Here is a 56,504-nt window from a genome sequence, read left to right on the forward strand (position 1 = left end):
ATTGGTGTTCGGTCCCGGTTATCGCCTATGCCGGGCGAAGATGGTTGCATTGCGGCATAGAGCAAAGTGCGGGGATTGAACAGGCGGCAGCGGGATCACGATTGCCGTCAAGATTCTATCGGGCTCGGCAGCATGGCTGCCGTTGGCCGAAATTCTCCTCGCCTGGTCGCTTGCGGCCCTACGCAGGCACCTTCGATTTCCACAGCGACCAGCCGAGGTTCATGCCGGCGGCGGCGACCAGGATGGCGGCGGCGCCGGCGATCTGCGCCGGATGCAGCCGGTGGCCGAAGGCGACGACGTCGACGAGGATGGCGACGACTGGATAGATGAAGGAGAGCGATCCCTGCAGATGCGTCGGCAGCTTCTGGATGGCGCCGTACATGAGGATGTACATCAGGCCGGTGTGGACGATGCCGAGCGTCGCCAGCATGACCCAGCTCCGCGCATCGACGGGAAGGTGCGTGAGATTGGCGAAGGGTGCCAGCATGAGAACGCCGACGCAGACCTGGATCAGGGCGATCAGGTGTGGTGGCGTGCCTTTGAGCTTCTTGGTGACGATAGCCGCAACGGCCCAGAAGAAAGCCGCGGCCAGCGCCATCGCAATGCCGGTAAAGTAATCCGTACCATGATCGCCTGCATCGGGCGCGGCCTGCACGATCAGCAGCATGCCGGCGAAGGCGATGCCGAGCCAGGTCAGCTTGGTCACCGTCAGCCGTTCGGAGAAGAAGAGCGCGCCAAAACCGACCAGCATGAAGGGCTGCGTATTGTAGACAGCCGTGGCGATCGAGATCGACGCGCGGGAAAACGCGCTGAACAGCAGCAGCCAGTTGATAACGATGGCAGCACCGCCGAGAGCCGCGATCGCGACAATGCGAAGCGACAGCCTGCCGCGCAGCAGTCCCAGCGCCGTGCAGATAACCAGCAGCGTTACCGCACCGAAGGCGCAGCGCCAGAACACCACGTCCATGATGGGTTGGCCGGACAGGACGACGAACCAGCCGATCGTGCCGAGGATCGCCATCGCCGCAGTCATTTCGATCGTGCCGCGTACCGTGTTGTCCATGGATGCTCCTGAAACCCGTTGAGATTTTATAATCCCACGGCGGATCGGGCCTTTCCATGACTTGTAGCTGGTGATATGCAGAACGAACCTAATTTAATTAGGTAAACATCGGCTTTTTCTTGGAATTGTAAAATGCTGGACGAGCTCGATAGAAAGCTCCTCGATATCCTGGTCAGGGATTCACGGACCTCGCTGAAGGAACTGGCGCTGCAGGTCGGGTTGTCGTCACCAAGCGTTTCGGAGCGGCTTCGGCGGCTTGAGGATCGCGGCGTCATTCGCGCGTTCACCATCGACATCGATCCGCAGGCGCTCGGCTACGCCTTGCAGGCGATCGTTCGCATCCGGCCGTTGCCCGGTAAGCTGCACATCGTCCAGAAGCTGATCGAGGAAATCCCGGAATTCGGCGAATGCGACAAGGTGACGGGCGATGACTGCTTCGTTGCCCGGCTGTTCGTCCGCTCGATCGGCGAGCTCGACGGGATTCTCGACCGCATCGCCGACAAGGCCGAAACCAGCACCGCCATCATCAAGGCGCAGCCGATCCGGAGACGCCCGCCGCCGCTCGACATGCCAAACATGTGACGGGCTCCGGTGGCGTGGCCCACGTATTTGCGGTCGCGGTCTGGCCATTTCTGGTCTATTCCAGAGTTCAACTTTCCCTCCAGCCTCCTTTCCCCATGTCAGGCCTGCTCATCGATCCCTGGTTCTATGCCGCGGCCCTGCCGGCCGTCATCCTCGTCGGCCTGTCGAAAGGCGGCTTCGGCGGCGCCGTCGGCTTTGTCGGCGTGCCATTGATGGCGCTGACCATGCCGCCGGTTCAGGCTGCCGCAATTCTTCTGCCAATTCTGTGCCTGATGGACATTGTCTCGGTGTGGACATGGTGGGGTATCTTCGACCGCAAGATGCTGGCCGACATGATGCCGGGTGCCGTGATCGGCATTGCCCTTGGCTGGCTGACGGCGGCACTTGTAACCGAAGAGATGGTCCGGCTGATCGTCGGCGCGGTCGCCCTGATCTTCGTGCTGCGCTGGCTCTATTTGCAACTCCGCCACGGTGCCGGCCACGCGGCGGAGCCCAACCGCGTTGCCGCCGGCTTCTGGGGTACCGTTGCCGGGTTCACCAGCTTCGTCGCCCATGTCGGCGGCCCGCCTTTTCAGGTCTATGCGTTGCCGATCAGGCTGGATCCGAAGGTGCTGTCCGGCACCGCGGCGATCTTCTTCGCCGTCACCAATGCACTGAAGCTCATCCCCTATTTCGCGCTCGGCCAGTTCGACACCACCAATTTGACCGCGTCGGCGGTGCTGATGCCGCTGGCGCCGCTGTCGACAATCGCCGGCGCCTGGCTGGTGCGGCGGATGCGGCCGGAGCTGTTCTATCCCTTCACCTATGCGACCGTGGCGGTCGTCGCGGTCAAGCTTCTGTGGGACGGCATCGCCGGCCTTCTGTAAGACGGCGGCCCCAGGCGGCCGCCGCCGGATTCCTTAAACCTCAGGCGGCACTCGGCAGCAGCGGCCGCGTCCTGCCAAGCGCGAGAGCAGCGCCGGTTGCCAGCACGAACGCCATGCAGCCAAGAATGGTGATGTCGTGCAGTGTCGGCTTCAGCACCATGTCCGCGATGATCATCAGCATCACCGAATAGTCGAAGCGCGCGGCATTGAGGACGCGCTGGCCCTGGGCAAGCACCGCCGGCGTCACGCCATCCTTGGCGATCATGCCTGCCATGCGGTCGGCAGTCGGCTTGAAGACGAACATGCCGATGCAGAAGGTCGTCGCATAACCGGCAAGGCCGATCAGCACCCACAAATCGGAAAAGCCGACCCAGAAGCCGCACATGATGAGGCCGAAGAGCAATGTCAGCATCGACATCGGCGCGAAGAACCGGTTACCGAGCTCGCCAGTGGCGCGCATCGCCTGCAACATGCCTTCGACGTTTCCAGCGCGGTCGGCGCGTGCCGCAAGCAGCATCAGGGTGAAGCCGCCGCCGACCCAGAGGATCGCCGAGACGATGTGCAGAAATTTAACGGCCGAGTACCAGTCCATTGTTCGCTCCTTGAGAAATTTTCATGATTGCCGGAGCGCAATTTTGCTCCGCCTCGTTGCGAGGAGCGGGCGTTTAGCGCGGCGCCTGTTTCGGAACGATGTCGCGCGGCGAGCGGATCTGTTTCGGTATGTCGGTCACGATCTGGAGGAACCGTGGCGCAAGCGCGTCGCCCCCACTTTCCAGCCGGTGGTGAGAGCGGCGGCTTAGCCGGCCATCTGTGCTGTTACGGCACAGATGCTGGGCGCTTGATCGAAAAATATGCCCTGCGTTAAGGCTTTGTTAAGCTTTACAGGCGTTTACTATGTCCATCCAGTGATCTGGATTCTTACCGAGTGGTTGGAGCCACTTTGTTTGACGCCTCCCTGTTAAACTCCTGAGAGCCGCCTTATCCGCGGCTCTTTTTTTGTTCGCCGGCATGGAGCCCCTTGGGCCAAATGCGGCCGTTAACCGTTTGTTAAACATGTGCTTGCCTTCGCCGGCAGCGAAGCGCATTTTCAAGCTTCAGTCGTTTAGGCTGCCGGATATGGCGGCCAAGAGCCGAATCGGCCGGCTGTCAGGCAAGTGCAGGGGCGCAGCGATGAACGAGCCTTCGAAGGCGAGCGCGAACACCATCAAGCTGGCGGAGCGCCGGGTTTTCTCCCAATCCTTCAAGCCCCTCTATCAGGAAGGCATGGGCTTGGTCGAGCAGGCGGCCGAATATCTCGACGGCAAGGGCCGCGCCGAGGCCAAGAAGCTGTCGAGGCTGGCGGCGACGCTTTATGCGGCCGAGTCGATGCGGCTGACCACCAGGCTGATGCAGGTCGCCTCGTGGCTGCTTTTGCAGCGGGCGGCGAATTCCGGCGAGATGACCCGCGATCAGGTGGCTTCCGAAAAATCCAAGGTGCGTCTCGACACCGCCTCCGCGCATGACGAGGCGCCCGGCTGGGCCGAGCTGCCGACGGATTTCGTCGACCTCGTCAACCGCTCGCTGCGCCTGCAGGCGCTGGTGCGCCGCATGGACGAGGAGATCTATGGCGGCCTCGCCGAGGTGCCTCAGTCGAGCCGTCGCCTCAATCCGGTCTCCGACCAGATCACGTTGCTCAACACGGCTTTCGCCCGCGGCTGAGAGACCGTTTGGAAACTCTACTCCAGCGGCCATCTGGCGGCGTTTTCTCCGCTTACCTGCAGCGCCGCGTCCTTTTGGACGCGCAAAGGACACTGCAGCACTTTGATTGCGCATGATCCCCTCGGGATCACGCGTGGGCTCACGGACCAAATGTCCGTTGCGCTCCGGTTCTCGAAACCACCACCATATGACTCGCCGGAGCGACTTTCGAAACGGTCTCAGAGGCTTTGTGGACATCACGAGCCCCGTTTCTGGTTTGTTCACATTTCGCTGGCATCGCTGCCCGCCGAAGGTAGACTTGGCGGATGGGGGAAGCGATTCGCATCATCGGCATCGATCCGGGGCTTAGGCGCACCGGCTGGGGCATCGTCGAAAGCCTTGGCAATTCGCTGCGCTTCGTCGCTTCCGGCACAGTACGGTCCGACGACAAGGCGGCGCTGGCGGTGCGTCTTTGCCAATTGCATGACGGGCTTGCCGAGATCCTGCATGCCACGATGCCGCACGAGGCGGCGGTCGAGCAGACCTTCGTCAACAAGGATGCCGCGGCGACGCTGAAACTCGGCCAGGCACGCGGCATCGCCATGCTGGTGCCGGCGCGCGCCGGCCTTGCCGTTGCCGAATATGCGCCCAACGCCGTCAAGAAGGCGGTGATCGGCGTCGGCCATGGCGACAAGAAGCAGATCCATATGATGGTCAAGGTGCTGATGCCGAAGGCGACTTTCGACACCGACGACGCCGCCGATGCGCTGGCCATCGCCATCTGTCACGCGCATCACAGGCAGAGCATCGCCTACAGGATGGCGATGCTGGCCGAATAAGTTTGTTCTTGACTTGTTCTCCAGTGAACAATAAGTAATACCAACGAGGTATTACCATGCGCGTTACCACCAAGGGCCAAGTGACCATCCCGAAGGAAATACGGGATCATCTGGGTATCGGCCCGGGCTCGGAGGTGGAGTTCGTCCCCACCGAGGACGGTGCTCGTGTCCTTGCGGTCGACGAAAACATGTCGAAGGAGGAAGCCTCGCGCAGATTCAGCCAGATGCTCGGCCGTATGGCTGGTACGCTGGATCTGGGGGGCATGACGGCGGACGAATATGTGGAATGGCTGAGGGGCCCGCGTGAAGACCTCGACATTGATTGACACAAATGTCCTGATCGACGTTTGGGGTCCTGCCGGACAGGAGAGGAAATGGTCGGCGTCGGCGATCACCGCATGCCGGCGCGACGGCGCGCTTGTCATCAACACAATCGTCTGGTCCGAACTCGCGCCGCTGATTGCAACGGAGCAGGCCCTTCGCCAAGCAGCCGACATGCTCAAGATCGAGCGTGAACTCCTGCCGTGGGAAGCGGCCTTCCTCGCTGGTGTCACGCACTCCCGCTATCGCCGCGCCGGCGGCCTCCGCGAACGAGCGCTGCCGGATTTCTTTATTGGAGCCCATGCGGTTGTCGCTGGGCATCGCCTGCTGACGCGCGATGCCGCGCGCTATCGCAGTTATTTCCCGGACCTCGATATCATCTCTCCGGAAACCCACCCGGCATGATCGGCACGCTCAAATGATCGGCAAGCTAAAAGGCACGTTGGACGAGATCGACGAGGATTTCTGCATCGTCGACGTGCATGGCGTCGGCTATGTCGCCTATTGCTCGGCGCGCACGCTTGCCGCATTGCCGCCGCCCGGCGAGGCGGTGATATTGTTCATCGAGACCTATGTGCGCGAGGATATGCTGCGGCTCTATGGGTTCCAGTCGGTGCTGGAGCGCGAATGGTTCCGGTTGTTGATGAACAATGTGCAGGGCGTCGGCGCCAAGGTGGCGCTGGCAATCCTGTCGACGCTGGCGCCGGCCGACCTCGCCAATGCGATTGCGTTGCGCGATATCGCCATGGTCAGCCGCGCGCCGGGTGTCGGCAAGAAGGTGGCGGAGCGCATCGTCACCGAGTTGAAGAACAAGGCGCCGGCCTATGCGGGCACTGCCTCCGGCACCATCGGCCTGAGGCAGGAGCTCGGCGAGGGCGTTGCTTCGGCGCCGATTACAGACGCCGTCTCGGCGCTGGTCAATCTCGGCTATTCGCGCGACACCGCCGCCAATGCGGTGGCGGCGGCGCTGAAGACGGCAGGCGAGGAAGCGGACGCATCGAAGCTGATCCGCTTCGGGCTGAAGGAGCTGGCACGGTGAGACGTTGCTGGAAAGTGAAATTCCGACTACTATGTGATCGGTAAGAATTTTCTCCAGGAGTAAGAATATGGGCGCATATGCCAGTCTGACCTCCAAGGGACAGCTTACGATCCCAAAGGACGTCCGCGACGCCTTGTCGCTCAAGACAGGCGACACGATCGCCTGGACAGTCATGGATGGTTACCTGATCGGAACGCCGCGCAACCTCGGATTTGCCGACCTCGCCGGGTTCTTGGGAGATCCGCCTGGCGGTCCCGCTACGCTGGAGGAAATCGACGCCGCTGTGCGGGATGCGGTCGGCCGGCATGTTGTCGGGGATAGACCAAATGACGGACAAGAGGGTGCCGCTTGACGTCGATCGGCATCGATACCAACGTTCTGCTTCGCATGGTGCTCAACGATGATCCGGAGCAGCGGGCGAAGGCGCTTGCGTTCGGCCGCGGCCTCAGTCTGGAAATGCCCGGCTTCGTGAGCTTGATCGTGCTGGTCGAATTCAGCTGGTCGTTGGCTTCGCGCTACAGGCAGCCCAAGGAACAGGTGCTGGCCGCGATCCAGAGGCTGCTCAAGATCAAGACGCTGGAGTTCGAAGACTTCGATGCCATCGTCATCGCGCTCGAACGATCGAATTCAGTGCAGGTCGACTTTGCCGACGCGTTGATTGCGGAGCACAATCGAAAATTAGGTTGCACGCACACGGTCACCTTCGATCAGCGCGCTGCCAAGGCCATTCCCGGTATGGAACTGCTCGCATGAGCCTTTCGCCACGCCTCATTGCTCCCGACAAACGCGGCGAGGATGCCGAGCAGACCTTGCGGCCGCAGACGCTCGGCGACTTCGTCGGCCAGGCGGCGGTGCGGGCCAATCTCAAAGTCTTCATCGAGGCCGCCAAGGGCCGCAGCGAAGCGCTCGATCATGTGCTGTTCGTCGGCCCGCCCGGCCTCGGCAAGACGACGCTGGCGCAGATCATGGCGCGCGAGCTCGGCGTCAATTTCCGCTCGACCTCCGGTCCGGTCATCGCCAAGGCCGGCGATCTCGCGGCGCTGCTCACCAACCTCGAAGACCGCGACGTGCTGTTCATCGACGAGATCCACCGGCTCAACCCGGCGGTCGAGGAAATCCTCTATCCGGCGATGGAGGATTTCCAGCTCGACCTGATCATCGGCGAGGGGCCGGCGGCGCGCTCGGTCAAGATCGACCTGGCCCGCTTCACCCTCGTCGCCGCCACCACCCGGCTCGGCCTGTTGACCAACCCGCTGCGCGACCGCTTCGGCATCCCGGTCAGGCTCAATTTCTATTCCGTCGAGGAACTCGAGCAGATCGTGCGGCGCGGCGCCCGCATCCTTGCCATGCCGCTCGGTGACGACGGTGCTTTGGAGATCGCCCGGCGGGCGCGCGGCACGCCGCGCATCGCGGGCCGGCTGTTGCGCCGGGTGCGCGACTTCGCCAGCGTTGCCGGCGACGGCCATGTCGACCGCAGGATCGCCGACGAGGCGCTGACGCGGCTGGAGGTCGACGGGCTCGGCCTCGACGCGCTCGACCGCCGCTATTTGTCGATGATCGCCCGGAATTTCGGCGGCGGGCCAGTCGGCATTGAAACCATCGCCGCTGGGCTTTCCGAGCCGCGCGATGCCATCGAGGACATCATCGAACCCTTTCTGATCCAGCAAGGCTTTATCATGCGCACGCCGCGCGGCCGCGTGCTGGCGGCCAATGCCTGGCGGCATCTCGGCCTCGACGCGCCGAAGGACCTGGCGCAGCAGCAGATCAGCCTGTTCCAGGAAGAGCCGTAAGTTCCGCTGCTTATGGCTTCGGTGCTGGCAGTTCCCGGCCCCGCCCTCCAGGTCTTGATCATCGCCGGTCTATGCGCAAAACAGGTGTTGCTTAAAACAGGGCCCGTCGGGCCAAAAGGACAGCAATGGACGATCACCGTGAATCGGCATTGTCCGCCGGGCTTTCCGGCGCGCTGACGGAATTCGGCCATCGATTGATGGCGCGGGTCTATTATGCAGACACCGATTTTTCCGGCGTCGTCTACCACGCGCGCTATCTCGAGTTCTTCGAGCGCGGCCGTTCCGATTATCTGCGCTTGGCCGGCGTCCACCACACCGAGCTTGCCGAGGGCAAACATGGCGAGAAAATAGTCTGGGTGGTGCGGCGCATGGAAATCGATTTCCGCGGTTCGGCCCGCATGGACGACATCCTGACCATCGATACGCGCACCGACGAGATTTCCGGTGCGCGGATCGTCATGGCGCAGCAATTGAAGCGCGGCAGCGAAGTGCTGGTCGAGGCGCGGGTCGAAGCGGCGATCGTCGGCGACAACGGACGGCCGCGGCGCTTTCCCAAGGACTGGATCGCAGCCTTCATGCCCAGAACGCGCAAATAAGGGTTCAGAGGCGGACGATCCCGGAGCTCTCGGTTAGGGGGCCAGGACCGCCGGCGGCTCGTCGGGGCGCGGCAATGCGCCGCGCTGTACGTCCTAACCCATCCTTAACCATAACGGTCCATGAAGGGATTGGTTAAGATTGGGAGAATCCAAGCGCCTTCCTTTCACCAATATTTGCCCCGAAAAGGCCGCCAATGGTGCATTTGGGGTTATTCCGCCAGCTTAACGCGAACGGACCACAAGGGATGCCCATGGGCCAGCCGCCAGCCACGCCCGGAAAATCTTTAAGGACGTAACATGGAAAACATCGCTCTCGCCGAACCGGGCGCGCATTTATCGATTTGGGCCTTGTTCATGCAGGCCGGTTGGGTGGTCAAGCTGGTCATGATCGGGCTGCTCTGCGCCTCGATCTGGACCTGGGCGATCATCGTCGACAAGCTCGTCGCCTATGCCCGCATGCGGCTGGCGCTCAATCGCTTCGAACAGGTGTTCTGGTCGGGACAGTCGCTGGAAGAACTTTACCGCACGCTCGCCGACCGCAAGACGACCGGCATGAGCGCGATCTTCGTCGCCGCCATGCGCGAATGGAAGAAGAGTTTCGAGAAGGGCGCGAAATCGCCGCTCGGCCTGCAGACCCGCATCGACAAGGCCATGGATCTGGCGCTGACCCGCGAGATGGAAAAGCTGGAAGGGCGGCTCGGCTTTCTCGCCACCACCGGCTCGGCGGCGCCCTTTATCGGCCTGTTCGGCACGGTTATCGGCATCATGACCTCGTTCCAGGCGATCGCCGCGTCGAAGAACACCAGCCTGTCGGTGGTCGCGCCCGGCATCGCCGAGGCGCTGCTGGCGACGGCCATCGGCCTGCTCGCCGCCATCCCTGCCGTCATCGCCTACAACAAGCTGTCGTCCGACGCGAGCAAGATCGCGGTGCGCATGGAAGGGTTCGCGGATGAGTTCTCCGCCATACTCTCGCGCCAAATCGATGAAAAAGTCGTGCAGAAGGCCTGAGGAACGATCATGGGAATGTCCGTAAGCGCAGGTGGCGGAGGACGCGGCGGGCGCGGCCACAGGCGGCGCGGCCGCCATCACGCCCTGATATCGGAGATCAACGTCACGCCGATGGTCGACGTGATGCTGGTGCTGCTGATCATCTTCATGGTCGCGGCGCCGTTGCTGACGGTCGGCGTTCCGGTCGATCTGCCGGAAACTCAGGCCAAGCCGATTGCGGCCGACACGCAACCGATTACCCTATCAATCAATGCCGCCGGCCAGATTTTCATTCAGGAAACCGAGATCCCGATCGAGGAACTGGTGGCAAAGCTGCAGGCGATTTCGAAGACCGGCTATGACGAGCGCATTTTCGTTCGCGCCGACAAGGCAACCAATTATGGAGCGGCTCTGAAGGTCATGGGCTATGTCCAAGCCGCTGGCTACAAGAACATGAGTCTCCTGTCACTGCAGGAACAGGATCAGTAGACAAGAACATGCGGACCGGCCTCACCACATCGGTGATCTTGCATACGGTGGCGCTGGCCTTCGGCCTGTTCACGTTGTCCTCGCCGCCCGCGATGCCCGCGTCTGATGCGGAATCGGTGTCGGTCGAGATCGTGCCGATGGAAGCGACGGCGCAGATCCTGCAAGGCGACAAGAAGGCTGTGATGCACGACAAGCCGGCCCCGCTGCCGACGCAGCGTCCCGACATCGTTCCCGATGCCCAGAAAATCGGCGATAACAGCGTCGACACCGACAAGCCGCCGACACCTGAGCCCAAGCCCCAGCCAGTCGATATGACGGCGGCTCCGCCACCCGCGCCGACGCCAGTCGAAAAGCCCAAGCCTGAGGACGTGCCGAAGCCGAAGGAGCAGCCGAAGCCTATTCCCGCTACGGAGGTAGCGCCGGTGCCGCAGCCGAAGGAGGAGGTCAAGCCCGAACCGGTCAAGCAGACCGAGCCCAAGCCGACGCCCGCCAAAGAGCCGACGCCCACCCCGCCGCAGGACAAGACTGCCGCGATCGATCCGCAGCCCGAGGTCAAGCCGGATGCCGTCGCCGAGGCGATTGCCAAGCAACCGCCAACCGAGGAGGCGCAGCTTCCGGACTCGGCGCCAGCACCCGAGGCTCGGCCGAAGCCGCAGCCGGCCCAGGCCGAAAGCGCCAAGGCGCCGGAGCGCAAGGACGCCGACAAGCCGGTCAAGGAAGCCTCGTCCAAGCCGAAATCGGACGACAAGCAGTTCAACGCCGACGAGATTTCGGCTCTGCTCGACAAGCGGAAGCCGGCCGGTGGCGGCGCCAAGCGCTCGACCCAACAGTCTTCGCTCGGCGGCGACAAGGATCAGGGCCAGAAGCTTTCGAAATCGGAGCAGGGGGCATTGGAAGCCCAGCTTGGTGGTTGCTGGACGCTTCCGGCAGGGCTCGAGGGCTCGGAAAATTTCGTCGTCGTGGTCCGGTTTAATCTGGACGCCTCCGGCAAGTTGGATGGCCGGCCGAGCGTTGAAAAGTCGAGCGGAAACCGCCCGTTTGACGAAAGTGCAGTGCGCGCGGTTCAGAAATGCGATGTGGCCGGCTTGCAAGTTCCCGCGGGCAAGCAAGACATCTGGTCCGACGTTCGGGTCACTTTCGACCCCAGGGAGATGCTCGGCCTTTAGGCCCGGCGCCCACAGAGTCAGCGAAGAAAAGCGAGAAGACATGAAATCCATCCTCAAGCCGCTCCTGATGATCGTAGCGATGGCGCTGGGCATGACTGCCGCCGCCACCTTGCCGGCGCGGGCGCTCGTTGAGCTCAACGTCAACAAGGGTAATGTCGAGCCGTTGCCGATCGCCATTACCGATTTCCAGGGTGGCGATGCACTCGGCGCCGAGATTTCCGGCATCGTCAGTGCCGACCTGAAACGCTCCGGCCTGTTCGCGCCGATCGACAAAAGCGCTTTCATCGAAAAGATCTCGAACCCGGATGCCACGCCGCGCTTCGAGGACTGGAAGGTGATCAATGCGCAGGCGCTGGTCACCGGCAGTGTCGGCAAGGAGGCTGACGGCCGTGTCCGCGCCCAGTACCGGCTGTGGGACACCTTTGCCGGCCAGCAGATGTCGGGCGAACAGTTCTTCGCCAACGACGCCAATACCAGGCGCGTCGCCCACATCATCGCCGACGCCATCTACGAACGGCTGACCGGCGAGAAGGGCTATTTCGACACGCGCGTCGTCTTCATCGACGAGTCCGGTGCCAAGAATGCGCGCAAGAAGCGGCTTGCCATCATGGACCAGGACGGCGCCAACGTCCGCTATCTCTCGAACGGCAAGTCGATCGTGCTGACGCCGCGCTTCTCGCCGAACCGGCAGGAAATCACCTATATGTCCTACGAGAGCGGTCAGCCGCGGGTGTACCTGCTGCAGATCGAGACGGGGCAGCGCGAGCTGGTCGGCAATTTCCCCGGCATGACGTTTGCGCCGCGCTTTTCGCCGGACGGCCAGAAAGTAATCATGAGCCTTCTGCGCGACGACGGAAATTCCAACATCTTCGCCATGGACCTGAGAAGCCGCTCGACGACCAGGCTTACCAACTCGACCGCCATCGATACGTCGCCATCCTACTCGCCCGACGGCAGCAAGGTGGTGTTCACCTCGGACCGCGGCGGCCGCGCGCAGATCTATGTGATGGGCGCCGACGGCTCGGGCCAGACCCGCATCTCGTTCGGCGACGGCGTCTATTCGACGCCGGTGTGGTCGCCGCGCGGCGATCTCATCGCCTTCACCAAGCAGACCGGCGGCGAATTCCAGATCGGCGTCATGCGCACCGACGGTTCGGGTGAGCGCATCCTGTCCACCGGCTTTCAGCAGGAAGGGCCGACCTGGGCACCCAACGGCCGGGTGCTGATGTTCTTCCGCGATTCCAATGGCGGACCAAAACTTGTGTCGGTCGACCTCACCGGCCGCAATGAACAGTCGATCCCGACAGCGAACTTCGCCTCGGATCCGGCCTGGTCGCCGCTGCTGGAATAGGCTGGAAGAGGATGTTCAACTCGAGCGTCCTTTGCTCCCAGTTGCACGCCGGCAACGGTCGCCGAAAAGCGCCGTTTCCGGCCTTGTTTTCACCCGATGGTCGCGTTTTGGCCGCATTTCCGCCTACGGTCCGCGCTCATTGTGGCTCATAGGGTGGCTCCTCAGGGTATCCCCTGCATAGGGCTGCGGACGGCAGCCGAAACCAAATTTTAACCGTGTTTCTTGAGCGCCGGTTAACCCAAACGTGGTTACTGGACGATCAATGAAATCACTCGAATTGCGAAGGAGAGGCGGCATGGGCCGTATCGCAGCACTTACCACAAACCCGGTCATGATCGCGCTGGTCGCGATGCTCGCGATCACCGGTTGCGCCTCGAAGAAGACGCCAAACAGCGCCGCCGATCTCGGCCTCAACGGCGCTGGTGCGGCAACGCCCGGGTCAGCCCAGGACTTTACCGTCAACATCGGCGACCGCATCTTCTTCGACACCGATTCGTCGTCGATCCGCGCCGATGCGCAGACGACGCTGGCGCGCCAGGCACAGTGGCTGAACCAGTACAAGCAGTATGCCATCGTCATCGAAGGCCATGCCGACGAGCGCGGCACGCGCGAATACAATCTGGCGCTCGGCGCCCGCCGTGCTGCCGCCACCCGCGACTTCCTGGTCGCCAAGGGCGTTTCGGCGCAGCGCCTGAAGACCATTTCCTATGGCAAGGAGCGTCCGGTCGCGGTTTGCGACGACATCTCCTGCTGGTCGCAGAACCGCCGCGCCGTAACCACCCTGGGCGGCGCCGGCTCCTGATCGGCATAAATGCAACACTTGGTGCGAAAGGCGGCCAAAGGGCCGCCTTTTTCATATCTGCCCGCTCCAAACAAAATTTGGCCGAAGTCTCACGTCCTGTTAAGAGCCGAGAGCGTCTGGCTAGTCCCAGTTGGCTGGTCTACTTCGAGTGAGAGGCGCGCAACAACGGTTTCACGGCGAGAGGCACATGCATTTCAGATCGGTCTTGAGCGGCACGCTTGCGCTGCTGCTCGTATCAAGTATCGCGGCACTTGCTGACGGGGCAAGCGGCACCGAGCAGTCATCGGAAAGCGGCTTTTCCTTCCATCTGCCGACGATCAAACTGCCCGGCATTTTCGGTGAAAAGAAAAAGCCGGATCAGGTTCAACTCGCGCAACAGGATGGCACCGGCACACCGGCGCTGGAGGAACAGCTCCGGCAGATGAACGGCAAGATCGAGGAACTCAACTTCCAGGTCCTGCAGATGCAGGAGCAGATCCGCAAGCAGCAGGAAGACAACGAATTCCGCTTCCAGCAGTTGGAAGGCGGTCCGCAAGGCGCGCAGCAGCCGGCCGAGCAGAAGAAGTCCGAGGCGGCGCCCAACAGCGACAACCCCAACGGCGACAGTAACGTGGCGGAGGCGCCTGCAACGCAGGCTCCGGCCGCTGCCGACACGCCGCCAGCCGGCGACAAGAGCGTCGAGGACGTCATCGTCGAATCGCCCAACGGCGATCCCGGCAAGCTGATCCCCGGCGCGCCGCCCAAGACGTTCGGCACCATCACCGTCGACAAAAACGGCAATGTCGTCGAAGCCGACGGCAATGCGCAGGCGAACGCGCCGGAGCAGAATACGGCCCCAGCCAACGGCGCCAACGCAGCCGGCAACAAGGCCGGCAAATCCGACGATACGGTGGTCGCGGCACTCCCCTCGACCAACGACCCGGAGGAGCTTTACCGCAACTCTTACCAGTTCATCCTGTCGGGCGACTACAGCACCGCCGAACAGGGCTTCCGCGACCATATCGCTCGGTTTCCCCGGGACGCCAAAGCGGCGGACGCGCATTACTGGCTCGGTGAATCGCTGCTCGGCCAGCAGAAATACCGCGATGCGGCCGAGACTTTCCTCGCAGCCAGCAAGGACTATCCCAAGGCCAAGAAAGCGCCAGACATGCTGCTGAAGCTCGGCGTTTCACTGGTCGGGCTGAAGCAGCGCGACGTGGCCTGTGCCACCTTCAGCGAGATCGGCAAGCGCTACCCCGATATTTCCGGCGCGCTCAAGGAGCGGGTCAAGCAGGAAAGGGCACTCGCGGCGTGCTAGTTTTTCTGTTGCACGTCGTTGCCCCAAAACCGGGCCCACTTTTGGGCGACATGCATGACGCTCGACACCGAGCCTGATCTTTCGGATTTTTCGCGGATCGACTTTTCCAACGGCGCTGTTGTGGCCGTGTCCGGCGGCAGCGACTCGACCGCCCTTCTCCTCCTCCTCAAAGCCCATCTCGACCGTACCGCACCGGCAACGAAATTGCTGGCGGTGACGATCGATCACCAATTGCGGCCGCAAGCGGCAGCGGAAGCGCAAGCCGTGGCCAGGCTGTGCGCGGCGCGCGGCATTGCCCATCGCATCGTCGTCTGGTCGGGGCACAAACCAGCGACCGGCCTGCCCGCCGCCGCGCGCGAAGCCCGATACCGGCTGCTCGCCGAGGCCGCCGAAGCGGCAGGCGTCGGGCTGATCCTGACCGGCCACACCGCCGACGACCAGGCCGAGACCGTGCTGATGCGGCAAGCGCGTGACGAGGTGCCAAGTGAGGAGAGGCCGCGGGGCCTTGCCGGCATGGCGCCGGCAACCCTCTACGACTGGCGGTACTGGATCGTGCGGCCGCTGCTCGGCGTGCGGCGTGCGGCGCTGCGCGAATTCCTCCGGCGCGAACAGGTCGCTTGGGTCGAGGACCCGACCAATGCCGACACTGCTTTCGAGCGCCCGCGCGTCCGCGCAGCACTTGTTGAAGGCGACGATGCGCTTCGCATGGCTGAAACGATGGCGCTGGCCAGAAAGGCGGCGGTCGAGCGTGAGCAGTTAGGACAGCGCGCGGCCATGCTGATCCGCGGCTTGGTCTCGAGGCCAGCCGCCGGCCTCGTCCGCCTCGACCGGGATTTTGCGACGGGCGCCGACAGCCGGGCGGCTATTTATGCGCTGCGCATCCTGCTGGCGGCGACCGGCGGTACCGCCTTCCTTCCCGACCAGGCCCGCAGCGAAGCCCTTTTCGGCCGGCTCCGGGCCGGGGCGCTTTGTGCCACATTGTCGCGGAGCGTGGTCGATGCCCGGCGTACCGGCATCTTTCTGCATCGTGAGTTGCGCGATCTGCCGCCCGCTGTTGCGGTTTCCGACAATGCCCTTTGGGACGGCCGCAGACGGATCACATTGAGCGACAGTTCAGGTGCATTGTTGATCGCGCCGCTGTTGATTGCCCCGCTCGGGGTGGCTCTTGCCGCAAAGCGGGCAATTGCCGGGCATGGCACGCCGGCAAGCCTTGTGCGTGCCGCCTTGGCCGCCGAACCAGCGCTATGGCGGGATGGCGAATGCCTTGGTCTGCCTGGGCAAGGCCCGGGTTTGCCTGAGGAAAGCCCGATGCCGGCGGCGGTCGCCGCATATCCGGCAGTCGCGCCCTTCGCCCGTTTCCTGCCGTCCTTCGATCTGGACCCGGCCGATGCCGTCGCCGCGTTGCTTGGCGCGGCGCCGGTTCCAGCCGCGCCATTCGGCGGCCACAGTGCCGGCCTACCACGGGCGAAAGCTTAACCGAGACCTGCTGTTATGCTTGGCAAGGGGAGACGCTCTCCCTATGTTAGGGCCAAGTTTCCTCTCACGACGTGCGTCCGCCCAGCGGGCGCCAACGGGACAATTGATGAATCCAAATTATCGCAACCTCGCGCTCTGGGCGATCATAGCGGTCCTGCTCATCGCTCTCTTCAATCTTTTCCAGACGCCGCAGACGCGTGGAGCCTCGAGCGATGTCCCCTATTCGCAGTTCCTACAGGAGGTCGCGGCGGGACGGATCAAGTCGGTGACCATCGCCGGCGCCCGTATCTCCGGCAACTACACGGACAGCTCCAACGGCTTCCAGACCTATTCGCCTGGGGACCCGTCGCTGGTTTCGCGGTTGCAGGACAAGAACGTCACCATTAATGCGCGTCCTGAATCCGACGGCTCCAATTCGCTGTTCGGCACCCTGATCTCCTGGCTGCCGATGATCCTCATCCTCGGCGTCTGGATATTCTTCATGCGCCAGATGCAGTCCGGTTCCGGCCGCGCCATGGGCTTCGGCAAGTCGAAGGCGAAGCTGTTGACCGAAGCGCATGGCCGCGTCACCTTCCAGGACGTCGCCGGCGTCGACGAAGCCAAGGAAGATCTGGAAGAGATCGTCGAGTTCCTGCGCGACCCGCAGAAATTCCAGCGGCTCGGCGGCAAGATCCCGCGCGGCGTGCTGCTCGTCGGTCCTCCCGGAACCGGCAAGACGCTGCTCGCCCGCTCGGTCGCCGGTGAAGCCAACGTGCCGTTCTTCACCATTTCCGGCTCGGACTTCGTCGAGATGTTCGTCGGCGTCGGCGCAAGCCGCGTCCGCGACATGTTCGACCAGGCCAAGAAGAACGCCCCTTGCATCATCTTCATCGACGAAATCGACGCCGTCGGCCGCCATCGCGGTGCCGGCCTCGGCGGCGGCAATGACGAGCGCGAGCAGACGCTGAACCAGCTGCTGGTCGAGATGGATGGCTTCGAATCCAACGAAAGCATCATCCTGATCGCCGCCACCAACCGGCCCGACGTGCTCGATCCGGCGCTGCTCAGGCCGGGCCGCTTCGATCGCCAGGTGGTGGTGCCGAATCCCGACATCGTCGGCCGCGAGAAGATCCTGAAGGTGCATGTGCGCAACGTGCCGCTGGCGCCCAATGTCGACCTCAAGGTGATCGCACGCGGCACGCCGGGCTTTTCCGGCGCCGACCTGATGAACCTGGTCAACGAGTCCGCCCTGATGGCGGCGCGGCGCAACAAACGCCTCGTCACCATGGCCGAATTCGAGGACGCCAAGGACAAGATCATGATGGGCGCCGAGCGCCGCTCGTCGGCGATGACGCAGGCTGAGAAGGAGCTGACAGCCTATCACGAGGCCGGCCACGCCATCCTGGCGCTCAATGTGCCGTCGGCCGATCCGCTGCACAAGGCGACCATCATCCCGCGCGGCCGGGCACTCGGCATGGTCATGCAGCTGCCGGAAGGCGACCGCTATTCGATGAGCTACAAATACATGATCTCGCGCCTCGCCATCATGATGGGCGGCCGTGTCGCCGAGGAGTTCAAGTTCGGCAAGGAGAACATCACCTCAGGCGCCTCCTCCGATATCGAGCAGGCGACCAAGCTGGCGCGCGCCATGGTGACGCGCTGGGGCTTCTCCGACAAGCTCGGCCATGTCGCCTATGGCGACAACCAGGAGGAGGTGTTCCTCGGCCATTCGGTGGCGCGCACGCAGAATATCTCGGAAGAGACGGCGCAGATCATCGACGCCGAAGTGCGCCGGCTGATCGACGAGGCCTATTCGACGGCAAGGTCCATCCTGACCAAGAAGAAGAAGGAATGGATCGCGCTGGCGCAAGGCCTGCTCGAATACGAGACGCTGTCCGGCGAGGAGATCAAGCAGCTGATCGCCGGCAATAAGCCCGCACGCGACCTCGGCGACGACACACCGCCGAGCCGCGGCTCGGCCGTGCCGAAGTCCGGCCGCCGCAAGAAGGGCCCCGAGCCCGAAGGCGGTATGGAACCCCAGCCGTCAAGCTAGGCTCCGGCCCAGGAGAGATCGACTTCGAAACGCCGCGGCTCTGACCGCGGCGTTTTTCTTTGGGGAATGCGACCCTTCCTGCATCGCTGGAAATTGGCGAAAGTGACGATGACGGCCAATCTCCCCCCTCGCGGGGGAGATGTCCGGCAGGACAGAGAGGGGCGCGAAGGAACGCGGCCTTCTATCGTCCTCGTTGACGACTTCGGGAAGATCGACAAGGCGCGCCGGTGAAGGAAATTCGCAGTTTTTTGCCGACGGCGCCACATTTTGTTCTTGCTTTGTGCCGGCAGCTATGCTACTAATTTGCGTATGGTGCCAATTGGCTCCAACGACCCGCCCGCCGAGGCGGGTTTTTTGTTTCAGGCTCCTTCGACCAAACGTGGCGCGTGCTGCCGACCATCGATGTCGGCGGGACAGCGCCCCTCTCTGTCCTGCCGGGTCCTGCCGGACATCTCCCCCACGAGGGGGAGATCGCTAGAGCGGCGGCCGACTGCGCGCGGATGCCGCCTCTTCGGAACGCGCGGCAGCATGCAGCAACAAAAAAGCCCGCGAACCTTGCGGCTCGCGGGCTCATGTCGTCGGATGATGGCGCTGGTCAGCTCTTCAGCTTGGCGTTGCAGAGGCTGTAGAAGCCGCCGCCCTTCTGGATCCACCTGAGGCCGCCCAGCGTGTTGGCGTCCTTGTTGGCGTAATACAGGTCGAGGCAGGTGTGCATGCGGCCCTTGGCCGGGGTCTCGGTAGCGTATTTCTTGGAGATCGCCGTCGGGAATTTCACGCCCTGGGGGGCGGTGATGGTCGGCGCTTGCGGATCGCCGGTGTACTTCGCATCGGGAGCCGGCAGGGTGTCGTCGTCGTCGGCTGCGCCGGCGCCGCATTGGCTCTTGCGGAAGTCGTTCCACTTCATACCGTTCAAAGTATTGCCGGACTTGGCGGCCTGATATTTGGCGCTGCAATCAGCCATGCTGAGGCCTTTGCCGGTATCGGTCGCGGCAGCTGTCGTCGCCTTGGCAGGTGCCGCGGCAGGTTGTGCCGCTGCAGTTGCGCCGGCGGCGCATTCACTCTTGCGGAAATCGTTCCATTTCATGCCGTTGAGCGTGCCGGCAGCCTTGGCGGCCTGGTATTTGGTGCTGCATTCCTTGGCCGTCAGGCCCGGCGCAGCGTCGTCGGCGGTGGCTGCCGCAGCCTTGGTCGTGGCGGCGGGTTGTGCGGCTGCCGTCGCGTCGGCGGCGCACTGGGTCTTGCGGAAATCGTTCCACTTCATGCCGTTCAGCGTGCCGGCGGCTTTTGCCGCCTGGTACTTGGTGCTGCACTCCTTCGCCGTCAGCCCAGGCGCCGCATCGTCGCCGGCGGCTGCCTTGGTGGTGTCGGCGGCCTTGGCCGTGGCTTTGGCTGGGGCGGGATCGGTCGTAGCGGCGGTGGCATCGGTGCCGCATTGGGCCTTGCGGAACTGGTTCCAGTTCTGCCCGCCAAGCGTTCCCGCGTCCTTGGCCGCGTTATACTTGGTGCTGCACTCGGCCATGGTCAGCGCATTGGCAGGCGCCGCCAGGAATAAGGTCGCGACGGCAAGACCCGTCAAAGTGGCAAGTCGATGGATGAGCATGCGTTTTCTCCCTATGGCGGTTCATGATATGTCCCAGTGCAGCAATAGCGCTCAACGGCTGGTTGCGCCAGATGCTAAGTAGCGTAGAGACAATTTAGAAGTGCATTCTTTTCTTTAAGGTGATGAATTCGTTGCCGGGACTGTTTCCCAGCCAAGTTCGTCCGGGTGCATTGCACGGAGAGCGCGCATATGGCTCGTTCCCAGCGAGGACACTGCGTCGCATGACAGCCAGTCAAATCGGCGGGTGCGACGGACCTGAGCCTACCTCTGTCTGAAGCAGCGCGATGCGGATTCAGGTTCAAGGCCACACTGCCACAAACCAAAGGATCCAGATGAGGTTTGAGGTTGACGTTTCTGATGCTGCTGCCGCAACAAGGGCTCGAAACTTGAAAATCAACACACTAGCGTGACGCAAAACACACAAGACAACAATTTTCTAAGGATTGGTCGTCCATAATCATACAATGTGATGACAGAGCTCGGCCGATTTTATGGCATGAGATGCTCGGAAAGAACCATCGGGAAGCTGGCTAGCATGGCAGGACATTATTTCGGCACGGACGGCATTCGTGGGCGCGCCAACAAGTTTCCAATGACGGCGGAGGTCGCCATGAGGGTCGGCATGGCCGCCGGCCTCTCGTTCCAGCGCGGCAGCCACCGCCACCGCGTCGTGCTCGGCAAGGATACCAGGCTTTCCGGCTACATGATCGAGAACGCGATGGTGTCCGGCCTGTGCGCCGCCGGCATGGATGTCTTCCTGCTCGGCCCGATCCCGACGCCAGCGGTTGCAATGCTGGTGCGCTCGCTGCGCGCTGATATAGGGGTGATGATCTCTGCCTCGCACAACCCCTATTACGACAATGGCATCAAGCTGTTCGGCCCCGATGGCTACAAGCTGTCCGATGAGATCGAGGAGCGTATCGAGGGGATGCTCGACAAGGATATCGAACTGGCGCTTGCCGATTCTGATGGGCTCGGCCGCGCCAAACGCGTCGACGGCGTGCATGACCGCTATATTGAATTCGCCAAGCGCACGCTGCCGCGCTCGATGTCGCTGTCGGGCCTGCGCATCGTCGTCGATTGCGCCAATGGCGCCGCCTACAAGGTGGCGCCCGACGCGCTATGGGAACTCGGCGCCGAGGTCGTTGCCATCAATGTCGAGCCTAACGGCTTCAACATCAACAAGGAATGCGGCTCGACTCATCCGGCCGGCCTGCAAAAGAAGGTGCACGAGGTGCGCGCCGATATCGGTATAGCGCTCGACGGCGATGCCGACCGCGTCGTCATTGTCGACGAGAACGGCGCGATCGTCGATGGCGACCAGATCATGGCGCTGATCGCCGAATCCTGGCATCAGAGCGGGCGGCTGGCCGGCGGCGGCGTCGTCTCGACGGTGATGTCCAATCTCGGCCTCGAACGCTTCCTCGGCGACATGAACCTGCAGTTGCATCGCACCAAGGTCGGCGACCGCTATGTCGTCGAGCACATGCGTGCCCATGGGCTCAATGTCGGCGGCGAACAGTCGGGCCACATCGTGCTGTCCGATTTCTCGACTACCGGCGACGGCCTCGTCTCGGCGCTCCAGGTGCTCGCCTGCATCAAGCGGCAGAACCGGCCGGTCAGCGAATTGTCGAAGAAGTTCGAGCCGGTGCCGCAGCTGTTGAAGAACGTGCATATTTCCGGCGGCAAGCCGCTGGAGGAGGCGCCGGTCAAGGCAGCGATCGAAGATGCGCGCCATCGCCTCGGCAAGGCCGGGCGCTTGGTCATCCGGCCATCCGGCACGGAGCCGCTCATCCGTGTCATGGCGGAGGGCGACGACCCGCAGCTTGTCGAGTCCGTGGTCAACGACATCGTCGAGGTCATTTCGGAAACGCGCAGCGCCGCCTGATCTCCCTCCAATATCAGTTCAAAAAGCCCGCCCTTGCCGGCGGGCTTTTTGTTGGATCGCCTGTCAGTCCTGCAACAGCAACGGCCGCCCAGAATCCTCGGATTTTAGAGATTCGTGGTTAATCGATACGGTTAAACGCCTTTTAACCTTTCCGATTCATTATCCACAACTGAGGTCAATCATATTTCGGGCGCGTTCGCCGTTCGAGGGTTCTCAGGGGTGATAAGCATGTTCAACACAGCAAGAATGGCTCTCCTGGCCGCGCTGTTTGCCGGCGTCGGGCCGGCATTCGCCGCCGATTTCGTCGAGCCGCCGGTGGTCGAGGAGGCGCCGCCACCGATCGCCTACGAGCCGCCGGCCGAGTATGGCGGCTGGTATATCCGCGGCGATATCGACTATCACTGGTCGAAGTTTCGCGGTGGCGACTATATCACCTACGGTGTAGCGCCCCAGAATCCCGGCAAGTTCGATACAGGCAAGCTGGATGGCGCCTTCTCGGCCGGCGCCGGTGTTGGTTACCAGATCGACGAGCATTTCCGTACCGATCTCACCTTGGACTGGATGAGCAAATCCAAATTCCGCGGCTCGACCAACGGCTTCTGCGGCGTATTACAAACCCCTTGCACATCCGTCGACACCTCGTCCTATTCGGCGCTGCTGCTCTTGGCCAACGCCTATGTCGATATCGGCACCTGGCATGGCGTCACACCTTATGTCGGAGCGGGCATCGGCGGCGCCTGGGTCAAGTGGGATGAACTGCACAACGTCGATGACGACGGCGAGTTCGAGCATCATGGCGGTAAGGGCTGGCGTTTTGCATATGCTGCGATGGCGGGCGCATCCTACTGCCTGACCGACCGCGTCAAGCTCGATGTCGGCTACCGCTTCAGCCACATCAATGGCGGCAAGATGTTCGACTATGCTTCAGATAGCAATGTCGGCCCAGGCTATGACCGAGGCATCAACGTGCACGAAGTGCGCGGCGGCCTGCGCTACCAGTTCGGCAGGTCGGACTGCGCTCCGCCCCCGGAGCCCTATGTTCCGGAACCCGAGCCCGTCTACACCAAGTAGTCGCTTCGAAATCAAGGAATTCGTCGACCGCCCGGCTGATACCGGGCGGTTTTCGTTTGGCTGCCTAAAGATGCTGCGTTGCTCTGTAATGCCGTCCAGCTCGAGGAGCGAAAACGGATCAAATCAATTGCTAACGCCTTGTTATCCTTAACCCGCACTTAACCACTATGGTTAACAATGCTCTCTGAAACGGCGCGCGCGATCGCGAATGCGCCAAGTCGGGAGCCGGGGACCATGACATTCAAATCGCCTGTAGTGCTGGCGCTTGCAGCAGTCGTCCTGATGCCGCTCACGCCGGCGCTTGGCGCCGATTACGATCCGCCGGTCTATGTCGACCAGGCGCCCGACTATGTACCGGTCGAGGTTGGCTCGGGATGGTATCTGCGCGGCGATGTCTCCTATCTGGTGCAGAAGAGCTTCAAGGATGAGGATTTCGCCTTCACGCCCGCGAGCTTCGACGAAAAGGAAGATCCCATCTTCGCCAGCATAGGCTTCGGCTACCATTTCAACGACTATCTGCGGGCCGATCTCAATGTCGGCTATCTTCCCGGCAACAAGATCGACGTCGGCTATAACGACGGAACGACGGTGGCATCGGCGACCCTGAAGAACTATGCCTTCTCAGGCATACTCAATGGCTATGTCGACCTTGGCACCTATGTCGGAATCACACCTTATCTCGGCGCTGGTATCGGTGTCGTCCAGAGCAAGCGTCGCCTCTCGGCGAGCTACTTCACGGACAACGCCAACCCCGCCGACGATTTCGTCCTGCGTGACAACAAGACCCAATACTCCTTCGCCTACACGCTGAATGCCGGCCTTGCCTACCAAGTGTCCAAGAACGTCTCAGTCGATCTGGGCTATCAGTATTTTTCCGCGCCAGACGCCGAATATGTGACTGCGGAGAGCCTGACTTCTTTTCCGATCCGCAAAGGAATCAACAATCATCAAGTCAAAGTCGGACTACGCTACGACCTCTGGTAGGCTCGATCGAAGCCGAGGCGTTAACAATGGCGGGTCGTAGGCCCGCCGTTCGCATTTTTGCCCCGGGCGCTGGCAATATCCTGACAGCGACAAAAACTTTCCCCTTGACGCCGAAAGCCTGAACGCATATCGCCGTTCGTGGGCCACCCCTCCCCAACGAGGGGCCACTATCTGGAAGGATAGACCACGATGACGACGCATACGAAGCCCGGATTCCGTCCGGCAAATCCCAATTTTTCCTCAGGTCCCTGTGCAAAACGCCCCGGCTGGTCGGTCGAGGCGCTCAAAAATGCCGCGCTCGGGCGCTCGCACCGTGCCAAGATCGGCAAGACCAAGCTCGAACAAGCGATCGATCTGACGCGGGAAATCCTCCAGGTTCCGGCAGACTATCGCATCGGCATCGTGCCGGCCTCGGACACCGGCGCGGTCGAAATGGCGCTGTGGTCGCTGCTCGGCGAACGCGGCGTCGACATGGTCGCCTGGGAGAGCTTCGGCTCCGGCTGGGTCACCGATGTGGTCAAGCAGCTGAGGCTTGCCGATGTGCGCAGGTTAGAGGCCGACTACGGGGCACTGCCCGACCTGACCAAAATAGACTTCGACCGCGACGTGGTCTTCACCTGGAACGGCACGACGTCGGGCGTGCGCGTGCCGAACGGCGATTTCATCCCGGCCACCCGCAAGGGCCTGACCATTTGCGACGCCACTTCGGCGGCCTTTGCGCAAAAGCTCGATTTTCAGAAACTCGACGTCGTCACCTTCTCCTGGCAGAAGGTGCTGGGCGGTGAGGGCGCGCATGGCATGCTGATCCTCAGCCCGCGCGCCGTCGAACGCCTGGAAAGCTACAAGCCGGCCTGGCCACTGCCGAAGATCTTCCGCCTCACTTCCGGCGGTAAGCTGATCGAGGGCATCTTCAAGGGCGAGACTATCAACACGCCGTCGATGCTGTGCGTCGAGGACTATCTCGATGCGCTGCATTGGGCGAAGTCGATCGGCGGCCTCGATGCGCTGATCGCCCGTGCCGACGCCAATGCCGCCGTGCTCGATGGCTTTGTCCGGAAATCTTCCTGGCTCGGCCATCTTGCAGCCGACCCGGCGACGCGCTCGAACACATCGGTATGCCTTTCCTTCACCGATCCGGATGTCGCGGCACTCGACGCCAACGGACAGGCCGCGTTCGCCAAGGCAATTGTCTCGGTGCTCGACAAGGAAGGCGTCGCCTATGACATCGGCGCCTATCGCGACGCCCCGCCCGGCCTGCGCATCTGGTGCGGCGCGACGGTCGAGGCCTCCGACCTCGAGGCGCTGCTGCCTTGGCTGGACTGGGCCTTTGCCGCGCAAAAGGCGTCGCTCAAAGCGGCGGCCTGATCCCTCCCCCTCGAGGGGAGGGTGGCCCGAAGGGCCGGGTGGGGTCGCCTCCACCCGCTCAACGGCACGAGCTCAACGATCCACCATCCAGAAAGATTCGGCCGCATCCGGCCGCACCGACCCCACCCCGGCGCTTCGCGCCGACCCTCCCCTCAAGGAGGGACGCCAATCGCAAAGGACCAAGCCAATGCCTCGCGTTCTCGTCTCGGATAAACTTTCCACCACCGCCGTGCAGATCTTCAGGGATCGCGGCATCGACGTCGACTATTTGCCGGATCTCGGCAAGGATAAGGAAAAACTGCTCGAGGTGATCGACCAGTATGATGGGCTGGCCATCCGCTCGGCGACAAAGGTCACGGAGAAGCTGATCAACGCCGCGACCAGGCTGAAGGTCGTGGGCCGCGCCGGCATCGGCGTCGACAATGTCGACATCCCGGCGGCGAGCCGGAAGGGCATCATCGTGATGAACACGCCCTTCGGCAATTCGATCACCACCGCCGAGCATGCGATCGCCATGATCTTCGCGTTGGCCCGCCAGATACCGGAGGCCAACGCCTCGACCCATGCCGGCAAATGGGAAAAGAACCGCTTCATGGGTGTCGAGATCACCGGCAAGACGCTGGGCATCATCGGCTGCGGCAATATTGGCTCGATCGTCGCTACGCGCGGCGTCGGCCTGAAGATGCATGTCATCGCCTTCGATCCGTTCCTGTCGGACAGCCGCGCCGAGGAGCTCGGCGTCGAAAAGGTCGAGCTCGACGAGCTGTTCGCCCGCGCCGACTTCATCACGCTGCACACACCGCTCACCGACAAGACGCGCAACATCATCGACGCCGCGGCGATCGCCAAAATGAAGACCGGTGTGCGCATCATCAATTGCGCGCGCGGCGGGCTGGTCGTCGAGGCCGACCTGATCGCGGCACTGAAAAGCGGCAAGGTGGCAGGCGCCGGCATCGACGTGTTCGAGGTCGAACCGGCGGAGTATAATGAACTGTTCGGCATGGAGAATGTCGTGGCGACGCCGCATCTCGGCGCGTCGACCACCGAAGCGCAGGAGAATGTCGCCCTTCATGTCGCCGAGCAGATGTCCGACTATCTGATCAAGGGCGCCGTTTCCAACGCCATCAACATGCCGTCGATCACCGCCGAAGAGGCGCCGCGGCTGAAACCTTTCGTCAAGCTTGCCGAAGTGCTCGGCGCCTTTGTCGGCCAGGTCACCGAGGATCCAATCAAGGAGGTCGAGATACTGTTCGACGGCTCGACCGCGACGATGAACACGCGCGCGCTGATCAGCGCCACCCTTGCCGGGCTGATCCGGCCGCAGGTCTCCGACGTCAACATGGTGTCGGCGCCGATCATGGTGAAGGAGCGCGGCATCATCGTCGCCGAGGTCAAGCGCGACAAATCCGGCGTGTTCGACGGTTACATCAAGCTGACGGTCAAGACCGAGCACAGGACGCGCTCGATCGCCGGCACCTGTTTTTCGGACGGCAAGCCGCGCTTCATCCAGATCAAGGGCATCAATCTCGACGCCGAGGTCGGCCAGCACATGCTCTACACGACGAATGCCGATGCGCCTGGGATCATCGGCCTGCTCGGCACGGTCTGCGGCGAGAACGGCGTCAACATCGCCAATTTCCAGCTCGGCCGCAACCGGCCGGGCGGCGATGCCATCGCATTGCTCTATCTCGATGCGCCATTCCCGGAAAACGTGTTGGCGCAGGTGCGCTCGCACAAGTCGATCGACTCCGCCAAGCGGCTGCACTTCGACGTCGGCGTGGCCTGAAATTCGGTCGCCCCGTGTGCAGCAGCACGCGGGGCGCTTCCACGGTCGTTGATGGACCGCAGTGAAACGTCGCGGCAAGCGACTTCATTCAGCGGCGGATATCGCCATCTTCCGTCCGCTGTATTCGGCGAGGCTGATGCCGCTGAGCACCAGCGCGAGCGCCAGCGCCTGATAGAGCTGGAATGTCTCGCCGACGATCAGCACCGACAGAAGCGTACCGAAGATCGGCACCAGGTTGATGAACAGGCCGGCCCGGTTCGCGCCGATCAGCTCGTTGCCCCTGATATAGAAGATCTGCGATATGACCGAGGCACCGATGGCGGTATAGAACGCGACCGCCCAGCCGCGCGCATCGGGGACGATGACCTTGCCGACGGCAATCTCCCACAGGAAGAAAGGCAGCGATGTGATGAGTGCGGCAACCGACAGCGCCAGCATCAGGCTCTGCCAGCGGATGACTGGCTTCAGCCGCAACCCCACCGAATAGAAGGAGTAGCAAAGTACGGCGATCAGCATGATGGCGTCGCCGAAGTTGAGATCCAGCCTGAGAAGCTGGCGTGGATCGCCATGGCTCGCCGTCACCGCGACGCCGGCGATGGTCAGCACGACGCCGATGATCTGCACGCCGTTGACGCGCAGGCGAAAGAACACGAAATTGGCGATGATGATGACGATCGGGATCGCCGCCTGCTCGATCGAGACGTTGATTGCCGTGGTGTAGTTAAGCGCCGTGTAGAAGATCGTGTTGAAGAAGGCGAAGCCGCAAGCGCCGAGTCCGCCAAGCAGCAACCAGTGCCTGCGCACCACCGGCCAATCTTGGCGCAGCGTTGCCCAGCCGATCGGCAGCAAGATCAGAACCGCCAGCAGCCAACGCAGGAAGACCAGCGTCATCGGCGAGATATGACCGACCGCCAGCTTCCCCGCCACGGAGTTGCCGCCCCACAGCAAGGTGGTGAACAGCAGGAACAGATAGGCGGCTCGATGCATCGTGAAGTCCCGGCCAGGCGGAGAGAAATGCGCGGTCGATGCGGGCCTATTGCGGCAGCTCGCGCAAGTAAATGATGTCAAAGGCGAAAATTGTTGTGCCTCGGAGCGTTTTGGGCGGCAAAGAATGGTCGCGCTCGCCCGGTCTTGACGCTATAGAGGCCTGTCGTTTCGAACCGTTTCAAGCTGCCTGGCGCGGCATCTCAAGGGAAAAGAAGCATGGCCAATGTGGTGGTCGTCGGCTCGCAATGGGGCGATGAGGGCAAAGGCAAGATCGTCGACTGGTTGTCCGAGCGCGCCGACGTTGTCGTGCGCTTCCAGGGCGGCCACAATGCCGGCCATACGCTGGTCGTCGATGGCAAGGTCTACAAGCTGTCGCTGCTGCCGTCCGGCGTGGTGCGGCAAGGCAAGCTGTCGATCATCGGCAATGGCGTGGTCTTCGATCCGCACGCTTTCGTCGCGGAGGTGGCGAAATTGAAGGCGCAGGGCGTCGAGGTGACGCCGGACCGCCTGAAAATAGCCGAAAACACCGCGCTTATCCTGTCGCTGCACCGGGAGCTGGACGGATTTCGCGAGGACGCCGCTTCCAATTCCGGAACGAAGATTGGCACGACCCGTCGCGGCATCGGTCCGGCCTACGAAGACAAGGTGGGCCGACGCGCGGTCAGGGTGATGGATTTGGCGGATTTGGAAACGCTGCCCTTGAAGGTCGACAGGCTGCTGACGCACCACAATGCGCTGCGCCGTGGGCTCGGCCATGCCGAGGTCACGCATGAGGCGATCATGAGCGAGCTGATCTCGGTCGCCGACGAGATTCTGCCCTATATGGACCGGGTCTGGAAAATCCTCGATGACAAGCGCCGCGCCGGCGAGCGCATCCTGTTCGAAGGCGCGCAAGGCACGCTGCTCGACATCGACCATGGCACCTATCCGTTCGTTACCTCCTCCAATACGGTTGCCGGCCAGGCCGCCGCTGGATCCGGCGTCGGCCCGGGCGCCATCGGCTATGTGCTCGGCATCACCAAGGCCTACACGACGCGCGTTGGCGAAGGCCCGTTTCCAACCGAACAGAAGAACGAGATCGGCGAGTTCCTGGGCACGCGCGGCCATGAATTCGGCGTCGTCACCGGCCGCAAGCGCCGCTGCGGCTGGTTCGATGCCGTGCTGGTCCGCCAGGCTGTCGCCGTCAACGGCATCAAGGGCATTGCGCTGACCAAGCTCGATGTGCTCGATGGGCTGGACGAGATCAAGGTCTGCACCGGCTACCGCCTCGACGGCGAGGCGATCGATTACCTGCCGGCCAGCCAGGGCGCGCAGGCGCGCGTCGAACCGGTCTACGAGACGCTGGAGGGGTGGAAAGGCACCACCGCCGGCGCGCGCAGCTGGAACGACCTGCCGGCCCAGGCGGTGAAGTACGTCCGCTACATCGAAGAGCTGATCGGCGCGCCGGTCGCACTCCTTTCCACCAGCCCTGAACGGGACGACACGATACTTGTGACCGATCCGTTTCAAGACTAGTTTCTCAGCCTTTCCGGGCATTGCGGCTGATTTGCGGGGGCCGGCCCAGAAACAAAATGCAGGTCGACTGAAGCATGGTAGATTTTGTTTCTGTTCTGAAAAAGACGCTCGACAATCTCGGCGAGCCGTCGGCGGAGGTGCGCGCCAGGGTCTACGACAAGGCCCGTTCGACGATTGCAAAGAAGATTGCCGAACGCGATCCACCGCTTGCGCCGTCGGACGTCGCCAGGCAGAAGCGTGCACTCGAAGATGCCATCGCAAGCATTGAGCGAGAGTATGGCAAACCGGCGCCGGCATCCGATCCGCTGGCGGAGCTGGAGGACATCTTCTCCTCCATCGACCGCAACAAGAACCAGCCCAGCCATGTCCGCCAGCCGGCCAAAACCGAGCCGGCCAAGACCGAGCCGGCAAAGACCGGGCCGGCACAGACTGGGCCGGCACAGACTGGGCCGGCATGGCAGCCCACGCCCGCCAAGGCGGCGTCGAACTGGCAAAAGCCGCAGCCCGTCGCTCTTTCTCAGGAGCGCGCTGGTCCGCCGCCGTCCGACATGGATCTTCCGACAGCCGATGACCAAGACGGGGTTTTTCGGGGCGATGACTTTTCCAACGACGGCGACCCCGCGGAGGACAGGTTCCAGCGGCTCCATCCTGCCGAGCGCAGGCGCAGCTATGGCGGTGTGATTGCCGCTGCCGTCGCCTTGCTGGTCATTGCCGGTGGCGGTTACGGCATGTGGCTGAACAAGGAAGCGTTCGGCAGCATGCTCGGCCTCGACGGGACCAAAACCGTCGCCACCGAACCGCTAGTAAAGCCAGCCCCGGCCAAGCCGGTGGCCGATGCGGCCGTCCCGGCCGCCGCGCCTCCGACGGAGGCCGGCGAAGGCGCGAAGTTCACGCAGCGCCTGACGCCCGAAGGCCACGAGGTCGATCCCGGCCCCGCGGCCGGGCAGGCGGGCATCGGCGAAGGCGAATCCGTCGCCGCGCTGACCACGCCGCCGTCGGCCGCACAAACGCCGACCAGCCCGGTACCCGCCGCGCCGGCACCGGCCGCGCCCGCAGACGCGCAAGCCACGGCCAATGCTCCAGCAGTCGACGAGTCCGGTGCACCAACTCCCGCAACGCCGCCCGCCAACGGAGCGGCAGCGCCGGCCGATGCTGCAGCTGCCCCGCCAGCGCCTGCAGCGGCCGCCCCACCGCCCGTGACGGCAGCGGCACCGACGGTAGTTCCGCCGGAAGCCGCGCTGGCCGTCGGCCAGAAGGCGATCTTCTACGAGGAGCGCACCAGCACCGCTCAAGGCTCGGCCGAGCCCGGCAATATCGTCTGGTCGCTGGTGCAGGAATCGCCCGGCGGCGACCTGCCGCCCGAGCCGGCGATCCGCGCCGAGGCGACCATTCCAGGCAAGGATATCCAGTTGCGCATGACGATCCGCCGCAACACCGACCAGACGCTGCCGGCCAGCCATATCATCGAGATGATCTTCCTGACGCCTGACGGCTTCGAGGGCGGCGGCGTCGACAACATCCTGCGTGTCGCCATGAAGGGCTCCGAGCAGGATGCCGGCAGCCCGCTGATCGGCATCCCGGCCAAGATCGCCGACGGTTTCTTCCTGGTTGCGCTCAACGATACCAAGGCAGATGAAGACGCCAATCTGACCTTGCTCAGGGGCCAGGACTGGATCGACGTGCCGGTCGTCTACAAGACCGGGCGGCGGGCGCTGCTGACGATGGAAAAGGGCATTCCGGGCGAGAAGGTGTTCGACGAGGCGCTGAAGGCCTGGCAGACAAAGACAGCGGGTTGAGGCCGCTCACCAGCCCAACCCCTCTTTGGCTCAGAAGCCTTGGAACAACATGTAGAGTGCGCTCACGATGTCGTCGTGATGGCGAGAAAGGTTTCCTTCGGCAATGGGCAATTCAGATGTCATCAAGGCTGACATGAATTGAGTGACCATGACATGGTCCTTGCCGTTGATGGTGAAGATAGGATTTAGCCGGCGGCCGGGCACTGGGGCCTTCATGGCTGGCATCAGCGGGACGACTACCTTGGTGTCGAGCCGTCCCAGAAGGTCGGACTGGACATCGAGAAGATAACCGTCGCCTTCGGCAATCTGGTAGAAATCATAACGCGCCATCAAAACAGCCGGTGCTTGGCCAGAGGCAAGCCGTTGCGCCTGACATAGTCGTTGGAACTCTCGATCGCTTCCTTGTTTTCCTCCTGCCATCGCCGGGTTTTTTCGGCCGAAATCGCCTTGGCGATGCCCTCTTCTGCAGCGCGGGATATATTGATGCCCAACGCCTTGGCATCCTCGATCAATCCGGAGTCGATCGATGTATTAACCGACTTTCTTTGGGTTTTTGGATTCGAGCGAGGCATGGAGCCGCTCCCATTTATGCGCATAATGTAGGCGCATATGAGCGTGCATTCAACCTCTCACCCCTCCATCTCTTCGCGCAGCATCTCGAGTTCCAGCCATTCCTCTTCGAGCGCTTCCAGCGTGGCGCGCTCCTTGTCGAGCGCGGCAATCGTCTTCTGGAACGACGCCGGGTCGCGCTCATAATAGGCCGGATCGGCGATGTTGTTCTCCAGCCGCGAGATCGAGGCCGACACCGCCTCGATCTTCTTGGGTAAGGTTTCCAGCGCGAATTTCTGCTTGAACGACAGTTTCTTGGCCGGGCCCCTGCTAGCGGCCGCTTCGCTCCTGCTTGCCGCCGTCGCCTCGCCGGTCTCTGCCTTCGGCCGCGCCTTGCGGTCGTCCAGCCTGGTGCCGCCGCGCTGCGCCAGCATATCGGAATAGCCGCCGGCATATTCGATCCAGCGGCCGTCGCCATCCGGCGCGATGATGCTGGTCACCGTGCGGTCGAGGAAATCGCGATCGTGGCTGACCAGGATCACCGTGCCGGCAAAGCCGGCGACCAGTTCCTGCAGCAGCTCCAGCGTCTCCATGTCGAGATCGTTGGTCGGCTCGTCGAGCACAAGCAGGTTTGCCGGCCGCGCCAAAACGCGGGCGAGGATCAGCCGTGCCCGCTCGCCGCCCGAAAGCTCGCGCACCGGCGTGCGCGCCTGTTCCGGCTTGAACAGGAAGTCCTTCATGTAGGACACGACGTGGCGCTGCTCGCCATTGATGACAAGGTTCTCGCCGCGTCCGTCGGTGAGATACTGCGCCAGTGTCTCCTGCGGATCGACGGCCTCGCGCTTCTGGTCGAGCGTGGCGATCTCCAGGTTGGTGCCGAGCCGCACCGTGCCTGCGTCCGGCTTCAATTCGCCGGTCAGCATCTTCAATAGCGTCGTCTTGCCGGCGCCGTTCGGCCCGACCAGACCGACGCGATCGCCGCGCTGGATGCGTGTCGAGAATCCCTTGACCACGGTCAGATCGCCAAAGCTCTTCTCGATGTTCTTGGCCTCAATCACCAGCTTGCCGGATTCGGCGGCGTCGCTGGCTGTCATCGTCGCCGCACCCTCGGCGCCACGATGACCGCGAAAGCGCTGGCGCATGGTCTGCAACTCACCGAGCCGGCGCATGTTGCGCTTGCGCCTTGCCGTCACGCCATAGCGCAGCCAGTGCTCCTCGCGCACGATCTGGCGGCCGAGCTTGTGCTGCTCGCGCTCTTCCTCCTCCAACACCGTGTCGCGCCATTCCTCGAAATAGGCAAAGCCCTTATCGAGACGGCGGGTCTGGCCGCGGTCGAGCCAAATTGTGGCGCGTGACACGCGTTCGAGAAAACGGCGGTCATGCGAGATGACGACCAGGGCCGAGGAGGTGCGGGCAAGCTCCTCCTCCAGCCATTCGATAACCGAAAGGTCAAGATGATTGGTCGGTTCATCGAGGAGAAGAATGTCGGGCTCGGGCGCCATGACGCGGGCGAGTGCCGCGCGCCGCGCCTCGCCCCCGGAGAGGTCGTTCGGCCGTTCCTCGCCGGTCAGGCCGAGATGCTCCATCAGATAGGTGGCGCGGTAGGGATCATCGGCGGGCCCGAGCCCCGCCTCGACATAGGCGCGAACGGTCGCAAAACCGTCCATGTCGGGCATTTGCGGCAAATAGCGCACCGTCGCCGAAGGCTGGCGGAAGACTTCGCCGTCCTGCGGTTCGATCAGCCCGGCAGCGATCTTGAGGAGCGTCGACTTGCCAGAGCCGTTGCGCCCGACCAGGGCGATCTTGTCGCCAGCTGACGCCGTCAGGGCGGCACCGTCGAGCAGCGGCGCGCCGCCAAAGGTCAGCTTTATCCCGTCGAGATTGAGAAGCGGCGGCGCCATGTCAGCTTTCAGGTAGGGGAAAAGGATGCGCGAGCAGCAGCGCGCGGCCGCTGGCCAGCGCGATTTCCAGCCGGCCCTTGACCTCGTTGGAAATGGTCAGCGACGAGCCGAAGGCAACCTCGACATGGGCGAGCGGCCATTTGGCGCCGGTGACTGTCAGGCCGGCGAGATCCGAAAAGCCGAGCACCGAAAACAGCGTACCGTCGACATAATCGAAGCCAGTCTTTCCAGGCAGCAAAGGAATGCCTTCCTGTGCGCCGCTGGTCAAAAGCACTTCCGTTCCGCCTTCCGCCAGCCGGACGCTGAGCGCCAAATGCAGGAAGATGTGGTCGGTGCGTTTGCCGCCGAAGGCGCCTGCGAGCACAAGGCTGGTCGCACCGCGTTCGAGCGCGGCGGCGATAGCGAGTTCACCGTCTGTCTTGTCCTTTTCGGCGGGAAACACCTGCCGTGGCACGGCGGCCAGATCCTCCGGCAAATCGGCAGGCACGGAATCGAAATCGCCGACCCAGAGTTCCGGCATCAGGCCCAGCATAAGGGCATGGCCGATACCGGCATCGGCAGCGATGACGCGGGAGCCTTCGACCTGGCGGTCGAGCAGCGGCGTGCGGATGAGATCGCCGCCAAGCAGGATGGTGAATGTGCTCATATCTCGTGGCCCTTACCAGCCCTGCCCCGGAAACGGAAGATGAAACGGCAGATGAAACAGGACGCCGCGCTTTGGATGCCCGGCAAACTTCCGCTTGCGCAGCACTTCGGCCGGGCCTATGTGTCGAAACGCTCTAACGGGGTGCCGGACGCGATCTTCGCGGACCGGCTGAGAGGCAAGACTGCCAACCCGCTGAACCTGATCCGGTTTGTACCGGCGGAGGGATTAGACGTTTCGGACAGCCCGACGCCTCAATTCCTTTCAACGCGAACGAAGGAGGCGCCGATGCGCAGTTTTTTCCACTCTCTTGTCTCGATTATCCTGCTTGCGGCATCCGCGCTTGCCCAACCGGGGCAGGCATCGGCACAGGATAAGCTGACCGTCTATACCTATGAAAGCTTCACCGCCGATTGGGGTCCGGGACCGGCGGTGAAGAAGGCCTTCGAGGCCGAGTGCAGCTGCGTCGTCGAATTCGTCTCGGTCGCCGACGGCGTGGCACTGCTCAACCGTGTGAAGCTGGAAGGGGCCGTGACCAAGGCCGATATCGTGCTTGGCCTCGATACCAATTTGACGGCGGACGCCAAGGCAACCGGCCTGTTTTCGCCGCATGGCGCCGTGACGGACGTCAGTGTGCCGGGCGGCTGGCGCGACGATATCTTCGTGCCGTTCGACTATGGCTATTTCGCTGTCGTCTACGATAGCGAAAAACTGAAGAGCCCGCCGAAGAGCCTCAGGGAATTGGTCGAGGGCGATGCCGGCGACAAAATCGTCATCCAGGATCCACGCACCTCGACGCCGGGCCTTGGCCTGCTGTTGTGGGTCAAGTCGGTCTATGGCGACAAGGCGCCGGAAGCCTGGGCCAAACTCAAGGCAAAGGTGCTGACGGTGACGCCGGGCTGGAGCGAGGCCTACGGCCTGTTCACCAAGGGTGAGGCGCCGATGGTGCTGTCCTATACCACTTCGCCAGCCTACCACATGGTTGCCGAAAACACCTCGCGCTACCAGGCGGCGTCCTTCGAGGAAGGCGAATATCTGCAGATCGAGGTCGCTGGGATCACCACCAAGGGCGCGAAGAACCCGCTGGCGGAAAAGTTCATCGCCTTTATGACCGGGCCGAAATTCCAGGACGTCATTCCCGAAACCAACTGGATGTTCCCGGCCGGCAAAACTGACAAGCCGCTCAATCCGGCGTTCGACAAGCTCGTCAAACCGACCAAAACCTTGCTGTTCAGCTCGGAAGAGGTCGCCGCAAATCGCAAGGCCTGGGTCGACGAGTGGCTGGCGGTGATGAGCAAGTAGCTCGGATAGAAAGATGATCGCCCTACGGCGCCCCCCTCTGTCCTGCCGGACATCTCCCCCACAAGGAGGGAGATTGGCCGTCATGCCGGCTTTCGCCAATCTCCGACATTGCCGGAATGAGCGGAGCGCTGAACCTGCCAATCTCTCCCCATGTGGGGGAGATGTCCGGCAGGACAGAGGGGCGCGCGAAGGAACGCAATCCTCGCTAAGAATCTCGAATCTGGTGGTCTAGCGTGCAACGCGCGCCATCATCGGATACCCGCGTCGCTGCCGGTATCGTCGCGCTCGCCGCCATCGCGCTGCTGATCGGCGGGGCATTCGCCGGGCTCGTCGTCGAAGCCATGCGCGACCTGTCGGGCGCCGCCTCCGCCTTTGATTCCTATCTCCTCCGTGTTGCCCGCTTCACGCTCTGGCAGGCTCTGTTGTCGACCCTGCTCTCCGTCGCACCGGCGCTGTTCGTCGCGCGCGCGCTGTCGCGGCATCCACAGTTTTTCGGGCGAGGCTTTGTCCTGCAGCTTTTCGCCGTGCCGCTGGCGCTGCCGGCCATTGTTGCCGCACTCGGTGTCTTGGCACTCTATGGCCGCGCCGGGTATTTCGCCGGCTTGCTCGGTGCGATTGGCGGCCAGAACTGGCCCGGCATCTATGGCCTATCGGGTATTCTCGTCGCCCACGTCTTTTTCAACCTGCCGCTGGCAACGCGACTGTTCCTGGAAGCGTTGCAGACGGTGCCGGCTAACCAATGGCGGCTGGCGAGCCAGCTTGGCATGGGTGCTGCGCCGGCCTTCCGGCTGATCGAATGGCCGGCGTTGCGTGCGGCCCTGCCGGGCGTTGCCGGGCTCGTTTTCATGCTGTGCATCACCTCCTTCACCATCGTGCTTACGCTCGGCGGCGGGCCGCGCGCGACGACGCTGGAGGTTGCCATATACCAGGCGCTGCGTTTCGACTTCGACCCGGCGCGGGCGGTGACGCTGACCTTGTTGCAGATTGCCCTGACCTTCGTCGTCGTGCTGGCACTAACGCGGCTTGGCGCCAATATGACCGGCGACGCCAATCTGCCGGTAGCCCCGCGCCGGTATTTTTCAGCCGGTGCGGCCGAGACCGTGCTGAACGCACTGGTGATCGGGCTGGCACTGCTGTTTGTCGCCGGACCGATGGCGGCTACGCTGTCGGCCGGGCTTGGCGCCGATCTCGGCCGCCTGGCCGGCGAGAGCGCGGTGCGGCAAGCGACGGCGACCAGTGCCGTGCTCTCCCTCCTATCGGCGCTGCTCTCCTTGGCGTTGTCGCTGTCGCTGGTTATGGCGCGCCGGGCGCTGGCGCTCACCCGGCGGACCGGCAGGCGGACGCTGCTCGAACACCTGGCCGACACCGGTGCGGGGTTCGTCCTGGTGGTGCCGCCCATCGTCATCGGTGCCGGCTGGTTCCTGCTCCTGCGCAGCGTCAGCGATGTCTTTGCGATCGCCCCTGTCATGGTGGTTGTGGTCAATGCGGTGATGGCGATGCCGTTCGCCATCCGCGCCATCCGCCCCGCCTATGACGCGGCGAGCGAACGCCACGAACGGCTCTGTGCACAGCTTGGCATCTCGGGCTGGAACCGGTTGCGTCTGGTCGACTGGCCGTCGCTGCGGCGGCCGCTCGCCACCGGCTTCGCCTTCGCCATGGCGCTGTCGCTCGGTGATCTCGGCGTCATTGCGCTGTTCGGCAGCGATTCCGTGCAGACATTGCCCTATCTGTTGCTGGCGCGCATGGGCAGCTACCGCACCGAGGATGCGGCCGGCCTGGCGCTGCTGCTCGGCCTTGTCTGCCTGGCGCTTGTGCTGACCGCGGACTGGCTGGGAAGGAGGGAGAAATCATGATGCCGATCAGCCCGGAACGGTCGATTTCGGTCGAAAAAGGCGCGGCCGTGCGGCTCGATAATGTCTCGTTCAGCTATGGTGAAACGCCGCTTATATTCGATGTCGATTTCCCGGCGTCGGAAATCACCGCCATCATGGGGCCGAGCGGTTCGGGAAAGTCGACGCTGCTCAATCTGGTGGCCGGTTTCGAGGCGCCGCGGTCAGGCCGCGTGCTCATCGGCGGCGCCGACGTCAGCACTGCGCCGCCATCAGCGCGGCCGGTATCGATGGTGTTCCAGGAAAACAACCTGTTTGCCCATCTGTCCCTCGAGCAGAATGTCGGGCTCGGCCGCTCGCCTTCGCTCATGCTGAGCGAGGCTGACCGCGCCGCAATCGCCGCAGCGCTGAAGCGCGTCGGCCTTGCCGGCAAGGAAAGCCGGCTGCCGCGCGAACTCTCCGGCGGTGAGCGGCAGCGCGTCGCGCTCGCTCGGGTCCTGGTGCGCGACCGGCCGGTGTTGTTGCTCGACGAGCCGTTCGCTTCGCTCGGACCGGCACTGCGCGACGACATGCTCGACCTGGTCGCCGACGTCCATTCGGAGCAGCGCATGACGGTGCTATTCGTCACGCACCAGCCGGACGATGCGCGCCGTATCGGGCAAAACATGGTTTTCCTGGATGGTGGCACGGTTGCCGCGACGGGCACTGCGGCCGATTTTTTCGTCGGGGCTGGACCGGAGGCATTCCGACGCTATATCGGCTCGGGTCCGTTTGCGGCTGGATCACGAGATGTTGCCCGGAAGCGGACATAATTTATGGTCAAACCGGCGGAAGGCGAAGCGGCGCTTGCTTGCCATGGTCGAGGTAGTGTGGCTAGGTCCGCCAGGAGCTGGTCCGGCTTAGACCGTGATTTGCCCTTGCTGCCTCGTATCTGTCGGACGCCGTAGCACTTGATTTTGCGCGTGATGCTTTCCGGAAATCGCGCCCGATTTTCGCGGTCACGTGCCAGGACTTGAAAGGAAGCCGATCTGCCGACCGGCATCGACAATCGGAGGGTGAAACCGCTGGCGCGCTTTCTGGCGCTGGCCGGTCTTGCCGTGGCGCTGGCAAGCTGCCAGATGTTCACGCCTCCCGACGTGCAGGAATCAGGCTTTCAGCCCTCAGACAAGCCGATCACGGTCGACAACGTCGCCGCCAACGGCAAGCTCGCCCAACTGGCGAAGGCGCAGCACCCGCGCATCCTCGCCACCTATGGCGGAGAATATTCCGACCCCAAGCTCGAGCGCATGGTGGCCAAGATCGTCGGCAGACTGACCGTAGTGTCGGCCAACCCGACCCAGACCTACCGCATCACCATCCTCAACTCGCCCAACGTCAATGCCTTCGCGCTGCCGGGCGGCTATCTCTACATCACCCGGGGCCTGCTTGCCTTGGCCAACGATTCAGCCGAGCTTGCCGCCGTCATTGCGCATGAAATGGGCCATGTTACGGCCAATCACGGCCTGCAGCGCCAGCAGCTGGAAGCCGAAGAGGGGTTGGCGACCAAGGTCGTTTCGGATGTGCTCGGCGACAACCCGACGGCCAAGGCGGCGCTGATCCGCGGCAAGCTGAGGCTGGCCCAGTTCTCGCGCAATCAGGAGCTGGAGGCCGACGCCATCGGCATCAAATCGATCGGCGAAGCCGGTTTCGATCCCTACGCTGCCGGCCGCTTCTTGCAGTCGATGTCGGCCTATACCGATTTCCGCTCGATCAGCGGCGCCACCGACGCCAGCCTCGACTTCCTGGCGACGCACCCCAACACGCCGCAGCGTATCGACCTCGCGCAGCGCCACGCCCGCCAGTTCGGCGCGCCCGGTGTCGGGTCGCGCGATCGCGATTCATTCCTTTCCGGCGTAGACGGGCTGCTTTACGGCGACACACCGGAGGAAGGCTATGTGCGCGGCGAAACTTTCCTGCATCCTGGCCTCGGCGTGTCGTTCTCGGTGCCCAACGGCTTCATCATCGACAATTCGGCAGCGGCGGTGACGGCGACAGGCCCGGGCGACATCGCGATCCGCTTCGACGGCGTTTCGATCGACAAGGGCCGCTCGCTGACCGACTACATCCGCAGCGGCTGGGTTGCCGGCCTCGACGACAGCAGCGTGCGCCAGGAAACGATCAACGGCAACGAAGCGGCAACCGCGCATGCCGGCGCCGATGGCTGGCAATTCGATATTGCGGTGATCCGCGCCGGCGGCCAGGTCTACCGCTTGCTGACCGCGGCGCCTTCGGCCAGCACCTCGCTGAGCACGGTGGCGCGCTCGGTCAGCGGCTCGTTCCGCATCCTGAGTGCTGCCGAGAAGGCGGCGTTGAAGCCGCTGCGTATCCGCATCGTCACGGTGCAGCCCGGCCAGACAATGGGCTCCCTGGCCGCACAGATGGTCGGCGTCGACCGCAAGCTGGATTTGTTCAGGGTGCTCAACGCGCTGTCGCCGGGTGCCGCCGTTTCGGCCGGCGACAAGGTCAAGATCGTCACCGACAAATAGCAGCCGACGCGATTCAGGCTGCGAGAAATTCCGGGTTCTGCTTCACCAGCGCCGCCTTGAGCTTTTCCATGGCGCGCGCCTCGATCTGCCGGACACGTTCCTTGGAGATGCCGAGCGTCTCGCCGAGCGCTTCGAGCGTCGCGCCCTCGTCGCTCAGCCGGCGCTCCTCGATAATCCTGAGTTCTCGCGCATTGAGCGCGCCGAGCGCCGTCTTCAGCCAGACAGAGCGGCGTTCGACATCGATCGTGTCGCCGACGACCTCGTCGGGCAGCGGGTCATCCGAAACCAGGAACTCCATCCGCTCGGTTGCGCCCGCATCGTCGGCAAGCGGCGTGTTGAGCGAGCTGTCGGGTGCCGAAAGGCGGGAATCCATCATCGCCACATCGGCCTCGGAAACGCCGAGAGCCGCCGACACTTCGCGGTAAAGCGTGGCATTCGACGTCTGCTCGGCGCCGTTTGCCAGGCGGGCGCGTAGGCGCCGCAGGTTGAAGAACAGCGCCTTTTGCGCCGAGCTGGTGCCGCCGCGCACGATCGACCAGTTGCGCAGGATATAATCCTGCATCGAGGCGCGGATCCACCATGTCGCATAGGTCGAGAACCGCACCTCGCGCTCGGGCTCGAAACGGGCCGCGGCCTCCAGCAGCCCGACATGGCCTTCCTGGATCAGGTCGCCCAGGGGAAGGCCGTAGTGGCGGAACCGCGACGCCATGGAAATAACCAGCCGCATATGGGCGACGGTGATGCGGTGCAGCGCGTGCTGGTCATTGTTCTCCTTCCAGCGCAGCGCCAGGAGATGCTCTTCGTCGCGCTCCAGGTAAGGGGCTTTCATCGCCGCGCGAACCATGGTCCGTCCTGCACTGTCTTGCATCATGCCGCGCTCCTGCTTCAGGCGTTGCGGTGCGATCGCTGAATCGTGAGTTGGCGCCGATGGTTGAAATGGCGGCGCCGCGCCCTACAACAGCCAAGAACGTGCGATGCGGGGGAATGTTCCCCCGGACTGTCATGCCGATTGCGCTGTTCCAGGCGATTCGCCATCGGCCTTGACTCAGCCGGGTGGCGCCGGGAGGTGTTGGTTGAGAATGGGATTTCAAGGGCGCGAGATTTTTGAAATTTAGTTTCTTATTTTGGCATCGCGCATCTGTCATTTTCCGGCACTCGCAACGACGCCGGACATCGGCCAAGGACGGGATCACAGAAAAATGAAATGGCTCAAATCGCTCATTATCGCCGGAACGCTGCAGGTTCTGGCAATCGCCGCCGGTCATGCCGGCGCCAATCTCGACCAGATCAAGCAGTCCGGCGTCTTCAAGATCGGCACGGAAGGAACCTATGCACCCTTCACGTATCATGATCCTTCCGGCGCGCTGGTCGGCTTCGACGTCGAGATCGCCCGGGCCATCGCCGAGCGCCTCGGCGTCAAAGCCCAGTTCCTCGAAGGCAAATGGGACGGGCTGATCGCCGGTCTCGATGCCAACCGCTACGATGCCGTCATCAACGAGGTCGGCATCACCGAGGCGCGCAAGGCCAAATATGATTTCTCCGATCCTTACATCGCCTCCAAGGCGGTGCTGATCGTGCGCGGCGACAACACCGACATCAAGGGTTTCGCCGATCTCAAGGGCAAGAAGGCGGCGCAGTCGCTGACCTCGAATTTCGGCAAGCTGGCTGAAACCAATGGCGCCGAGCTCGTCGGCACCGACGGCTTCGACCAGTCGATCCAGCTTCTTCTCACCGGCCGCGCCGACGCCACCATCAACGACAGCCTGTCCTTCCTCGACTTCAAGAAGCACAAGCCCGACGCCAATGTGAAGATTGCCGCGCAGGAAGAAAACGCCGACTATTCCGGCGTCATCGTGCGCAAGGGCGATCCGGAACTGGTGGCCGCCATCAATAAGGCGCTGGCCGACATCAAGGCCGACGGTACCTACCAGAAAATCGCCGATACCTATTTCGGCCAGGACGTTTCGAAGTAAACGGCTTTTCTCGCGTGGGCCGAATGCCGGCCCGCGTCGTTCATGTCGCGGCGAGCTGTCTTTGACGGCCCGCCGCTTTCGCGTGATATGAGCGACGGCAATCTGGCAAGGAGGAGGCTTCGTGCCGCACTGGCTGCAATTGATGCTGGAATCCCTGCCTACGCTGCTGTGGGCTGCACTGATCTTCACCGTGCCGTTGACGCTGCTGTCGTTTGCATTCGGTCTTGTCCTCGGCCTGGTCGTGGCGCTTGTCCGGCTGTTCGGTCCCAAACCGCTGGTCGCCGTGGTCCGCTTCTATGTCTGGATCTTCCGCGGCACGCCGCTTCTCGTGCAACTGTTCCTTATCTTCTACGGCCTGCCATCGGTCGGCATCCTGCTCGACGCTTTTCCGGCAGCACTGATCGGCTTTACCTTGAACATCGGCGCATATTCGTCGGAAATCATCCGCGCCGTCATTGGTTCGGTGCCGAAGGGCCAGTGGGAAGCGGCCTATTCGATCGGCATGACCTGGGCCCAGGCAATGCGGCGCACCATTCTTCCACAGGCGGGGCGCGTCGCCGTGCCGCCGCTGTCCAACACCTTCATCTCGCTGGTCAAGGATACATCGCTCGCCGCCGCCATTACCGTGCCCGAGATGTTCCAGGCGGCGCAGCGCATTGTCGCCACCACCTATGAGCCGCTGATCCTCTATGTCGAGGCAGCGGCTCTCTACCTGGTCATGAGCTCCGTGCTGTCGGCCTTGCAGGCCCGATTGGAAACGCGGCTCAACCGCTATGGTGGCTTCCTGGAGGCGCGTGCATGATCGGCCTCACCAACATCGAAAAGCGTTTCGGCGACAATTTGGTGCTGAAGGGTGTGACCGTCACCATCGAGGAAGGCAGCGTCACCGCGCTTGTCGGGCCATCGGGCGGCGGGAAAAGTACGCTTTTGCGCTGCATCAACCTGCTCGAACTGCCGACTTCAGGCACGGTGCGGATCGGCGACGATGCACTCGAATTCCACCCCGGCGGCAGGGTCTCGACCAGGGATATCCAGCGGCTGCGGCTGCAGACCGGCATGGTGTTCCAGAATTTCCAGCTGTTTCCGCATCGCACCGCGATCGAGAACATCATGGAGGGGCTGGTGACGGTGCTGAAATGGCCCAAGGAAAGGGCGCGCGAACGGGCGCTCGCCCTGCTCGAAAAGGTCGGCATGGCGCACAAGGCCGACGCCTGGCCGGCGACGCTGTCAGGCGGCCAGCAGCAGCGCGTGGCGATTGCCCGGGCGCTGGCGCCGTCGCCGAAAGTGCTGCTCTGCGACGAACCGACCTCGGCACTCGATCCGGAACTGGCGCAAGAGGTGGTCGACGTGCTCGGCAAGCTCGCCAGCGAGGGCACGACCATGGTGATGGCGACGCATGATCTGAGGCTCGCCTCCAAGATCGCGCGGGAAGTGGTGTTCCTCGATGCCGGCAACATCGTCGAACAAGGGCCGGCCGCGGTGCTGTTCAGCAACCCGGAGCGCCAGCGGACCAAGCGGTTCATCGCCACGCTGAAGCAGGAGGCGGAAAGGGAGGGCGGTGTCGAAGGTTAGATATGCATTCGCCGATCCCAAAAATAAAAACCCGGCGCGAGGCCGGGCTTTTCTGAATTCGAAGGCGAAAAGGCTCAGGCGGCCTCTTCCTGCTCGGCTTCCTCGTTGTCGGCCTTGGCGCCGCGCTTCGGGCCCTTGTTGAGGTTCACCTCGATAAGGCGCACCGCTTCGGTCTCCGACATGCGGTTGACGGCCGCGATCTCGCGGGCCATGCGGTCGAGGGCCGCCTCGTAGAGCTGGCGCTCGGAATAGGACTGCTCCGGCTGGTTGTCAGCGCGATAGAGGTCGCGCACCACTTCCGAGATCGAGATCAGATCGCCGGAGTTGATCTTGGCATCATATTCCTGGGCGCGGCGCGACCACATGGTGCGCTTGACGCGGGCCCGGCCCTGCACGACCTTCAGCGCGCGCTCGACATAATCCTCTTCCGACAGCTTGCGCATGCCGATCGAGGTCGCCTTGGCGACTGGCACCTTCAGGCGCATCTTGTCCTTCTGGAAGTCGATGACGAACAGTTCCAGCTTGTGGCCCGCGACTTCCTGCTCATCGATCGAGACGATCTGGCCGACACCATGCGCCGGATAGACGATGTACTCGCCGGTCTTGAAACCGTGGCGCGCTGCGGTGGACTTCTTCTGCGGGGTGATCGTTGCCATTACGCCCTGAACTCCTTGTTGTGGTACCGGCATCGTGCCGGCCCGAACTCGTGCGACCGGGGTGACCGGTCCTTAGCCACACAACGATGAACTCACCGGAAGGCCAGGACCGGCAAATCGCAACATTGCGACCGCCTGCCCCAGATCGCTCTGGTCCGGATTGAGAAATTCACCTTTCAGTGATTTGGGGCGTTTGCGCCATAAATCGACGTTGTGTCACCGGCATGTTGGGTTGATGTAACACAAAAAGTCGGAAGAATCAAGGTTTTGCTGCACGCGCGAAGGCCATGCGCCATCGCCGCCTGTCAAGGCGGTTAATGTATCACGTCTGTTACGCCGCGTCAGGCTGCCGCAATCAGCGCCTTCGTCAATCGCCTTCGCCGGGCTCCGGGGAGAAATATTTCTCGAATTTGCCAGCTTCCCCGTCGAAGGATTTGGCGTCGGCCGGGGGCTCCTTCTTGGCGGTGATGTTGGGCCATTTATCGGCATATTCGGTGTTGATCTGCAGCCATTTGTCGAGGCCCGACTCGGTGTCGGGCTTGATCGCGTCGGCCGGGCATTCCGGTTCGCAGACGCCGCAGTCGATGCACTCGTCCGGGTGGATGACGAGCATGTTCTCACCTTCGTAGAAACAGTCGACCGGACAGACCTCGATGCAGTCCATGTATTTGCATTTTATGCAATTGTCGGTCACGACATAGGTCATTGGTCGGCTCCGGGACGTCCCATTTTGTTGGGCTTTTTTGGTGAGGTAACGCCTTTGTCCGCCGCTGGCAAGGGCAGCCCTTGCCAGCGGTGCCGGGGTTTCCGGAATGGAATTCCAGAGGCCCGGCAAAGCGGAAGTTCGACCTTGCTCAATCGTCGCCGAGCAGGTGGTCGGTCTGGCGGCGTTCCTTCTTCGTCGGGCGACCGCTGCCGGCCTCGCGCAACGGCGGCACCGCATCCGGAAGCGCCTCGCCCTTGGGCGCGGGGGGCGGCGACATGTCCTCGTAAAGCAGGCGGGCTTCTTCGGCTGGGCCGCGCCGTGCGCCGGTGCCAAGGACTTTCCAGACGAAGATCCGCCGCTCGAGCGTGATGGTCAAAACGTCACCCGGCCGGACCGTATCGGATGCCTGCGCTGCTTTGTCGCGATTGATGCGGACGCGTCCGGTAACGACCAGCTTGGCTGCCAGCGTGCGCGATTTTACCGCGCGCGAGAAGAACAGCCACTTGTCGATGCGCTGGCGGGCATCAGTGACCATCGGACGAACAGCTTACTTCTTCAGCTGGTCGCGCAACGCGGCGAGCTTGGCGAAGGGCGAGTCCGGATCGAAGCGGACCGGGCGTTCCTCACGCGGCTTTGGCTGGAAGGCGGGCTTTGCGCCTTGGGCGCCGCCTTTGCCGTCCTGCCGGCCAGCCTTCCAGTCGGGCCGGTTTTCGCGCCGGTCGGGGCGTTCGCCTTGCGGCTTGCCGGCGCGCTGCTCTGCCGCCTCGCCTTGCGGCTTGGGCTTGAACTTGCTGCGGTCGAAGCGTGGCTTGCCGGCGCCGTCGCGCTGGTCGTGGCGCCCTTGACGGGCGGGCCGGTCGCCCGGCGTCGGTTGCCCGCCGGCATCTACCGGCGCATCGCTGCGGCCGTCCGGCGCAGATTGACCATTGCGCGCGCGACTGTCCCGATGATTGTCCCGGGGGCGGTTGTCATGCTGGCGATGACGCGGACGTTGATCGAAGCGACCCTGCCGCCACAACAGGATAGGTTTTGGCTCCTCGGCTTCTGGGGCAGCTTCGTCAGCGACGACTTCCGCCGTTGCTGCAGGTTCGGCCGGCGATGCTTGCATAGTGTCGGAAACCGGCGGCTCTGCCGGTGCCGTAGCCTCAGTTTCCGCCCCAAGTTCCGTCCTTGGCTCAACCGCTGGTTCTGCAGCCGCTTCGGCGGCGGGCTGGGTCTCTTGCGTGACTTCTGCCGCAGCTTCAGGGGCTGGAGCTTGCGGCTGGTCTTCCGCGACAGGCTCTGCCGCCGCTTCGGTCACGGCTTCGGCCGCCTCCGCAACAGGAGCCGCATCCGACACAGGCTCCGAAACCTCCGCCGAAACCTCCGCCGGCGGCTCTGCCGCGGCAGCTGCTTCCGCCATCCTCGCCTGCTCGGCTCGCGTTGCCTCTTCCGCCGCCTGCTTTGCAGCGGCCGCTTCACGCGCGGCATTGTCCTGTGCTTCGAGCCGCGCCTTGACCTCGGCCGCCGGCTTGGCATCGGCGCGATAGCCGAGCCCCTTCAGGATTTCTTCCATGTCGTCGGCGGTGGCGCCGAGGATCGACATCATCGGCGGCGTGACCATGAAGGACTGACCGTCATAGGCGCCGTCGGGGCGAGGCCCGAGGCCCGGCTTCCAGTTGGTCGCCGGCCGGATCAGGTCGGCCAGCCGTTCGAGAATATCGACGCGTACAGCACGCCGGCCAAGATTGCGGTAGCCCGCCAGCTTGTAGAAGGTCTTGTCGAAGGTTGGATCGATGACCACCGAGGTGCGGCCGGAGGCCAGTGCGTGAACGACATCGCCGAAGCCGGGCTTGTCCTTGCCGTCGTTTCTCAGCGCCCACAGCAGCGTTATCAACCCGGCCGGCGCCGGCTTGATCAGCGCCGGCACGAAGACATGGTAGGCGCCGAAGCGCACGCCGAGACGGCGAAGCGCCGCGCGGCCCTCCTGGTCGAGCGACTTCATCTCGTCGGCGATGTCGCGACGGTTGATGAGGCCGAACTGCTCGACGAGCTGGAAAGCGATGCCGCGGCCGATGCCGGTGATCTGCTCGGCATTCTTGTGATCGACCAGCGGCTTCAGCAGGGATTCGATCTGGAAATTGACGAAGCGCTCGGCGCGCGCCGCAACCTTGTCGCGGGCCGGGCCGGTGAGTTGCTCGTCGGCGAGCAGAACGAGACGCGGCTTCAAAGCGTCTTCGCCAGCGACCAGCGTGCCGATCGGCGCGCCGATCCAGCGCAGCGTGCCATCCGAACCCAGCGCGATGTCGCCATTGGCCGAGGCGCCGAAGCGTTCGGCACGCGCCTCGAACTCGGCGGCAAGCGCCTTCTGCGCCGCCGCCCGCACCGCCTTGGCGTCCTCGCCGCCGGCGCTCTGGTCGGCGGTGAAGCGGAAACCCTGCAACTCGCCGACGTGATGGCCTTCGACGAGGACGGTTCCGGTTGGGCTGATTTCGGCTTCAGGCATCGTGTTTTCTCTAAGGCGCCGCATGAGGACGGAAGTCCTGCGGTCTACAAAACGTTTCGTCAACCGCTCATGCAGCGCATCCGACAATCTGTCTTCGATTTCGCGCGTCTTTTCCTGCCAGTGTGCCCGATCGGCCAGCCAGCCGGGCCGGTTGGAAACGAAGGTCCATGTGCGGATCTGGGCAATCCTGTGCGATAGCGTGTCGATATCGCCTTCAGTGGTGTCGGCCCGGCGCACCTGCTCGGCCATGTAGTTCTCGTCGACATGGCCGTGCCTGGCAAGGTCCATGTAGATGGAGGCGATCAAGTCGGCGTGCTGGGCCGGCGCGATCTTCCTGTAGTCGGGCAGCGCGCAGGCTTCCCACAGCAGCGCCACCCGCCTGGCGTCGGTGGTGAGTGCCCGGATGTCCTCGTCGCGCGACAGATGCTCGAGCGCCTGCGCGTCCACGGCCGGCAGTGCGCGCGTCAGGCCTTCGACCGGGGCGTTGGTCTCGATCGAGCGCTTCAGCGCATCGAGGTTGGCGAAATCGAAATGCGCGGTACGCCACTGCAGCACTTTCACCGGATCGAAATCATGCGCCTCGATCTTCTTGACCAATTCCTCATCCAGCGGATCGACCTGGCCGGTGACGCCGAAGGTGCCGTCGCGCAGATGCCGGCCGGCACGGCCGGCAATCTGGCCGAGCTCGGCCGCGGTCAGGTTGCGGTACTGGTAGCCGTCGAATTTGCGATTCTGGGCGAAGGCGACGTGGTCGAGGTCGAGGTTGAGGCCCATGCCGATGGCGTCGGTGGCGACGAGGTAGTCGACATCGCCCGACTGGAACAGCGCCACCTGGGCGTTGCGGGTGCGCGGGCTGAGCGCGCCGAGCACGACGGCGGCACCGCCCTGCTGGCGGCGGATCAGCTCGGCGATGGCATAGACCTCGTCGGCCGAGAAGGCGACGATCGCGGTGCGCCGCGGCAGGCGGGTCAGCTTCTTCGAGCCGGCATAGGCAAGATGCGACAGCCGTGGCCGGGTCACCACCGACACGCCCCGCAGCAGGCGCTGCAGAATGCCGTGCATGGTGGCCGCACCCAGCAGCAGCGTCTCCTGGCGGCCGCGCAGATGCAGGATGCGATCGGTGAAGATGTGGCCGCGTTCGAGATCGCCAGCGAGCTGGACCTCGTCGATGGCAACGAAGGCGGCGTCGGTCTCGCGCGGCATCGCTTCCACCGTGCAGACCGAGTATTTCGCGCCCGCCGGCTGGATCTTTTCCTCGCCGGTGATGAGCGCAACCTTATGGGCGCCGACCTTCTCGCAGACGCGCGTATAGACCTCGCGGGCAAGCAGCCTGAGCGGTAGGCCGATGACGCCGCTCTCATGCGCCACCATGCGTTCGATGGCGAGATGGGTCTTGCCGGTATTGGTCGGGCCGAGCACGGCCGTCACGTCTCGACCCGACAGGATCAGCGGTTCAGTGTGTTTCGGATGGATGTTCATCGGCCTGGAAATAAGGCTCTCTGCCTCGCATTGTCGGGAGCGCGCCCATATTGGCCGCGTATGACAGGCGACACATAGGGATTTCGGGCGCGAAGCGAAAGCGGAATGTGCCGAGGGCAGGCTGATTGGTCGGTTCGAAGCCAGAAATCTGTTCCCGATTAACAGTTGGAACGAGTCTGGAACGAATCAGCGACGAATCACTGACTCGCGCTGATTCAGGTTTTGTTCACGGCTACATCTGGGATTTCTGCCGGCGAGTCTCACCACATGCTGAATCACAGAAACTGGCCCGATTCATGCAGGCGGCATTCAAACGAGCACCACCGTTAACCTTTGCCGGTGAATGATCGTGGCCGGCCAATCTGCTTCGCCCAACATTATGAAATTATTGATGTTTCCTAATGCGCTTTAATCATTTCGAGGGTGTTTTCGGCTCTCGCCGTTAACGTTCCGCTCAAAGCCGGAACGAATCGGCGACGAATCAGCGATAGGCAAAGTTTCTTGGTTTGTTCACCGCAACATGTTGTGTTGTGAACAGCTTTTCCACCGAGAATCCACAGGCTGCCGGGAAGTTTTTGCACAGGCTGCGCAGCGCCCGTTAACCTTTGCGTGCCGGATTGGGGCAGCGTGCTGAATCGAGATCTTGCAACGGGAAGACCGCTATAGAAACGGGCCGTTTTGCAGGCCCGTTCGTCCAAGCGCGTATCTATCTCAACGTAAAGATAAACGGTCAGGCGATGTACTGCCCGCCATTGGCTGATATGGTCGAGCCGGTGATGAACCCGGCATCGTCGGAAGCGAGGAAGACGACGCAGCGCGCGATCTCCTCCGGCTCGCCGAGACGGCCGACCGGGATCTGCGGAAGGACACGCTCGTTGAGCACCTTCTCGTCCATCGCTTTGACCATCTCGGTGGCGATGTAGCCGGGGCAGATGACGTTGACGGTGATGCCGGCGCGCGCGCCTTCCTGGGCCAACGCCTTGGTGAAGCCGATATCGCCGGCCTTCGAGGCCGAATAATTGACCTGGCCGACCTGCCCTTTCTGGCCATTGATCGAGGAGATGGTGATGACGCGGCCGAATTTGCGGTCGCGCATGCCGCCCCACAACGGATGCGTCATGTTGAAGACGCCGGAAAGGTTGGTGTCGAGGACCTCTTTCCATTGCTCGCGCGTCATCTTGTGGAACATCGCGTCGCGCGTGATGCCTGCATTGTTGACCAGCACCGATACGGGACCGAGATCGGCCTCTACCTGTTTGATGCCGGCAGCGCAGGCCTCGTAGTCGGCAACCGACCATTTGTAGACCGGGATGCCGGTCGCTGCCTTGAACTTTGCTGCCGCTTCCTCATTGCCGGCGTAGTTTGCGGCAACCGAATAGCCGGCGCTTTTCAAGGCGACCGATATCGCCGCGCCGATGCCGCGCGACCCGCCTGTGACGATTGCAACCTTTGTCATGTGTCCTCCCGGGCAATGCAGATGACTGAGCGTTGAAGCGGTAGGGTTTGCCCTCTATTCCCTACTCGCTTTGCGCCAGTATCCTATTCGTATCGCTTATCTCATCACAATGCTTCCACGCACATGGCAACGCCCATGCCGCCGCCGATGCACAGCGTGGCAAGACCTTTCTTGGCACTTCTGCGACGCATTTCGTAGACCAGCGTGTTGAAGATGCGGGCGCCCGAGGCGCCGACCGGATGGCCGATGGCGATGGCGCCGCCGTTGACGTTGACGATGGACGGGTCCCAGCCCATGTCCTTGTTGACGGCGCAGGCCTGCGCGGCGAAGGCCTCGTTGGCTTCGACCAGATCGAGGTCGCCGACCGACCAGCCGGCCTTGGCCAGCGCCTTGCGCGAGGAGGGGATCGGTCCCGTCCCCATGATCTGCGGGTCAACGCCGGCGGTCGCCCAGGAAACGATACGCACCAGCGGCGTGATGCCGCGCCTTGCGGCTTCCGCTTCGGTCATCAGCACCACGGCGGCGGCGCCGTCATTGATGCCGGAAGCATTGGCTGCTGTCACCGTGCCGTCTTTGTCGAAGGCGGGCTTGAGCTTGGTCATGGCGTCGATCGTCGCGCCATGGCGGATGTACTCGTCCTGGTCGACTATCGTGTCGCCCTTCCTGCCCTTGACTGTGAAGGCAACGATCTCGTCGTTGAATTTTCCGCCTTTCTGCGCAGCCTCGGCCTTGTTCTGGGAAGCCAGTGCGAACTGGTCCTGGTCGTCGCGGGTGATTTGGAACTGGCGGGCGACGTTCTCCGCCGTGTTGCCCATATGATAACCATAGAAGGCATCGGTCAGGCCGTCCTTGATCATGGTGTCGATCAGCTTGAAATCGCCCATCTTGACGCCACCGCGCAGATGCTGCGCATGCGGAGCCATCGACATCGATTCCTGGCCGCCGGCAACGATGATTTTTGCATCGCCCTGGGCGATCTGCTGCATGCCGAGCGCGATGGCGCGCAGGCCGGAGCCGCAGAGCTGGTTCAGGCCCCAGGAGGTCGCCTCCTGCGGCACGCCGGCGGCCATGGCCGCCTGCCGCGCCGGGTTCTGCCCTTGAGCCGCGGTCAGGATCTGGCCGAGAATGACCTCGTCCACCTCCTTGCCGTCGACGCCGGCGCGGGCAAGCGCTTCCCTGACGGCGACGGCACCCAGTTCATGAGCTGGCGTGTTGGCGAAGGCGCCGTTGAAGGAGCCGACAGGCGTGCGCGCCGCACTGGCGACAACGATGGCGTTGGAAGCGGACATGTTCTTCTCCAGACTTTCGGGGAGCGATTTCGGGTGCCGTCGGGGACTTTTCTTGCCCTTTCCACAACCCGAGTCAAACCCGAAATGGGCATGGCGTTCCTCCGCGGCAAGCAGGCCGCGCGTCGCTGCGATGACGGCCCATCCGTGCTGCGCAGCATAAAATGTTCCCGCACTGCACAAACAGCTTGGATTCATGACGCTTTTGCGCATATCCTTTAACAAGGCGCAATCGTTACCGGCGGCTTACTTAAGCTGGCCGGTGTCCGGGGAGGATGCAGATGGCCGCGAAAGACGAACCTATTGTTATCAAGAAATATGCCAATCGCCGTCTCTACAATACGGGCACCAGCACCTATGTGACGCTCGAGGATCTCGCAGAAATGGTCAAAAAAGGCGAGGACTTTACTGTCCAGGACGCCAAGACCGGCGACGACATCACGCATCCGGTGCTGACCCAGATCATCTTCGAGCTGGAGAACAAGGACGGGCAGAACATGCTGCCGATCCCGTTCCTGCGTCAGCTCATCGCCTACTACGGCGACCAGATGCAGATGATCGTGCCAAGCTTTCTCGAACAGTCGATGCTGGCCTTCTCGAAGGAGCAGGAACGCTTTCGCGAGCAGATGAAAGATGCCCTCGGCAAGTCGCCGATGGACATGATGAAGATCGCGACGCCGATCAAGGTGTTGGAGGAGCAGACTCGGCGTAACATGGAAATGTTCCAGAACGCCATGCGGCTGTTCACGCCGTTCCCGCCTGCGGGGTCTGCGCCGGCAGCAGCACCGGCCGAACAGGCCAGGAAAGAAACACCGGAAAAACCGGACGACCTTCAGGAGCTGAAGGAGCAGATCGCCGCGATGCAGCGCAAGCTCGACACGATGTCGTGACTGCCGGCCGGCGAAGCGCCGGCCCAAAATTTCCCTCAGCAGGCCTGTGTCAGAAAACATCTTCGCCTCGAAGGTGAAGATGTCATCCACGCTCTATTTTGTGGCACGCTCTATTTCGTGGCATGCCCTATTTCGTGGTCACCGTCACCAGAGCGGTAACAGGTTTGCCGTCTACTAGAATGGGCCGGTGATGATCATCGGCAAGAAGCACGCCGATCACGTGTCTGCCGGCGGCATCCGGGCAATGGCCGAAACGGGCCTTGATAAGATCACCGCCAAAGTCGCTGTCCATGCTGTTGTACGGCTTGCCGGGGATGTTGCAGGTGTCTCCGTTGGGATCGATCTTCATATGCACGTGGCCGCATTGCTTGATTTCCCCGCACTCACCCGCAGTGAGCAGCCTGAAGTTGCTCCTGACGACAACGCCTATCGCCTTCTCAGGAGAATTGCCCAGTTCGACAACTGAACCTGCCGTCGGCCAGACGACTTCCAGGGTGGGCCGATCCTCGGCCTCGGCAGATACGAGCGACAATAAGGAGAAAGCGAGGGCAGTCGTTGCGGTGATGCGAAACATGGTAACCTCCGTTGCGATGTAAACATTGATTACATACGCAGCGCTCGAACACAAGGGAAATAATCAGTGATTACATTCCGCTCTCGTGCTATTTGACTGAGATGACCAAGACAACTGATTCCGACGAAGCCGGAGATGCCAAGCGATACCATCACGGCAATCTCGTCGAGGCCTTGATCACGGCAACCGTGGAGATCATCGAGGAGCGGGGAGCCGAGCATGTGTCCGTACGCGAGGCCGCAAAACGTGCCGGCGTTTCGCCCGGCGCGCCATTCCGGCATTTTCGATCGAAAACAGCGCTGCTCACCGCGGTCGCCGAACAGGCCATGGATCGGCTGACAAAGGCCGTTGTCAAGGCGCGGTCGAAAATCGACAGCGCAGATCCCATTGAGGCCTTCGAAGCAATCGGACAAGGCTATCTGGAATGGGCAATTAGCAACCCCACGCATTTCCAGATCATCAGTTCCCGAACCCTGATTGATTTTGAAGGGTCGGACAGCCTTCGTGATCAGAATGAGGCTATTCGGCGGACGATGATCGACTTGCTGACGCAAGCGCAACAACAGGGTCGGCTTGCTCCCGGCACCGACTTTGATCATCTTGTGCTTGCCGCGCGTGCACTCGTTTATGGGTTGGCACGCATGGCGATCGATGGTCATTTCCGGGAATGGCATCCGTCCGAGCCGCCAGCCCTGGCCGCGCAGCGGGCTCTCCGACTTTTCATGAGCCGGATGACCATTCCATCTAAAGCTTAATCCGCCAGCACCCAAAAAAGGGCCCGCGATTGCGTCGCCAGCTAATGGAACTCCGGCAGCGGTCCCTGGTAGCGGGCGCGTGGTCTGATCAGGCCGCTGCTTGTCACCTGCTCCACGGCATGCGCGGCCCAGCCGATGCTGCGGCCGAGCGCAAACAAGCGAAACGGCGCATCGGACGGCAAACGGAGGCTGCGCGTCAGCGCGGCCAAGGCGAAATCGACGTTCGGGCGCATGCCCGTTGCCGCAAAGGCCGCATCGCAAAGCCGTAACAGCCCATCATCGACATCGATCGCGGCCAGCAACGGTTCCGCACGCGGATCGCCGTCGGGATAAAGCGGATGGCCAAATCCGGGCAGTGGCCTGTCGTGACCGAGCCAGCGTCCGACAGCCGCATCCGGCCCCAATCTCTGCGCATCCTCCGCCAGCATCATGACCGCCTCCGCGGCGCCGCCATGGCGCGGACCGGAGAGCGTGGCGAGGCCAGCAAGCAGGCAGGCCGAAACAGGTGCACCGGTGGACGCGGCGACCCGCGCGGCGAAGGTCGATGCGTTCAGTTCGTGATCGGCCAACAGCACCAGCGAGCGGCGGATCAAGTCTGCGCCGGCTGCATCGAGGGACCAGCCCTGCGCCAGTCGTTCGTGCACGGCACCGATTCCGCGAACCGCGCCGAGCGCCTGGGCCAGAGCGGCGATGGCGCCGGCCGCATCGTGGTTGAGCGAAGCCGCCCTGCGGCCGAGCGAAGGCCGGCCCTTGGCCGCCAACGCGGCCAATTCCGCGAAGGCAGCCGGCCGGCCAGTTGCGCCGTTGCCATGGCGGCTCGCCGACACGAACGACACTGGTGCGTCAGATGCCCAAAGCAGGTTTGCCGTCTGCTCCAGCGTGGTAGTCTCGCAGAGTGCAACCGCATCCTGGCCACGATAGACGAGGCGGCCGTGCAAAACGGTCGAGATCGTGGTGGCGATCGCCGGCTCACCCCAGGCAATTGCACTTTCGGCGATTGCCTGGGGATTTCGGCCGCGCGCCCGGCGGCTCGCCAGCGCCGCGATGTCGTCGGCGCGATACTGGCTGCGGCGTGGGTCGGCCCGATCCGGCCGCATGCCGATGCGTCCGCGGCTGACATAGGCATAGAGCGTCTGGGCGCGCACCTTGAGGCGCTCCAGGGCTTCGTCCCGCGTCAGCCACTCAGTCATGTAAACCTGGCATGTTGATTCGGTTGATCAAGATTGATGGTCCAGCCGCCAACCCTTATCTACGACCCGGAAAGGGTCAAGGAGAAAACCAATGGCGAATGGGCTCGATGATGTGGTGGCGGCAGAAACGGTGCTCTCCGATGTCGACGGTCTTGGCGGCCGCCTGACCATCCGGGGCCATTCGTTGCCGGAACTGGCAGGCCGCTGGAAATACGCCGACGTGGTTCGGCTGCTGTTCGACGGCTCTTTCGACGATCTTCCCGGCGAAAAGGAGCTGGCGAAAGCGATCGGCCGGGCGCGCAGTGAAGTGTTCGAGCGGATCGAACCCTTGCTGCCGTTTCTCGCATCCCTCGATATTTACAGCGCGATGCGCGCCGGCATTGCCCTACTGCCGGACGGCGACAAATTGCCGGACGCGCTCAGGCTGGTTGCGGCACCTGCCGTGCTGACGCCGGCCTTGCTGCGCTTGCAGCGCGGCGAAAGCCCAATTGCGCCTGATCGCAAGGCCGATCATGCCGCCGACATGCTGCGGATGCTGACCGGCATGGCGGCCTCGCCGAAGTTGGCGAAAGCGCTCGATACCTATCTTGTGACGGTTTGCGACCATGGCCTCAACGCATCGACCTTCGCCACGCGCGTGGTCGCCTCGACGCAGGCGGGGCTTACTTCGGCGGTGCTGGCCGGACTCGGAGCGCTCAAGGGGCCGCTGCATGGCGGCGCGCCAGGTCCGGTGATCGAGATGCTGGATGCGATAGAAGCGCATGGCGACGCCGCCATCTGGCTGCGCGACGAGATCGCGCGCGGCCGCCGCATCATGGGCTTCGGGCATCGCATCTACCGTGTGCGCGATCCGCGTGCCGACGTGCTGAAAGCGGTGGTGCGGCAACTCGGCGCCGAGGGCGAAGCCGGCCACCGGCTGGCGTTTGCCGAAAGCGTGGAGCAAGCGGCGCTTGAAGTGCTTCGCATCGCCAAGCCGTCGCGCTCGCTCCAGACCAATGTCGAGTTCTTCACAGCACTTCTGCTGGAGGCCGCGGGCTTTCCGAAAGAGGCGTTCACCAATGTCTTTGCTGCCGGGCGCGTCGCCGGCTGGATCGCCCACGCCCGCGAGCAGCAGACGAGCGGACGGCTGATCCGGCCGCAGTCGCGCTATATCGGGCCGGTGCCGGACCTCGTCGCCTAAGGATTTTCCCCCGCATGCTTTGCGGAAACCGGCCCCGCTACAGCCGGTGCCAGACACTCTCTCGTCAAGGTGAGAGAGGTCCTCATGACAAAAATTTCATGTCATTGCTCCACACATCCGCTGTTCTTGGGTGGCAGAGAGCTTATATGCTGCAGTGCAGCATGGTTCCGCGGGAGCCCGCCTCGAAA

At 63.1% G+C, this 56,504-nt stretch carries 55 protein-coding genes and 1 riboswitch (1 of these 56 running past the window's edge); of the genes, 36 read left to right on the plus strand and 19 right to left on the minus strand.

The annotated features are described in order from the left end of the window. Positions 1–2, minus strand: a 2-nt sliver of a protein-coding gene (locus tag NKG95_RS01700; protein ID WP_353020171.1) for a thiamine phosphate synthase. Its footprint begins 646 nt before the window's first position; only 2 of the gene's 648 nt are visible here; its start codon straddles the left edge of the window (only 2 of its three bases are visible, at positions 1–2); its stop codon lies beyond the left edge, outside the window. A gap of 176 nt (positions 3–178) precedes the next feature. Then, complete coding sequence (locus tag NKG95_RS01705; RefSeq protein WP_352588241.1) at positions 179–1,063, minus strand: DMT family transporter; 885 nt, start codon at positions 1,061–1,063, stop codon at positions 179–181. Positions 1,064–1,195: 132 nt separating this feature from the next. Between NKG95_RS01705 and NKG95_RS01710 the strand changes: the two genes are divergently transcribed. Next, on the plus strand, positions 1,196–1,645 hold the full coding sequence (locus tag NKG95_RS01710) for an Lrp/AsnC family transcriptional regulator (RefSeq protein WP_023719620.1): 450 nt from the start codon (positions 1,196–1,198) through the stop codon (positions 1,643–1,645). A gap of 95 nt (positions 1,646–1,740) precedes the next feature. Then, on the plus strand, positions 1,741–2,511 hold the full coding sequence (locus tag NKG95_RS01715) for a sulfite exporter TauE/SafE family protein (protein WP_353039795.1): 771 nt from the start codon (positions 1,741–1,743) through the stop codon (positions 2,509–2,511). Between the two features lie 40 nt (positions 2,512–2,551). Here the strand turns inward: NKG95_RS01715 and NKG95_RS01720 are convergent, their stop codons facing one another. Beyond that, the gene (locus NKG95_RS01720; RefSeq protein WP_353039797.1) at positions 2,552–3,103 is read right to left on the minus strand and encodes a DUF2269 family protein; all 552 of its coding nucleotides are present in this window, start codon (positions 3,101–3,103) and stop codon (positions 2,552–2,554) included. 578 nt (positions 3,104–3,681) lie between these two features. Here NKG95_RS01720 and rcdA point away from each other — a divergent pair. The 17 genes from rcdA (at position 3,682) to ftsH (ending at position 18,373) form a co-directional block, all read left to right on the plus strand. Then, complete coding sequence (gene rcdA / locus NKG95_RS01725; RefSeq protein ID WP_023719617.1) at positions 3,682–4,209, plus strand: protease adaptor protein RcdA; 528 nt, start codon at positions 3,682–3,684, stop codon at positions 4,207–4,209. A 305-nt stretch (positions 4,210–4,514) separates the two neighbouring features. Continuing rightward, entirely contained in the window at positions 4,515–5,027 is a 513-nt protein-coding gene (gene ruvC, locus NKG95_RS01730) for a crossover junction endodeoxyribonuclease RuvC (protein ID WP_352480921.1), read from the plus strand. Between the two features lie 56 nt (positions 5,028–5,083). Next, on the plus strand, positions 5,084–5,353 hold the full coding sequence (locus tag NKG95_RS01735) for an AbrB/MazE/SpoVT family DNA-binding domain-containing protein (RefSeq protein WP_353039799.1): 270 nt from the start codon (positions 5,084–5,086) through the stop codon (positions 5,351–5,353). After that, positions 5,331–5,753, plus strand: a complete 423-nt coding sequence (locus tag NKG95_RS01740; protein WP_352640139.1) for a type II toxin-antitoxin system VapC family toxin — start codon at positions 5,331–5,333, stop codon at positions 5,751–5,753. Before NKG95_RS01735 ends, NKG95_RS01740 begins: the two co-directional genes overlap by 23 nt. Positions 5,754–5,766: 13 nt before the next feature. Continuing rightward, positions 5,767–6,387, plus strand: coding sequence for a Holliday junction branch migration protein RuvA (gene ruvA / locus NKG95_RS01745; RefSeq protein WP_352494155.1), 621 nt, complete (start codon positions 5,767–5,769; stop codon positions 6,385–6,387). Between the two features lie 67 nt (positions 6,388–6,454). After that, on the plus strand, positions 6,455–6,739 hold the full coding sequence (locus NKG95_RS01750; protein WP_352494156.1) for an AbrB/MazE/SpoVT family DNA-binding domain-containing protein: 285 nt from the start codon (positions 6,455–6,457) through the stop codon (positions 6,737–6,739). Continuing rightward, a complete protein-coding gene (locus NKG95_RS01755; RefSeq protein WP_352494157.1) occupies positions 6,736–7,140 on the plus strand; it encodes a type II toxin-antitoxin system VapC family toxin in 405 nt (134 codons plus the stop codon). Before NKG95_RS01750 ends, NKG95_RS01755 begins: the two co-directional genes overlap by 4 nt. Next, positions 7,137–8,177 carry a Holliday junction branch migration DNA helicase RuvB gene (gene ruvB / locus NKG95_RS01760; RefSeq protein ID WP_352494158.1) on the plus strand — a complete coding sequence of 347 codons (1,041 nt, stop codon included), beginning with the start codon at positions 7,137–7,139 and terminating at the stop codon, positions 8,175–8,177. The genes NKG95_RS01755 and ruvB overlap by 4 nt, the downstream gene beginning before the upstream one ends. Before the next feature lie 125 nt (positions 8,178–8,302). Then, positions 8,303–8,773, plus strand: a complete 471-nt coding sequence (gene ybgC / locus NKG95_RS01765; protein ID WP_023719610.1) for a tol-pal system-associated acyl-CoA thioesterase — start codon at positions 8,303–8,305, stop codon at positions 8,771–8,773. A gap of 297 nt (positions 8,774–9,070) precedes the next feature. After that, entirely contained in the window at positions 9,071–9,781 is a 711-nt protein-coding gene (tolQ, locus tag NKG95_RS01770) for a protein TolQ (protein ID WP_023719609.1), read from the plus strand. Positions 9,782–9,790: 9 nt separating this feature from the next. Beyond that, positions 9,791–10,249, plus strand: coding sequence for an ExbD/TolR family protein (locus NKG95_RS01775; RefSeq protein ID WP_352494160.1), 459 nt, complete (start codon positions 9,791–9,793; stop codon positions 10,247–10,249). An 8-nt stretch (positions 10,250–10,257) separates the two neighbouring features. Continuing rightward, positions 10,258–11,415, plus strand: coding sequence for a cell envelope integrity protein TolA (tolA, locus tag NKG95_RS01780; protein ID WP_353020179.1), 1,158 nt, complete (start codon positions 10,258–10,260; stop codon positions 11,413–11,415). A 67-nt stretch (positions 11,416–11,482) separates the two neighbouring features. Then, positions 11,483–12,766: a Tol-Pal system beta propeller repeat protein TolB gene (tolB, locus tag NKG95_RS01785; RefSeq protein ID WP_502895839.1), complete on the plus strand. Its 1,284-nt coding sequence runs from the start codon at positions 11,483–11,485 to the stop codon at positions 12,764–12,766. 295 nt (positions 12,767–13,061) lie between these two features. Next, positions 13,062–13,568 carry a peptidoglycan-associated lipoprotein Pal gene (pal, locus tag NKG95_RS01790; protein WP_352480915.1) on the plus strand — a complete coding sequence of 169 codons (507 nt, stop codon included), beginning with the start codon at positions 13,062–13,064 and terminating at the stop codon, positions 13,566–13,568. A 187-nt stretch (positions 13,569–13,755) separates the two neighbouring features. Then, positions 13,756–14,865, plus strand: coding sequence for a tol-pal system protein YbgF (gene ybgF, locus NKG95_RS01795; protein ID WP_023719604.1), 1,110 nt, complete (start codon positions 13,756–13,758; stop codon positions 14,863–14,865). 54 nt (positions 14,866–14,919) lie between these two features. Further along, on the plus strand, positions 14,920–16,341 hold the full coding sequence (gene tilS, locus NKG95_RS01800; protein ID WP_353039802.1) for a tRNA lysidine(34) synthetase TilS: 1,422 nt from the start codon (positions 14,920–14,922) through the stop codon (positions 16,339–16,341). Positions 16,342–16,447: 106 nt separating this feature from the next. Further along, a complete protein-coding gene (ftsH, locus tag NKG95_RS01805; protein WP_023677989.1) occupies positions 16,448–18,373 on the plus strand; it encodes an ATP-dependent zinc metalloprotease FtsH in 1,926 nt (641 codons plus the stop codon). Between the two features lie 595 nt (positions 18,374–18,968). On the opposite strand, the gene NKG95_RS01810 is transcribed toward ftsH, so the two are convergent. Continuing rightward, the gene (locus NKG95_RS01810; protein ID WP_502896311.1) at positions 18,969–19,634 is read right to left on the minus strand and encodes a hypothetical protein; all 666 of its coding nucleotides are present in this window, start codon (positions 19,632–19,634) and stop codon (positions 18,969–18,971) included. Positions 19,635–20,508: 874 nt separating this feature from the next. Here NKG95_RS01810 and glmM point away from each other — a divergent pair. The 5 genes from glmM (at position 20,509) to serA (ending at position 27,067) form a co-directional block, all read left to right on the plus strand. Continuing rightward, positions 20,509–21,861, plus strand: a complete 1,353-nt coding sequence (glmM, locus tag NKG95_RS01815; RefSeq protein WP_352494163.1) for a phosphoglucosamine mutase — start codon at positions 20,509–20,511, stop codon at positions 21,859–21,861. Positions 21,862–22,089: 228 nt separating this feature from the next. Then, positions 22,090–22,932: an outer membrane protein gene (locus tag NKG95_RS01820; RefSeq protein WP_352849204.1), complete on the plus strand. Its 843-nt coding sequence runs from the start codon at positions 22,090–22,092 to the stop codon at positions 22,930–22,932. A 234-nt stretch (positions 22,933–23,166) separates the two neighbouring features. Further along, positions 23,167–23,916 carry an outer membrane beta-barrel protein gene (locus tag NKG95_RS01825; RefSeq protein WP_352494165.1) on the plus strand — a complete coding sequence of 250 codons (750 nt, stop codon included), beginning with the start codon at positions 23,167–23,169 and terminating at the stop codon, positions 23,914–23,916. A 189-nt stretch (positions 23,917–24,105) separates the two neighbouring features. Next, positions 24,106–25,281 (plus strand): phosphoserine transaminase, encoded by a 1,176-nt coding sequence (locus NKG95_RS01830; RefSeq protein ID WP_352849206.1) that lies wholly within the window; start codon positions 24,106–24,108, stop codon positions 25,279–25,281. Positions 25,282–25,468: 187 nt separating this feature from the next. Further along, a complete protein-coding gene (serA, locus tag NKG95_RS01835; RefSeq protein ID WP_352849208.1) occupies positions 25,469–27,067 on the plus strand; it encodes a phosphoglycerate dehydrogenase in 1,599 nt (532 codons plus the stop codon). A gap of 84 nt (positions 27,068–27,151) precedes the next feature. Here serA and NKG95_RS01840 read toward each other — a convergent pair whose 3' ends face one another. Continuing rightward, the gene (locus NKG95_RS01840; RefSeq protein WP_353039805.1) at positions 27,152–28,054 is read right to left on the minus strand and encodes a DMT family transporter; all 903 of its coding nucleotides are present in this window, start codon (positions 28,052–28,054) and stop codon (positions 27,152–27,154) included. Positions 28,055–28,270: 216 nt separating this feature from the next. Between NKG95_RS01840 and NKG95_RS01845 the strand changes: the two genes are divergently transcribed. Together NKG95_RS01845 and NKG95_RS01850 are read left to right on the plus strand one after the other, a co-directional pair. Further along, entirely contained in the window at positions 28,271–29,569 is a 1,299-nt protein-coding gene (locus NKG95_RS01845) for an adenylosuccinate synthase (RefSeq protein ID WP_023680654.1), read from the plus strand. Positions 29,570–29,643: 74 nt separating this feature from the next. Then, the gene (locus tag NKG95_RS01850) at positions 29,644–31,365 is read left to right on the plus strand and encodes a hypothetical protein (protein WP_353039807.1); all 1,722 of its coding nucleotides are present in this window, start codon (positions 29,644–29,646) and stop codon (positions 31,363–31,365) included. A 30-nt stretch (positions 31,366–31,395) separates the two neighbouring features. Here the strand turns inward: NKG95_RS01850 and NKG95_RS01855 are convergent, their stop codons facing one another. The 4 genes from NKG95_RS01855 to NKG95_RS01870 all read right to left on the minus strand — a co-directional run bounded on the left by NKG95_RS01855 (position 31,396) and on the right by NKG95_RS01870 (position 34,461). Continuing rightward, the gene (locus NKG95_RS01855) at positions 31,396–31,695 is read right to left on the minus strand and encodes a CcdB family protein (protein ID WP_353039809.1); all 300 of its coding nucleotides are present in this window, start codon (positions 31,693–31,695) and stop codon (positions 31,396–31,398) included. Next, positions 31,695–31,877, minus strand: a complete 183-nt coding sequence (locus tag NKG95_RS01860; protein WP_502900341.1) for a type II toxin-antitoxin system CcdA family antitoxin — start codon at positions 31,875–31,877, stop codon at positions 31,695–31,697. The genes NKG95_RS01855 and NKG95_RS01860 overlap by 1 nt, the downstream gene beginning before the upstream one ends. A 117-nt stretch (positions 31,878–31,994) precedes the next feature. Then, positions 31,995–33,815, minus strand: coding sequence for an ABC-F family ATP-binding cassette domain-containing protein (locus NKG95_RS01865; protein WP_353039811.1), 1,821 nt, complete (start codon positions 33,813–33,815; stop codon positions 31,995–31,997). A 1-nt stretch (position 33,816) separates the two neighbouring features. After that, the gene (locus NKG95_RS01870) at positions 33,817–34,461 is read right to left on the minus strand and encodes a thiamine diphosphokinase (protein ID WP_023721026.1); all 645 of its coding nucleotides are present in this window, start codon (positions 34,459–34,461) and stop codon (positions 33,817–33,819) included. Between the two features lie 127 nt (positions 34,462–34,588). Beyond that, positions 34,589–34,703, plus strand: a riboswitch (TPP riboswitch). A 43-nt stretch (positions 34,704–34,746) separates the two neighbouring features. Here NKG95_RS01870 and thiB point away from each other — a divergent pair. From thiB to NKG95_RS01890, 4 genes are all read left to right on the plus strand, one after another. Then, a complete protein-coding gene (thiB, locus tag NKG95_RS01875; RefSeq protein ID WP_353039813.1) occupies positions 34,747–35,760 on the plus strand; it encodes a thiamine ABC transporter substrate binding subunit in 1,014 nt (337 codons plus the stop codon). A gap of 233 nt (positions 35,761–35,993) precedes the next feature. Beyond that, entirely contained in the window at positions 35,994–37,613 is a 1,620-nt protein-coding gene (thiP, locus tag NKG95_RS01880) for a thiamine/thiamine pyrophosphate ABC transporter permease (protein WP_352480902.1), read from the plus strand. Then, the gene (thiQ, locus tag NKG95_RS01885) at positions 37,610–38,401 is read left to right on the plus strand and encodes a thiamine ABC transporter ATP-binding protein (RefSeq protein WP_023721024.1); all 792 of its coding nucleotides are present in this window, start codon (positions 37,610–37,612) and stop codon (positions 38,399–38,401) included. Before thiP ends, thiQ begins: the two co-directional genes overlap by 4 nt. A gap of 243 nt (positions 38,402–38,644) precedes the next feature. Beyond that, positions 38,645–40,114 carry a M48 family metalloprotease gene (locus tag NKG95_RS01890; protein ID WP_023721023.1) on the plus strand — a complete coding sequence of 490 codons (1,470 nt, stop codon included), beginning with the start codon at positions 38,645–38,647 and terminating at the stop codon, positions 40,112–40,114. A gap of 13 nt (positions 40,115–40,127) precedes the next feature. On the opposite strand, the gene NKG95_RS01895 is transcribed toward NKG95_RS01890, so the two are convergent. Then, the gene (locus NKG95_RS01895) at positions 40,128–40,985 is read right to left on the minus strand and encodes an RNA polymerase factor sigma-32 (protein WP_031194549.1); all 858 of its coding nucleotides are present in this window, start codon (positions 40,983–40,985) and stop codon (positions 40,128–40,130) included. A gap of 328 nt (positions 40,986–41,313) precedes the next feature. Between NKG95_RS01895 and NKG95_RS01900 the strand changes: the two genes are divergently transcribed. The 3 genes from NKG95_RS01900 to NKG95_RS01910 all read left to right on the plus strand — a co-directional run bounded on the left by NKG95_RS01900 (position 41,314) and on the right by NKG95_RS01910 (position 43,659). After that, positions 41,314–42,087: an amino acid ABC transporter substrate-binding protein gene (locus NKG95_RS01900; RefSeq protein ID WP_353039815.1), complete on the plus strand. Its 774-nt coding sequence runs from the start codon at positions 41,314–41,316 to the stop codon at positions 42,085–42,087. Positions 42,088–42,208: 121 nt separating this feature from the next. Beyond that, positions 42,209–42,889, plus strand: coding sequence for an ABC transporter permease subunit (locus NKG95_RS01905; protein WP_023721020.1), 681 nt, complete (start codon positions 42,209–42,211; stop codon positions 42,887–42,889). After that, the gene (locus tag NKG95_RS01910; protein ID WP_352588268.1) at positions 42,886–43,659 is read left to right on the plus strand and encodes an amino acid ABC transporter ATP-binding protein; all 774 of its coding nucleotides are present in this window, start codon (positions 42,886–42,888) and stop codon (positions 43,657–43,659) included. The genes NKG95_RS01905 and NKG95_RS01910 overlap by 4 nt, the downstream gene beginning before the upstream one ends. A gap of 74 nt (positions 43,660–43,733) precedes the next feature. On the opposite strand, the gene NKG95_RS01915 is transcribed toward NKG95_RS01910, so the two are convergent. The 7 genes from NKG95_RS01915 to NKG95_RS01945 form a co-directional block, all read right to left on the minus strand. Continuing rightward, positions 43,734–44,315: a CarD family transcriptional regulator gene (locus NKG95_RS01915; protein ID WP_006327799.1), complete on the minus strand. Its 582-nt coding sequence runs from the start codon at positions 44,313–44,315 to the stop codon at positions 43,734–43,736. Positions 44,316–44,682: 367 nt separating this feature from the next. Then, complete coding sequence (gene fdxA, locus NKG95_RS01920) at positions 44,683–45,021, minus strand: ferredoxin FdxA (RefSeq protein WP_023721018.1); 339 nt, start codon at positions 45,019–45,021, stop codon at positions 44,683–44,685. A 148-nt stretch (positions 45,022–45,169) separates the two neighbouring features. Beyond that, positions 45,170–45,556 (minus strand): RNA-binding S4 domain-containing protein, encoded by a 387-nt coding sequence (locus NKG95_RS01925; protein WP_023721017.1) that lies wholly within the window; start codon positions 45,554–45,556, stop codon positions 45,170–45,172. Positions 45,557–45,568: 12 nt separating this feature from the next. Next, positions 45,569–48,985, minus strand: coding sequence for a helicase-related protein (locus NKG95_RS01930; protein WP_353039817.1), 3,417 nt, complete (start codon positions 48,983–48,985; stop codon positions 45,569–45,571). 398 nt (positions 48,986–49,383) lie between these two features. Further along, positions 49,384–49,683 carry a hypothetical protein gene (locus tag NKG95_RS01935; protein ID WP_353039819.1) on the minus strand — a complete coding sequence of 100 codons (300 nt, stop codon included), beginning with the start codon at positions 49,681–49,683 and terminating at the stop codon, positions 49,384–49,386. A 32-nt stretch (positions 49,684–49,715) separates the two neighbouring features. Next, complete coding sequence (gene phbB, locus NKG95_RS01940; RefSeq protein WP_023721015.1) at positions 49,716–50,441, minus strand: acetoacetyl-CoA reductase; 726 nt, start codon at positions 50,439–50,441, stop codon at positions 49,716–49,718. Positions 50,442–50,545: 104 nt separating this feature from the next. Beyond that, positions 50,546–51,730 (minus strand): acetyl-CoA C-acetyltransferase, encoded by a 1,185-nt coding sequence (locus NKG95_RS01945; protein ID WP_352480897.1) that lies wholly within the window; start codon positions 51,728–51,730, stop codon positions 50,546–50,548. 278 nt (positions 51,731–52,008) lie between these two features. On the opposite strand from NKG95_RS01945, the gene phaR reads away from it, so the two are divergent. Then, a complete protein-coding gene (gene phaR / locus NKG95_RS01950; protein WP_023721013.1) occupies positions 52,009–52,617 on the plus strand; it encodes a polyhydroxyalkanoate synthesis repressor PhaR in 609 nt (202 codons plus the stop codon). 127 nt (positions 52,618–52,744) lie between these two features. On the opposite strand, the gene NKG95_RS01955 is transcribed toward phaR, so the two are convergent. Next, positions 52,745–53,191 carry a hypothetical protein gene (locus NKG95_RS01955; protein WP_353039821.1) on the minus strand — a complete coding sequence of 149 codons (447 nt, stop codon included), beginning with the start codon at positions 53,189–53,191 and terminating at the stop codon, positions 52,745–52,747. A 101-nt stretch (positions 53,192–53,292) separates the two neighbouring features. Between NKG95_RS01955 and NKG95_RS01960 the strand changes: the two genes are divergently transcribed. Then, positions 53,293–53,946: a TetR/AcrR family transcriptional regulator gene (locus tag NKG95_RS01960; protein WP_353039823.1), complete on the plus strand. Its 654-nt coding sequence runs from the start codon at positions 53,293–53,295 to the stop codon at positions 53,944–53,946. 41 nt (positions 53,947–53,987) lie between these two features. Here NKG95_RS01960 and NKG95_RS01965 read toward each other — a convergent pair whose 3' ends face one another. After that, a complete protein-coding gene (locus NKG95_RS01965) occupies positions 53,988–55,136 on the minus strand; it encodes a citrate/2-methylcitrate synthase (protein WP_353039825.1) in 1,149 nt (382 codons plus the stop codon). Positions 55,137–55,227: 91 nt separating this feature from the next. Between NKG95_RS01965 and NKG95_RS01970 the strand changes: the two genes are divergently transcribed. Beyond that, positions 55,228–56,316, plus strand: a complete 1,089-nt coding sequence (locus tag NKG95_RS01970; protein ID WP_352788768.1) for a citrate synthase/methylcitrate synthase — start codon at positions 55,228–55,230, stop codon at positions 56,314–56,316. Positions 56,317–56,504 lie beyond the last annotated feature (188 nt).

It is taken from the genome of Mesorhizobium sp. M1423 (assembly GCF_040317575.1).
Classification (GTDB): Bacteria; Pseudomonadota; Alphaproteobacteria; order Rhizobiales; family Rhizobiaceae; genus Mesorhizobium.

Bases quoted from the DNA above. Each gene is read 5' to 3' on its own strand.
- NKG95_RS01915 (WP_006327799.1), bottom strand. From the start codon at position 44,315: ATGGCAACGATCACCCCGCAGAAGAAGTCCACCGCAGCGCGCCACGGT.
- NKG95_RS01810 (WP_502896311.1), bottom strand. From the start codon at position 19,634: ATGAAGTGGAACGATTTCCGCAAGACCCAGTGCGCCGCCGACGCGACG.
- ruvC (WP_352480921.1), top strand. From the start codon at position 4,515: ATGGGGGAAGCGATTCGCATCATCGGCATCGATCCGGGGCTTAGGCGC.
- tolA (WP_353020179.1), top strand. From the start codon at position 10,258: ATGCGGACCGGCCTCACCACATCGGTGATCTTGCATACGGTGGCGCTG.
- glmM (WP_352494163.1), top strand. From the start codon at position 20,509: ATGGCAGGACATTATTTCGGCACGGACGGCATTCGTGGGCGCGCCAAC.
- thiQ (WP_023721024.1), top strand. From the start codon at position 37,610: ATGATGCCGATCAGCCCGGAACGGTCGATTTCGGTCGAAAAAGGCGCG.
- NKG95_RS01900 (WP_353039815.1), top strand. From the start codon at position 41,314: ATGAAATGGCTCAAATCGCTCATTATCGCCGGAACGCTGCAGGTTCTG.
- NKG95_RS01870 (WP_023721026.1), bottom strand. From the start codon at position 34,461: ATGAGCACATTCACCATCCTGCTTGGCGGCGATCTCATCCGCACGCCG.
- NKG95_RS01970 (WP_352788768.1), top strand. From the start codon at position 55,228: ATGGCGAATGGGCTCGATGATGTGGTGGCGGCAGAAACGGTGCTCTCC.
- NKG95_RS01865 (WP_353039811.1), bottom strand. From the start codon at position 33,815: ATGGCGCCGCCGCTTCTCAATCTCGACGGGATAAAGCTGACCTTTGGC.
- NKG95_RS01910 (WP_352588268.1), top strand. From the start codon at position 42,886: ATGATCGGCCTCACCAACATCGAAAAGCGTTTCGGCGACAATTTGGTG.
- ybgC (WP_023719610.1), top strand. From the start codon at position 8,303: ATGGACGATCACCGTGAATCGGCATTGTCCGCCGGGCTTTCCGGCGCG.
- NKG95_RS01715 (WP_353039795.1), top strand. From the start codon at position 1,741: ATGTCAGGCCTGCTCATCGATCCCTGGTTCTATGCCGCGGCCCTGCCG.
- pal (WP_352480915.1), top strand. From the start codon at position 13,062: ATGGGCCGTATCGCAGCACTTACCACAAACCCGGTCATGATCGCGCTG.
- NKG95_RS01830 (WP_352849206.1), top strand. From the start codon at position 24,106: ATGACGACGCATACGAAGCCCGGATTCCGTCCGGCAAATCCCAATTTT.
- NKG95_RS01720 (WP_353039797.1), bottom strand. From the start codon at position 3,103: ATGGACTGGTACTCGGCCGTTAAATTTCTGCACATCGTCTCGGCGATC.
- NKG95_RS01955 (WP_353039821.1), bottom strand. From the start codon at position 53,191: ATGTTTCGCATCACCGCAACGACTGCCCTCGCTTTCTCCTTATTGTCG.
- tilS (WP_353039802.1), top strand. From the start codon at position 14,920: ATGACGCTCGACACCGAGCCTGATCTTTCGGATTTTTCGCGGATCGAC.
- NKG95_RS01930 (WP_353039817.1), bottom strand. From the start codon at position 48,985: ATGAACATCCATCCGAAACACACTGAACCGCTGATCCTGTCGGGTCGA.
- ruvB (WP_352494158.1), top strand. From the start codon at position 7,137: ATGAGCCTTTCGCCACGCCTCATTGCTCCCGACAAACGCGGCGAGGAT.
- phaR (WP_023721013.1), top strand. From the start codon at position 52,009: ATGGCCGCGAAAGACGAACCTATTGTTATCAAGAAATATGCCAATCGC.
- NKG95_RS01960 (WP_353039823.1), top strand. From the start codon at position 53,293: ATGACCAAGACAACTGATTCCGACGAAGCCGGAGATGCCAAGCGATAC.
- tolQ (WP_023719609.1), top strand. From the start codon at position 9,071: ATGGAAAACATCGCTCTCGCCGAACCGGGCGCGCATTTATCGATTTGG.
- NKG95_RS01945 (WP_352480897.1), bottom strand. From the start codon at position 51,730: ATGTCCGCTTCCAACGCCATCGTTGTCGCCAGTGCGGCGCGCACGCCT.
- NKG95_RS01775 (WP_352494160.1), top strand. From the start codon at position 9,791: ATGGGAATGTCCGTAAGCGCAGGTGGCGGAGGACGCGGCGGGCGCGGC.
- tolB (WP_502895839.1), top strand. From the start codon at position 11,483: ATGATCGTAGCGATGGCGCTGGGCATGACTGCCGCCGCCACCTTGCCG.
- NKG95_RS01735 (WP_353039799.1), top strand. From the start codon at position 5,084: ATGCGCGTTACCACCAAGGGCCAAGTGACCATCCCGAAGGAAATACGG.
- phbB (WP_023721015.1), bottom strand. From the start codon at position 50,441: ATGACAAAGGTTGCAATCGTCACAGGCGGGTCGCGCGGCATCGGCGCG.
- NKG95_RS01710 (WP_023719620.1), top strand. From the start codon at position 1,196: ATGCTGGACGAGCTCGATAGAAAGCTCCTCGATATCCTGGTCAGGGAT.
- fdxA (WP_023721018.1), bottom strand. From the start codon at position 45,021: ATGACCTATGTCGTGACCGACAATTGCATAAAATGCAAATACATGGAC.
- ruvA (WP_352494155.1), top strand. From the start codon at position 5,767: ATGATCGGCAAGCTAAAAGGCACGTTGGACGAGATCGACGAGGATTTC.
- NKG95_RS01965 (WP_353039825.1), bottom strand. From the start codon at position 55,136: ATGACTGAGTGGCTGACGCGGGACGAAGCCCTGGAGCGCCTCAAGGTG.
- NKG95_RS01840 (WP_353039805.1), bottom strand. From the start codon at position 28,054: ATGCATCGAGCCGCCTATCTGTTCCTGCTGTTCACCACCTTGCTGTGG.
- ybgF (WP_023719604.1), top strand. From the start codon at position 13,756: ATGCATTTCAGATCGGTCTTGAGCGGCACGCTTGCGCTGCTGCTCGTA.
- thiB (WP_353039813.1), top strand. From the start codon at position 34,747: ATGCGCAGTTTTTTCCACTCTCTTGTCTCGATTATCCTGCTTGCGGCA.
- rcdA (WP_023719617.1), top strand. From the start codon at position 3,682: ATGAACGAGCCTTCGAAGGCGAGCGCGAACACCATCAAGCTGGCGGAG.
- NKG95_RS01925 (WP_023721017.1), bottom strand. From the start codon at position 45,556: ATGGTCACTGATGCCCGCCAGCGCATCGACAAGTGGCTGTTCTTCTCG.
- ftsH (WP_023677989.1), top strand. From the start codon at position 16,448: ATGAATCCAAATTATCGCAACCTCGCGCTCTGGGCGATCATAGCGGTC.
- NKG95_RS01845 (WP_023680654.1), top strand. From the start codon at position 28,271: ATGGCCAATGTGGTGGTCGTCGGCTCGCAATGGGGCGATGAGGGCAAA.
- NKG95_RS01825 (WP_352494165.1), top strand. From the start codon at position 23,167: ATGACATTCAAATCGCCTGTAGTGCTGGCGCTTGCAGCAGTCGTCCTG.
- NKG95_RS01750 (WP_352494156.1), top strand. From the start codon at position 6,455: ATGGGCGCATATGCCAGTCTGACCTCCAAGGGACAGCTTACGATCCCA.
- NKG95_RS01855 (WP_353039809.1), bottom strand. From the start codon at position 31,695: ATGGCGCGTTATGATTTCTACCAGATTGCCGAAGGCGACGGTTATCTT.
- NKG95_RS01705 (WP_352588241.1), bottom strand. From the start codon at position 1,063: ATGGACAACACGGTACGCGGCACGATCGAAATGACTGCGGCGATGGCG.
- NKG95_RS01820 (WP_352849204.1), top strand. From the start codon at position 22,090: ATGTTCAACACAGCAAGAATGGCTCTCCTGGCCGCGCTGTTTGCCGGC.
- NKG95_RS01850 (WP_353039807.1), top strand. From the start codon at position 29,644: ATGGTAGATTTTGTTTCTGTTCTGAAAAAGACGCTCGACAATCTCGGC.
- NKG95_RS01895 (WP_031194549.1), bottom strand. From the start codon at position 40,985: ATGATGCAAGACAGTGCAGGACGGACCATGGTTCGCGCGGCGATGAAA.
- serA (WP_352849208.1), top strand. From the start codon at position 25,469: ATGCCTCGCGTTCTCGTCTCGGATAAACTTTCCACCACCGCCGTGCAG.